Below are 57,671 nucleotides of genomic sequence, written 5' to 3'. Positions count from 1 at the left end.
GTGATAATAAATCAGAACCGAATTGAACATAATTCTTTGTATCTGTACCTAGTAAGTGTAATAGCGTTGGAAGAACGTCAATTTCACCACCGTATTGATGTTGTACGCCACCTTTCACTCCTGGTACACGAACGATTAATGGTACACGTTGTAACTGTGCATTTTCAAATGAGTTCATTTCTTTACCCATTACTTTTGACATTGCTGCATTATGATTATCTGAAATACCGTAATGGTCTCCGTACATAACAATAATTGAGTTATCATATAAACCAGATTGTTTCAAGTAATCGATGAAGCCTTTTACAGATTCATCTAAATAGCGTGCTGTTTGGAAGTACGTATCTACTGATGAATCACCTGTTGTTGCTGGTTCAATCGTTGCTTCTGCCTTATCAATTGGATAAGGGAAATGGTTCGATAACGTAATAAACTTTGTATAGAACGGTTGTTTCAACGTTTGTAATAACGGAATAGATTCATTAAAGAACGGTTTATCTTTTAATCCGTAGTTTACTACGTCTTTTTCATTCATATCGTAGTATGACGCATCAAAGAATTTATTAAAACCAAATGATTTATAAATATCGTCACGGTTCCAGAATGTTTTGTAGTTACCGTGGAATACTGCTGATGTGTATCCTTGTTGTCCTAAAATAGCTGGTGCTGATTGATACGTATTATGAGATTTCGTTGTAAAGACAGAACCTTGCGGTAAGCCAAACATTGAATTCTCTAACATAAACTCCGCATCTGATGTTTTCCCTTGTCCTGTTTGATGGAAGAAGTTATCAAAGTATAGTGTATTCGCATCTTTTGTAAATGAGTTTAAGAACGGTGTAACTTCTTGACCATTTAATTTGTAATCAATTAAGAAGTTTTGGAATGACTCTAAATGAATGTAAATTACGTTCATTCCCTTTCCTTTACCGAAATACTCAGGATTTGGACTTGCATAAGTTGATGTTAAATAATTTCGTACTTCTGTCATATTATCGCCATCCGCTAATGCTCGTTCTGTCGATGCTTTCGCACTTTGAATTCCATCATAAATTGTGTAGTTGTATGCACCTAAATATTTCACAATATAATTACGGTCAAACGTTCTTGTTAATAATTCAGGACGGTCAGACTCTGCAAGACCTAAGTTAACACTGAATAATAAAATACCTACTACAAATACTAAAGATAATTTATGCTTCGCAACACGAATTGGTTTTGGATTTGCAAATTTTGTTGCGACTAACACAATTAATATAATCGTGTCTAAGAAGTATAATGGATCATAAAGATGTAGCAACGCAAGAATACTACCACCTAAATCTCCAAAGTTATTCGTTTGTGTTAATGTCGGGAACGTAATAAAGTCACTGAAAAAGCGATAGTATACTACGTTTGCGTATAAAAGAATCGACAATAACAAATTAATGATAATTAACCAAATATAAGATCGTTTCCCTTTTGCAAATAATGCAAGTCCTAAAAATAGAACTGCTGAACTAAGCGGGTTAAAAAACAGCAAGAATTTTTGGATTGTGTTTGAAATTCCTAAATTGAATTCCGTTACATAAGCTGCATATGTTTTGAGCCACAATAAAATAACGGCAAACAGAAAGAATCCAAAATGATTGCTTAACACACTTTTGCTCTTTAATAAGAACTGTTTCATTTCTCCACCTCTTTTGATCATCCAAGGCTTATTTTTTATAAGTCTGTCTCTCTATTCAAATTTTCTTCTTCAAATAGATTATCTTTATTTAACTATATGAAGAATATTAGTAATTATAATTTGAAGCTAGTATTTATTCAACTATTTCTTTCTAGACATTTTGACCTTGGTTTCTATTTAACAAAATAAATTTGTAACATTTCCTGTTTTCTCCCAAGATTCATCCACTAATTATGACACCCCATACTATATACCTTTATAAACTCATTCGCAAACTATTCTATCTCCAAATTTGGTACATATTTCACATGACAAAATAATACGATTTGATTATATTACTCCACTTACATTTCCCTTCTTCAACTAACTATTTAAATCTTAAAGTCATTACATCCCTTCCATACATGAAAGAATTCTCCTGTTCATTAATATTATATTTGAATAATTATTCATTTGACCGACCAGCGATGTTACGTTTTCTCGACAAAAAAACTCGCTCTAAAAAGAACGAGTTTTTTCATTATATATTATTGACCTTTGTACATTGCATCTACTTGTTTTTGAAGTTCCTCATTTTCTAAGAACTCATCATAAGTAGCCTCTTTATCGATTACACCGTTTGGTGTTACTTCGATAATGCGGTTTGCAATTGTTTGCACGAACTGATGGTCATGAGATGTGAATAAGATTGTACCTTTGAATGCAATTAAACCGTTGTTTAATGCTGTGATTGACTCAAGGTCTAAGTGGTTCGTTGGATCGTCAAGTGTGATTACGTTCGCACCACTTAACATCATTTTAGATAACATACAACGAACTTTTTCGCCTCCAGATAATACAGAAACGTTCTTCTTAACTTCTTCACCTGAGAATAACATACGGCCTAAGAAACCACGTAAGAAGCTTTCAGACTCATCTTGTGGAGAGAATTGACGTAACCATTCAACTAAGTTGTAATCACTGTTCTCAAAGTACTTAGAGTTATCTCTTGGGAAGTAAGATTGAGAGGTTGTAACACCCCATTTAAATGAACCGCTATCCGGCTCCATTTCACCCATAAGAATTTTAAATAATGTTGTCATCGCAATATCGTTACGGCCGATAAATGCAACTTTATCACCTTTATTTAAAGTGAAGTACACATTATCTAACACTTTTTCACCATCAATTGTTTTAGAAAGACCTTCAACAGTTAATAAGTCATTTCCTACTTCACGCTCAGGTGTGAAGCCAACGAATGGGTAACGACGTGATGACGGTCTAATATCATCTAATGTAATTTTGTCTAATAATTTTTTACGAGAAGTTGCTTGTTTCGCTTTAGAAGCGTTTGAACTAAAGCGTGCAATGAAGTTTTGTAACTCTTTTACTTTCTCTTCTTTTTTCTTATTAGCATCTTGTGTTAATTTTAAAGCTAATTGGCTTGACTCATACCAGAAGTCATAGTTACCAACATAAAGTTGAATTTTACCGAAATCAAGGTCAGCCATGTGCGTACATACTTTATTTAAGAAGTGACGGTCATGGGATACTACGATAACTGTGTTTTCAAAGTTCATTAAGAAGTTTTCTAACCATTGAATCGCTTTTAAGTCCAAGTGGTTGGTAGGCTCATCTAATAATAGAATATCAGGTTGACCGAATAAAGCTTGAGCAAGTAATACTTTTACTTTCTCTGCCCCAGTTAATTCTGACAATTTCTTATCATGAAGATCTTCACCAATACCTAAACCTTTAAGAAGAATTGCAGCTTCTGACTCAGCTTCCCAACCGTTAAGCTCAGCGAACTCACCTTCAAGTTCAGCAGCGCGCATTCCATCTTCATCACTAAAGTCTTCTTTCATGTAAATAGCATTTTTCTCTTGCATTACTTTGTAAAGTTGCGTGTGACCCATAATTACTGTTTCTAATACTGGGAACTCTTCATATTCGAAGTGGTTCTGTTTTAATACTGCTAGACGCTCACCTGGCGTAATATGTATGTCACCTGTTGATGGTTCAATTTCTCCAGATAAAATCTTTAGAAATGTAGATTTACCAGCACCGTTTGCTCCGATCAAACCGTAGCAGTTACCTGGCGTGAATTTTATGTTAACATCTTCAAATAATTTGCGATCCGCGAAACGCAAACTAACGTTACTTACTGTAATCATTTGTGTCCTCCTACTAATACCGCTTATTTCAGCGTTTTCTCACCGATTGTCTTAAAAAATCGCATATTACGACTCAATTATTGTAGACTATAGCTATTATATAGTAGAAGCTGGATGAATAGCAACGGTTGATTACCTTTCTACAATGAAATCGGATAGTTTTTGTCCCTTCCCCTAGCTATTGTATGTATATCATCGACCTCTTTCTCATATAACCTTTCACTGCTCATTCTGTAATATATCGGATTCATTTTCATCTGAAATATTATATACCGAAAAAACTGTAGAGAAATCATTCCCTACAGTCTCTTCTTATTTCGTATTTATTATTTTCTCTTTGTAACTCTTCATTTTACTCGTTAACCCTATTAACGCCGGTAATAATATCGGCATCACAATTAAAGCTAATAGAAGAAGTGCAACGCCAACTACTGATGCAACTTGTATAAGTGTTAATACACCTGATGGAATTAATGCTGCAAATGTCCCGCCTAAAATTAGCGCCGCTGATAATACAACTCCTCCTATATGACGAGATGCAGTTACAATTTTCGTTACCGAATCCCCTTCTATCTCGTTATAGCGCATCATTACGAAAATACTATAATCCACTCCTAAAGCGACAATCATAATGAAGCTAAAGAATGGAACATTCCAGCTTAATGAATCTACATGTAATACATGTGCACTAATTTGTTCGCTTATACCGAGTGATGCGAAGTACGCTAATAGTAATGAGCCAATAATAAATATTGTGTTTAGTAATGAGCGTGTAATTACGATTAATACAATCGCAATTCCAATTAACATAATTGTAGCTGTACGTAAGAAATCTTGCCCTGTTACTTCTTTTAAATCAACGTTTCTAGCTGTTGTTCCGCCAATTGCTGTTTTCGCATCATGTAATTCCGTTCCCTTTACAGTGCCATCGATTGTTTTATTGATTTCTTGAATAATTGGCATCGCTTCTTTTGAATACGGATTTACATCTAAAATGATAGTCATTTTAGCAATTTTTCTATCCTGCGACATGTACGTGTTCAATGCTTTTTGGAAATCTTCTCCCTCTAGCACTTCTTTTGGAATATAAAACTTCTCAGAGCTCTTCGATTCATTGAGCTCCCCTAAATATTTTTGTGCGTCATGCAGGCCATTACTTACTTTTCCAAGCCCTTCTGTACTTTTAGATAAACCGGATTGTAATTGCCCCATCTTTTCTTGCAGGTCTTTAAGGCCCGTTAAAAGTTGTCCTTGCCCATCGTTTATTTTCGTTAATCCAGATTGTAACTCAACTGATTTATTTGCAATTTGTTTTGAACCTGAAGAACCTTCATTTAATCCATTTTTAAGATCGTCTGCTCCCTTTTGTAACTTATTAACTCCATTGCTCATTTCTTTTAAGCCGTTATCCACTTTCAGTAACGATTGATTCGCTTCTTTAAATGAACTCATCGCCGTTTTGTGCTGTGCTGCTAATTGATTTAATTCATTTGAAAGTACGCTTAATTTCTTTTGAGCCTCTTTAGCAATTCCTATCGTTTGTTGTATGTTTGGATCATTCGCTAATTCTGGTTTCGTTTGAACGAAATTGGTCATTAACATTTCAATTTGTTCATATCCCTTTTTCGCACCATCAATCGCTTGAAAAATACTTCCGAAGAATTGATCGTAAGAGTTTAAACCTTTTTCTAACTGTGCATAACCAGCATGCAGCTGCGACGTTGCATTAGATAGAACATTTATATTTTCGTTTACTGAAGCTAAACCACTCTCAATTTGCTGTGCTCCTTGTGCACCGTCGTTTATGCCATTTGATAATTGATGTAAAGCTGTTCCTAATGCTGATACCCCGTTTTTCGCCTCGTTCGTTCCATCAATTAATTTTTGAACATTCGCAAGACTATTTGAATCATTACTTCCCATTTTATTTTTCGCATCTGTTAATCCATCATTAATTTCCTTTATGCCACCATCGGCATCTCCTAATCCTGTATTCAATTCTCCCGCTTGCTTATTTAAATATAATTCTTTTATCTTCTCACCAGTTGGACGTGTTGGTGCATATACTTCTGACACACCTTTAACTTTCGAAATTTTATCAGTTAATTCGTCTAAAATTTGTAGAGAAGTTCCTTCATCCAGCTTTTTATCAGATTGAATGACTAATGTACTCGGTGAAGAGAAACCAGGCGGAAAATGATCCTCTATTACGTTAATACCCATCTTGGATTCATACTTATTATCCACTTCAAATAAATCATTGTAATTAAGTGTATTAGAGTATTTTAATACGAAAGGAATCGATATTACGAATACGATGATTAAAGCGACAAATGGCCTTGCTACTGAGTTTTTCGCAAAGAATCCCCATAAGCGACTATCCTCATGACCTTTAAATGTTTTAACTGGATAAAACATTCCTTTTCCTAAAAGCACCATGAAAAATGGATTTAAAGTCGTTAATACGAGTAATAATACTAAAACACCAATTGCTACCGCTGAAGTCGATTGATATAATTTAAAACTTGCTAAAGCAAGTGATGCAAAACCAATTAGCACCGCTATTCCGCTATATAATACAGTTTTACCTGCTGATTTGAATGTTTCTTTCGTAGCTAAAAATGCATTTTCTTGTTTACTTAATTCTTCTTTAAACCTCGTATATAATAAAATGTTATAATCTGTTCCTACCCCAAACAGGACGACGACTACGAACACTTGTGTAAAGTTTGAGAATGGAAAATTAAATTGATCTACAAGCTGGGCAATAATCCCCATTGAAACTAAATACGATATACCAACTGTAAGAAGAGAAACAATTGGAACAACTGGTGAACGGAATACGAGGATTAATACTACAAGAATGAAAATGATTGAAATAACTTCTGTCTTTTTCACTCCCTCTTGAGAGGATTTAAGAAAATCACCCGCTATTAAGTCACTTCCTGTTAAATACGTTTTTACCCCTTTCGTTTGCACTTTTTCATGAAGATTATTTGAAACTTTTGATATTTCACCATGTTTTTTATCTATCGATATTTGCGTTAAAATAGTCGTATTATCTTTAGAAACTAATTGTTTCTCCAAGTCTTTATTGTCTAAATGTGAAACAACTTCCTTAATTCCTAATTGCTCTTTTTCATTTTGCAGAGCGTTGATTGTTTTTGTTATTTCCTTTTTTTGTTCATCTGTTAAAGCTGCCTTATTGCCACTATTAAAAACGGCTATAATTTCATACTTTTCAACCCCTTCTTTATCCATCTCTTTCATCATCTTGTCAGCAATACTGCTTTGCTTTGTATTAGGGATTGTAATTTTCCCTTTTTCTTTCACTAATTGATCCATATTAGGCATCGTTACGACCATTGTAATAGTAATAACTATCCATAATAGAAAAGATAAACTTCTCCAACTTTTTAACTTGCTCATTTGAATCATCTCCCGTTTTGAAAGTTTCACGTTAGTAACGGAATGAACGTTCATTCCTATTGTTCTATTACATTATTTTGTGAATTCTATTAAACTAGTCTTTCCGGAATGAATGTTCATTCCCTTAGTTACACAAACATCCTTTCCTACTCTCATTTTTTAAATCTATTTAGGAATGAATATTCATTCCTTTCCTTATAAAGCTATAGAATCAAATGATTCTAATAGCGTTCCAAGAGCTTTCTTCTAATTCTTTTACTAACTCTTTCGAGTATTCTAATTGCCCTGTTGCAATTACTTTCGTTAATTTTTCTAGCGGTTGATATACAATAATAATTAAAGCAACTGGAGGCAATGGACGAAGAAAACCTTTTGCGATTCCATCTTCAATAATATTCATAAAGAAGCCTATAAAATCATCAAATATTTTCTTACTCTGTTCATCAAGAAAATAACTATCACAGTGAGAATTTGTAAATAAAAAAGCATCTACATTGTTTCTCGCAAATTCAAATAAACGGTTGTACGTATGACTAAACTGTTCACGAATATTTGCTTCAACAGGAAAATCCGTTTTTATTATTTCAGAAAGCTCTAACATACTTTTTGAAAATAATGAGTTAACAAGTGCCTCTTTATTTTCAAAATAGCGATAAATAGTACCCGCACCGACTTTTGCCTTTTCAGCGATCATTGGAATTGTCGTACCATCGTAACCACGCTCTGCAAAAAGTTGCATCGCAGCATCAAAAATATCCTCTTGTTTGTTTTTAGCCATTTTTTCCACCTCTATTTCCAGGAATGAAAATTCATTCCGTTTTTAATTATAAATTACATGGATTAAAAGTCAAGTGCGTGACAAAGTATAGTTACGTTTTAGTGAAAAAATTATATCAACGATTATTAGAATATATCAGCGCAAGTCTAATTATATCAGCGATTTTCAGAATATATCGGCGCATCTCCAATTATATCAGCGATTTTCAGGATATATCGACTTACCGACAACCAAAGAGAAAGCTGTCCCAAAAATTGTTTTTGGGCAGCCCAATTTTCTATTGAAAACTTAAAAGAAATCATAAATAAATGCTTCTCGTACCGGAACTATTTTCTCAAACGCTTGTATTTCCTCTTCACTTCCGCTAATTAATTCTAATTCATTCAGTTGTAACGGACGTTTATAGCCGAACATTATTGTAGATAACTCGTTTATATCCAGTTTGATGCCTTTATCTATTGTTTTTTCTTTTATTATTGTTATTTCATGATTTGCAAGTCTCACTGTTATGTTATTCCACGGAGCAAATGCGTCTGTAATGTTTAGGATCACTTCTTGCTGTACATTGCTCCAATTCAACTCATATTGTTTTAAGAACTGCTCTACATCTACAATTCTTCCCATAAAATATGGTTTTATTTCTGTCTTCACGCGCGGCTCTTGCAATGAATATAATAACGGTTCGCTTTCACTTACTGTCATTTCAATTTCTTTAATCATAGAATCATGCTGACAAATAAAGTTCCACAGACCATTTCGTGCTTCATTATGCAGTGGTACAAATTCTTCTACTGTCATTTTATAGTTTTCTATTTTGTATAACATGTAACCTGCTGCCTTTTTATTTTCATCATAGTAAATCGCTAATGTTAAATCATCATAAACCGCTTGTAACCACCAGTTCTTCTCTCGAACTAACATACATGAAAAACGTTCTGCAAATGCTTCATAGAGCTTCTCGACTTCTTCTGGATGATTTTCTTTATTAAAACGTTTCACAGTACCATTTACTTGTTTTTTCATCACTAAATCGCTCTTACTTATATGACATTTGAGTAGATTCGCACAAAGTTCCCAGCCGTATTTACGATAAAATGAAACAGCAAATGGATGTAACATAGAGACTGTATAGCCATCTTTTTTCATTGTTTGAAGTGAATGTTGAAGTAGCTCTTTTACATACCCACTTCTTCTGTACTCTGGATACGTCGCTACTCCTGCAACGCCACCCATTTTAAATTTTTCTTTACCTATGTAAATATGAAACGGAATGAGGTGTAGTTTTGCAGCTAAGTCTTCCCCTTCCATAATGCCGTATATTTCATGACTTTCCTTCATCTTTGTAAGTTGCTGCTGTAATCGTTCCTCATCTACTTTATATTGAAAAGCGTATTCTGATAAACGTAATGCTTCTCTGAACTTATCTTCTTTTAATTGTATGACATTCATATAATTCTCCTCCATTCCCTGTTTGAATTGTATCATAATTCTTACTATTATAGTTCGGTAAGTGAAACTACAAGGACGTTTTAACAAAAAAAGCAGATACATCACGTATCTGCTTTCCATCCTTTTTATTTAGCTAATTTTTGAAGTTCGTCAAAGAATGTAGGATATGATACACCTACTGCTTCTGCATCTTCAATAATTGTTTTTCCTTCTGCTAGGCAGCCAGCAATTGCAAGCATCATTCCGATACGGTGATCACCATAACTATTTACTGTATTGCCTTTTAGAGCTGATTTTCCGTAAATGATCATACCGTCATCAGTTGCTTCTATGCGAGCTCCTAGTTTCGTTAATTCAGCAACGACTGTATCAATACGGTTTGTTTCTTTTACTTTCAATTCATGTGCATCTTTAATTACTGTAATTCCTTCTGCTTGCGTTGCCGCTAATGCGATTACAGGAATCTCATCGATTAATCTAGGGATAATATCTCCGCCAATTTCAATTCCTTTTAATGAAGATGTTTCGATTGTAATATTTGCAGCTGGTTCCGATGCCCCTTCGTTAATTAGATCTACAGTGAACGTAGCACCCATTTTTTCTAAAACATCAATAATACCTGTACGGGTTGGATTCATCCCTACATTTTGTAATACTAGTTTACTATTTGGGATGATTGCACCTGCTACTAAGAAAAATGCTGCTGATGATACGTCACCTGGCACTTGAATGTCTGTTGCTGTTAATTTTTGTCCACCTGACAGCTTCACTGTTTTCCCTTCGCGAGTTACTTTAACACCAAATGCTTCAAGCATTCTTTCCGTATGGTCGCGTGAAATATGTGGTTCTGTAACAGCTGTTACACCTTCTGCACGAAGACCTGCAAGTAAAATAGCCGACTTTACTTGTGCACTTGCAACAGGAGAAATATATTCAATTGCTTTTAAATCTCCGCCACGTATTGTTAACGGTGTAAATGTTCCTTCTTCTCGGCCGTCTATGTTTGCGCCCATTTGTTTTAATGGGTTTGTTACACGCTTCATCGGTCTTTTTGCGATAGATTCATCACCTTGTACGCAAGAGAAAAATGGTGTGTTAGCTAATATACCTGACATTAATCGGATTGTTGTACCAGAATTACCAACATCTAATACAGCTTTCGGTTCTTGTAAACCTTCTAATCCTTTACCAACTACAGTAACCTCATCACCGTTTTGCGTAATTTCTACTCCCATTTCTTTAAAACATGAAATCGTACTTAAACAGTCTGCACCGGGCAAGAAACCTTTAATTGTTGTTTTCCCTTCTGCAATAGAACCGAACATAACAGCACGGTGTGAAATGGATTTATCACCTGGGATTGTAATATTACCATTCAATCCGTTATTAACGGGTTGTATTGTTCTTTCTTTCACGTTTTTCACCTTCTCATTTAAATTGTTTCATAAGTTTGGTATTCTTCTTCTCCAAGCGCTAGCTTTGCTTTCATACGATCTTCTTCCCTTTGGAAGCTAATACGTAATACCCCAAGCAGTCCTTCACGCGCTTCTAATATTTGCAAGTTCGTAATACTAATTTCCTCGCGCGCTAAAATACTCGTAATATGAGCCAATGCCCCCACCTTATCTAATACATCGACGTATAAGTCGTGATAGGCAGGAATTGCCCCTCTCTTTCTTACTGGTAAAGAATCACGGTATTCTTTCGCATCTGCAAAATAGTTTTGAATCTCGCCTGCATCTCCGGTAGAAACTGTTTTATATAAATCTTCCATTTCAGAGATCCACTCTTTTAATAATACCATTAAATGCTCTCGATTTTGCTTTACAATATCACTCCACATTTTTGGACTACTAGATGCGATACGTGTAATGTCTTTGAAACCTCCAGCAGCTAGTTGATGAATGAGCGGATTATCTCCTGCATGTTTCTCAACTTGCTTTACTAAACCTGCTGCGATAAGGTGCGGAAAATGACTAACGATCCCTGTTACATAATCATGTTCTTCCGTATTTAAAACAAGAAAATGTGACCCTGTTCCTTTTAACCATACTTTAAGGTCTTCCACTTGTTTATTTGGCACGTGATTCATCGGTGTTAAAATGTAAAATGCATTTTCAAACAAATGTGCCTTTGCACTTTCAACTCCCGTTTTATGAGAACCCGCCATCGGATGTCCACCAATGAAAGAAACATCCTTTGAAAATAAAGCTTCCGCTTCGTTCATAATAGACCCTTTTGTACTACCAACATCAGTCACTATAACATCTTCTCGTAAACGGAATGACGCAAGTTTGTGTAATAGCTTCTTCGTTTCTTCAACTGGAGAAGCAAAAACAATTAAATGTGCCTCTTCACATGCACGCTGTAAATCAACTCCTATTTCATCTACTACGTGTAATTCTTTTGCACGCTCTACTTGCTCTTTAAATATATCGTACCCTGTTATCGTTACATCGTGCTCTTTCTTAATTGCTAATGCGAGAGAGCCTCCTATTAAACCTGTTCCAATTAATACTACCTTTTTACGCATTTGTCTCATCTCGAGACTTATTTTTTTTATTTTCAAAGTGTTGTTTTAACACTGAAATCACTCCTTCATTTTGCTCCCTTGTTCCAACTGTAATACGGACACCCTTTGGGAATGGACGAATAATAAATCCTGCATGTGCACAAGCTTCATAAATCTCTCCAGCATTATCTACCGGTAAGAAGATGAAATTAGTTTGTGACGAATAAAATGGTATACCGTTTTCCTTACAGAAACTCTCGTATTGCTGTAATCCTTCTGTATTCATGTGAACTATTTCTTTAATAAACTCGTCATCACCAAAAGCAATCGTCGCTGCTTTTTGCGCTAATGAAGATACGTTAAATGGTAAACGTACGACATTTAATTTCTCAATTAGCTCTTCCTGTCCGATCGCATATCCAACGCGGAAAGAAGCTAATCCGTATGCTTTAGAAAACGTTCTAAGTACAAGAATGTTTTTATGTTTTTCTAAAAGCGGTAATGTCTTAGGGAAATCTTTTGCTGTTACGTATTCATAGTACGCTTCATCAATGACAATTAACGTATTTTCACTAATGCCTTCAATAAATTGAGTTAATTTTTGCTCATTCACATATGTGCCCGTCGGGTTGTTTGGATTACAAATCCATACGATTTTCGTATTATTATTTACCGCTGACGAAATTTCGTCTAAATCGTATACACCTTTATTTAAAGGAATTTCTTTCACTTCACACCCTTCAATAATCGCATGATGGCGGTACTGCGGGAATGTTGCACCTGCTGTTACAATGTTATCTCCCGCTCGTAATACGGCGCGGCTTATTATTTGAATGATTTCATCTAAACCACTACCACAAAGTACTTGTTCCATTTGCACATGCAACTTATCTGCGATTGTTTGACGGAGCGTTGTAGCACCTCCGTCAGGATATAAAGCATGTTCCAACCAAGAGTTTTGCAACTCTTCTAAAACTCTCGGTGAACAACCAAATGGATTTTCATTCGATGCTAATTTCACAAACGAATGATCTCCGTACACTTCTTTCATTTGTTCTGGTGATTTACCTGGTTTATATGGTTGTAATGATGATAGTTGATCTTTTACTTGCACGTTAAACCCACCTTTTTATTAAAATTCTTTTGCGTAGTTATTGTGTTGCATAATGTTTTGTTTTAATAATTCCATACGATCTTTTCCGAATTGTTCGACTAGTGCATCTGCAAGTTCCCATGCCACAACAGATTCAGCTACTACACCCGCTGCTGGTACTGCGCAACTATCAGATCTTTCAATACTCGCTTGGAATGCTTCTTTCGTATCGATATCAACGCTTGCTAACGGTTTGTATAAAGTAGGAATTGGCTTCATCACGCCTCTTACGATAATTGGCATACCTGTTGTCATACCGCCTTCTAAACCGCCGGCATTATTCGTTTTTCTCGTGTATCCTTTTTTTTCATCCCACAGAATTTCATCATGCACTTTGCTTCCTGGTTGTCGTGCCGCTTCAAAACCTACGCCGATTTCAGCACCTTTAAATGCATTTATACTCATAATTGCACCAGCAAGTTTTGCATCTAATTTACGATCGTAATGAACGTAACTACCAACGCCAATCGGCATACCTTCTGCAATGACTTCCACAATACCACCGATTGAATCTCCACTACTTTTTGCGTTGTCAATCGCATTCATCATTTCTTGCTCTACTTCTTTATCTAAACATCGAACTGGTGAGTTTTCAGTAATTGTTTGAATTTCTTCAATTGATAAGTTTGAAATATGTTTTGCTTTTACTCCACCAATTTCAAGAACATGTCCTGCAATTCCCACGCCTAATTCGCTTAAAATTTGTTTTGCAACTGCACCAGCAGCTACACGAACTGTCGTTTCTCTTGCAGATGACCGCTCTAATACGTTTCTTATATCACGATGACCATATTTAATTGCTCCATTTAAATCTGCATGTCCGGGACGTGGTTTTGTAATTGTACGTTTCATGTCTTTACTTTCTTTTTCCGAAATTGGCTCTGCACCCATTACTTTCGTCCAATGTTTGAAATCATCATTTTTTACAATTAACGTAATCGGTGATCCAAGTGTCATCCCGTGACGAACACCACTTACAATTTCAACTGTATCTGTTTCAATTTGCATACGTCTTCCGCGTCCATGACCTTTTTGTCTTCTTAATAATTCTTTATTAATATGTTCCGCCGTAAGTGTCAAACCTGCTGGTACACCTTCTAAAATAACTGTTAACTGCGGTCCATGTGATTCTCCAGCTGTAATGTATCTCATTTCTCTTGCCCCTTTACTATTTTTTGTACAAAAAAGTCCCTACTGAGCGCTCAGTAGGGACGATGTTTATCGCGGTACCACCCTAGTTGTAGACTTCTTTCGTCTACCTCTCTTCTTCTTTAACGATCGTTCGACCGTCTTACCCTCCAAAAGTTGTCGGGAAAGATGCTCCAAGGCTGTAATTCATGCTTACCTTTGTACTGATTCACACCGACCATCAGCTCTCTTTAACAGTGAGATAAGCACTACTGTTTCCTCTTCAATGCATATATGATATGGAATTAAGATAATTTATTTTTGAAACCTTTTAACTCATCCATGAATCTATGGAATTCTGGAATGTCCATTTGTTGTGCAGAATCTGATAATGCAACTGCTGGATCTGGATGAACTTCAGCCATTACTGCATCTGCGCCAATTGCAAGTGCCGCTTTCGCTGTTGGTAATAATAAATCTCTGCGTCCAGTTGAATGTGTTACATCAACGATAACTGGTAAATGTGTTTCTTTCTTTAAAATTGGTACTGCAGAAATGTCTAATGTGTTACGTGTTGCTCTTTCGTATGTGCGGATACCGCGCTCACAAAGAATAATTTGATCGTTACCTTGCGCAATGATGTATTCCGCTGCGTTAATGAACTCATCAATTGTTGCTGCTAATCCACGTTTTAATAATACTGGTTTGTTAACTTTACCTACAGCTCGTAATAAATCGAAGTTTTGCATGTTACGTGCACCAACTTGAATTACATCAACGTAGTCTAATGCCATTTCAACATCGTTCGGATTTAAAATTTCACTAATAATTGCTAAGTCAAACTCGTCTGCTACTTGACGTAAAATTTGAAGTCCTTCTACTCCTAAACCTTGGAAATCATATGGAGAAGTTCTCGGTTTGAATGCACCACCGCGCATTAATTTTAAGCCTTGGTCTTTCATCGCTTGCCCTACTTGACGAACTTGTTCTAAACTTTCTACTGCACAAGGTCCCATGATGAACGTTTGTGTTCCGTTTCCAATCAATTCACCTTTTACATCAACAATTGTATTTTCTTGTTTCTTTTTACGTGATACTAGTAACGCTTTACGGTTATCATCTTCTTGTAACTCTAAGCTTGCTTTGAAAATCGTTTTGAAAATATGTTGAACTGTTGATGTTTCGAATGGTCCTTCGTTATGCTCTGCAATCATATCAAGTACTTCACGCTCACGTACTGGATCAAAGCGTTTCGTGCCTTGTACTTGCTTTTGCTCTCCAATTTTTTGAACAATTTCACCACGTTTGTTTAAAAGGTGTAATAGTTGTAAGTTAATTTCATCTACCTGTTTACGTAATTGATCTAATTCATGATTTGCCATTTGGAAATCCTCCTCTAATGTTTTAAAAGTATAGTAAGAGAATAAAAAATTCTCTATTTTCTGAACTGACTAATTATACAAATTTATAGTGGAATCGATACCTCTTCTTATTTTAAACTAATAATTCGTACAAAGACATGAACTACTAGTTAAAAACCCACTTTTTTGTACAAAAAAGCCCTACTGATTCAATCAGTAGGGACGATATTTATCGCGGTACCACCCTAGTTGTAGACTTCTTTCGTCTACCTCTCTTCATTGTTAACGATCATCTGACCGTCTTTCCCTTCATAAAGACAATACTATCTTTACTACGAAAAAGATGCTCCAGGACTGTAATTCGCTCTTGTTTATATACTGGTTTGCACCAACCACCAGCTCTCTGTTACAGGGAAACAACAACTACTGCTTTTCCTTTCAATGCATGACTATTTAATTTTCAAGTTGAACCACTAAAATACAAAAAGTCCCTACTGAATAAATCAGTAGGGACGATATTTATCGCGGTACCACCCTAGTTGTAGACTAACTTTCCGTCTACCTCTCTTCACTGTTAACGATCAATTGACCGCTTTTTCCTCATAAAGACAAACTATCTTTATTACGAAAAAGATGCTCCAAGACTGTAATTCATGATTATCCCTGTACTGGTTCACACCAACCACCAGCTCTCTGTTACAGTAAGACTAACCACTACTGTGATCTCTTCATTGCACTTTGTTTATTCAAATGTTTTTGAAATTGAATAAGTATGATTCGTATTATAGAACGCTTTTCAAAACACTGTCAACAACTTTTTATATATTTTTTAAAATTCCACTTTCGTCCTATAATTCTTTTTGTAAATCACCCATTACAATTCCTATGCGAATTATTTCATTTTCTAGTAAATGTAAAACATATTCCTCTACTTCATACTGAACTAATAATTCTTTTATTTGTATGATTTCTTTTTCAAATAAAACGGCTTCGTGACATGTTTGTAGTAAAATAAAAAACACATTTGCAAACATTTCTTTATGCGCTTTCATACTTTCTTTTTTATGAAGCATTTCAATCAATAACCGCTTCATTTCCTCACCTGTACATTTACCATGTACACTTGAAAATGCACGAGACATAATACATAATCCTTTTTCTAATATTTCATCCATGTATAAAATAATACGTAAAAGCATCACATATTCTCTCGCAGTTATCTCACCCATTTTTGGTCGTTCTCGCAAAAATACACTGAGCCAAGCTGTCCAAAACTTTTGTTGTTCTTTTACACTTAATGTTTTGACGTAATAGCATAAAAACTGCATAAACTTAATTTTATTTTCTTCATTTTCTAGTATGAGTAACGGGTATAACCAATTTGTTTTTTGCTCCCAATATAGTACACATTTAATAAATACAAAGCTAAGCCACTTCAAGAAAGCTTCTCTCGTATGCGGATGTAATACTTCCAAATGTTCTATCGCATACTTAATAAATCGCTTCATTTCTGTAAATAAAGGTAAATTTATTTGCGTGTAACATAAGCCGGCCCATGCATATTCCGTAATCTCATTTTGTTTTTTTAAATCTAAGTATGGTAACAAATATTTTCGGCACCATTGTTTTTCAATATGATATAGAAATGTAATATCTGCTATTAAACGAGCAAACATAAAGTTTGTTCGTTCCGAATTAACTCTTACTTGTTCTTCAAATAAAAATAAATATTCATATACATTACGATCGTATAAATGATCATATGATAACAACTTTAATAATACAGCCGTCATTTTTCCAACTGGATGCTGAATTGATTCATTATAAAAATCTTGTTTCCCAAGCTTAAAGTCTGTATCACTCTTCATAACTTGAGGGAACACTGAAAAAGCAAATCGTTTTACAACACGTATACTGTTCTCTTCTAACTCTTCTAGTCGATTACTAATTTCATATAGAAAACTACTAATTAACCAATGAAAAGCAGTATTTCTAACAAATTTCTGCAATAGCGGAATAATTTTTTGGATTTGCTCATTCGTCAATCCTCGATTATTTCGCCATTCTCTAATACAAACAAACCATACTTCATTACTTATTTCTTGCACTCCTACTAATTGGTATGCAAATGAAATACTCCACTCTGTGTTTAATTTACATGCTTTTGATAACATCTCTAAAAAATGGCGTTGTTCAAAAACACCATCTTGCGAAAATTGCTGAACTTGCTTCATAATTTCAACATCTTTCAGCTGCAATAATCCGTCAGCAGTTACATTACAAGTAATGCTTTCTGCTGTATCTTCTTTCTTTTGTACACTGTATCGTTCAGAATGAAAATGAGGATGCTTTTGCTTCATTAACTCATACCCATTTGCCGTAGATGGGCTATTCGAATCACACTTGAATAATAAGTCTAATACGAGACATGCATTAAATACCCTCTCTTCTGTAAGATGCTTTATTACAGTTCGAGTGACTTCTTCTTTTGTTTTTTCTAAACAATGTGCATAATGCCTTTTTAAAAGTTGAAAAACTTCGTGTTTATAAGTGAAATCTAAAAGAAGTCCTTCATGTAACAACCATTTCATTTTGTCATCTACACGAACAAAAATATTTTTATTCATCGCATCAATTGCAATTCGCTTTTGAAGTACACTATTTGCTTCTATCATTTCTGTAATATAATAATCCGCTTTTTTCTCATTGTTTTCGCATAAATAAGTTAGACACTCTTTTACAATTCGTATTAAAAATGCAAGATCATTTTGATGAAACTCTTTCTCTACATTTTCCTTATTTCTTTTTTTCAGTGCCGTTTGTCTTAACGACAACATTCTCAATTTTTCTAATCCAATCATCATAATTGGAACAGCATAATAAGCGATATATGGCCTCATCTTTTCGTTCCAAATTTGCTCCACATGAGAAAATGTAGATACTGGTAAGCGACTCGATTCCTCGAGTTCTATTGATTCTTGCGTATCATTCCCCCATTTTCTTACACGTTTCAACTTCAGTTTTCCGTCTAAAATAAAAGTTAGTAACAATAAGGCAATTTCTTTATGCTCAGGAAAAGAACATTTTTGCAGTAACTTAGAAATCTTTTCTATAGAGCTACTATCTTTTTCAGCTGTTTCTAATAAAAGGAGTGTCCACCTTGCAAACAACAGCGGGTCCATCTTACTCTTCGTTTCGTTTAAGTAGTTACAAATTGTTCTCCATAATAACGGTGATATTTTAGAATAGTTTTTATAAATTAATTGAAATAATTCTTTCTGATGACTAAAAAGAAATTGTTCCACTAACCATTCTGCAAGTAATTCATCTACTTCATTATAGTTTGGCGTAAGCATAAACAAATTTTGTAATTTACCTTCTGCTTCTAACCATTCGACCCATTCATAATCATGAGCAAATTCCACAAAGTAACGTACTGTTTCAATTTTTTTAATCGATTGCTTTATGTATGATAATTGTTCCTGTTCTACTGACGGGGGAACCGTTACAATATCCCGAATACGCATTCTTTTCGTAATATAATTATCACCCATTAATTCAGCCCAGCGTTTTACTGCTTTTACGAGGGATTGATGATTATTCACCTTATTCGGATACACAATTGGTCTTATCCCTAAATGTTCCCAATGGTACGTATTTTCTCCTTGTGCGACAAAAGCAAATCGTCTTGTACTTGGTGGTAAACCAGTTGCTAAATATTTCATTACTGGGTCATTATGACTATATCCAATGAATAAAACGGTGTAATTTGAGAATAGATCAACTAAAAATCTTCTCGCCCACCCTTCCGTTAAGTAAGCCCTTCCAAAATCACCATCTGTTAAAATTAAAGCCTCTTTCTCCTGTTCTACATTACCATGTATATAAGCAAGACCTTTAAAAGCTCTCCCAGTCGGTAAAGCTGGAGCGTAATAAACATTGATATCTCTATTTATTTCTTTAATTGCTGTTGTAAAATGTTGATCAAAATTTGTTGTTACAATGCGGATATCTGTATCTAAAGGAAATAGCCTTGGAATTGCATAATGCAATGGATTCGGTTTTGATTTCTCTATATGAACAAGATCTCTTGCGACTTGATGTACATCTTTTGTTTTCGCAATTTTACCAAGATAATAATCATGTGGTTCTGTTATTTCACGTTTTTCGACATATAACGTTTTTGCAATTTCATCAACTAAATCATCAAAATTCGGTAAGTTTGATTTCCCTTTCATAGAAACTCCCGCTCCAACAAATAATACTAACTTTCCTTGCTCAAGGTGATCAATTAACTCATCTGGAATTTCTACTTCTGAAGTAATCCACATCCTGGATTCCCCCTTACCTAAAAATGTCATACACTCTCATTTTACTATAACATTTTTTCATTGTTTTTATAATATTTAGACTAAATTCCGAACATGAAAAAGTTTTATGTAAATAAATCCGTTACAATGTATGAACTCCAGAATTTATTGAAAAACTATGTATAAATCGGAGGTGTAAATTTTGAATGATTTCACAGTAGTGCTTATCAAGTTTATATCGTGCATTATCGCATTTAGCATTGGGCTTGCTTTATTTTTCCCTGCAACGTTTGTTCAAATTATTTCATTCAGTCTCTTTGTTACAATCGTATCCTACATGTTCGTTGATAAAATCATTTTAAATCGAATTGGCAATACTGGTGCCATTATGTCGGATTTCTTATTAACATATTTAAGCGTATGGATTTTCGGTAATATTTTATTAGACAACTATATGCAAATTGCATGGGGCAGTATCCTTTCTGCCATCGTCTTCACTTTATCTGAAGTAATCGTTCATCGCTTCTCTAACTCTCATACAAGGCACAACAATGATAACATTCGTATTAATCGCCGCTTTGCATATGGTACAGAGTTTGCTGAAGAACAAAATATATTGGATAAAGATAAAAAAAAGTAACGTTTTAATGCAGGAGCGCCCTTTTTAATTATGTGGTGCTCCTTTTTTGTATTTTTTCATTATGGTACGTGAAATTATATAAGTGATTATTTCAAAATACCGACCTACTAACAATATTTGACGCTATTTTTTCTAATAAAAAACTGCCTCTTATTTAGAGGCAGCCACTTTTAAGTCTTTTACTGCAACAACATCCGCAAACGCTCCCAATACTGCGTTATGATGTTTCACAATATCTTCAGCACGTAACACTTCTGTATTAAATGTACTATGTGCATCACTCACTAACGTTACTTTATATCCTTCACTACATGCTCTGCGCGTTGTCGTATCTACACAATACTCTGTTTGCATTCCCGAAAGAATAACGTGTTCAATTCCTTTCTCTTGTAACACTTCGCTTAAGTTTGTATTATGGAATGAATCTGGAGTCGTCTTTTCAACTATATTATCTCCTTCTTGCGGAGCGATGGCCGCATGGATTCGCCATCCATCCGTACCTTTTTCTAACGGATGATCTTTAGGACCGTTATGTTGGATATAAATAACTGGAATATCATTTGAACGACATTCCCTAATAAGCTCTTGCAGTGTTTGTAAAAACTTTCTCCCATTATGTACTGGCATTCCAGCTGTATACATACCCGCTTGCACATCAATTACGATTAATGCTTTTTTCATTTCACACATCCCCCTTTGTTTGTATAAGCCATTATTATTGTTTATATTCCATCATCCAACAATCTTCTAACTTCCCCTCATGCAACTCATGTTCCTTTAAAATCTTTACTTTTTTAAATCCACTTTTTTCATAACACTTTATTGCCCGTTCATTATTTACTTTCGGATCCATTGCAATTGCTTCTGCTCCCATTTCACCCATAATATATGTAATTGCTGCCTGAACGAGTTTTGTTCCAATTCCCTTTCCCCAATAGGCTGGTTCACCGATAAATTGGTCCATACCCCATACATTTTGTGATTCTTTATAGCCATATAACGCTTTCCACTCTGAATCCACTGGGTACATTTGTATGTAACCAATCGGAATGGTATCAAATTCTATTAAACATCTTTTTTCATTACTGTTTGGACTATGTATAAAATGATCAAGCACCTTTTCTACAGATTGCGGATTATCTCGTCCTTCGTAATACCGCAGGACTGCTGGGTCCATTAACCATTTAGAAATGATAGATGCATCATCTTCCATTACGTATCTAATCAATAAACCTTCTTTTTGAAAAAGCATATTCTACCTCTATTATTCCTTTATATTTTTTCTTGCTGTTACATCTTTCATTGCACCTACTAATGCATATGGTAGTAATGTAATCGCAAAAAATGCTGTAAATACGTTAAATTGCGGGATTGTATAGAGTGTGAACCATTCAGTGAAAAATTGAGAATTTAATATTCTATTAAAAAACTCTCCGCCTGGCCTAAAGTTTGGTACCCACCCAGTTATTTCACACAAAATAAACAGTAACTGAACAATAAAAAATGCCCCTAGATAACGAAACCAAGTCCGTTTCCATATAGGTTGTGCATTTTTTAATATATCCCCCATCTTACCCCCTCCTTAAATATCCATCATATTGATTATACACTTTCCTCACTTCATTTGTTAAAATTTCCTATATAATTAATACTGTTTGGGGGGAATACATTATGTCTAATCCTATATTTACATCCACTTTAATCATTCTTAGAGGAAACTCCGCAAGTGGTAAAACAACGATTGCAAAACAACTACAAGAACATTTCGGACAAGGGACACTTTTAGTATCACAGGATGTTGTACGTAGAGATATGCTTAGAGTACACGACACAATGGGTAATTTATCACATGATTTACTATTTGAAATTACGAAGTACGGAAAAGGAAAATGTGAATTTGTTATTTTAGAAGGTATATTGAACAGTCATAGGTATGGTGAGATGTTAAAAGAATTAATTCGTTATTTTGATGAAAATGCATTTGCATATTACTTTGATTTATCATTAGAGGAAACTATTAGACGACATAACACAAGGGACAAACGACACGAAATTGGTGAAGATTCCCTACAAAAATGGTATAATCCGCACGATACTATTAAGGTTGCCAGAGAAACTATTTTTACAGATAACTTTACGCAAAAAGATATATTTGATGCAATTCTTAATGATGTTGCGATCAAAAAGCAAGCCTAACATATTATGCTAGGCTTGTTATGTACTTTGTGTTTCCGTTTTTATAATTGAACAATCTTTACATAAATAAAAATAGATATTCATTTCCCCAAACTGGAAATTAACTACTGAAATAAGTCCACGTTCCTCAATATCTTGAGTAATTGTAGCAGCATACTTCATCTCTTTAGAACAAGTTGGACACGCCAAATCCTCTGGAAGATCATCATATAATGGTGCCCCTAACAATCTACATACATATTCCGAACCGAACAAGTCGAAAGCTTCCCAGTACCTATCTTCATCTGTAGGTATATCTTCATTTTTCATATTTATAAGCTTTACCGTTGTTTTTGGTAATGAAACTGGTAACTTATCTTCCTCTTCCATTATCCATTCTTCTGTATTTTGCTGCTGTATGATTTGAACTGTTTTACCTCCATCACTTAACTGAAAATATTGCGGTTCCCACACCATCGCGCAGTTCAAGCATGAAACGAATGGTAAAATATTTAGTTCATTACTTTTAAGTTCAGCAAGTCTCCCATCTTTTAAATCAAAACAGAGAATTAATTTTTATGTTTTATTACAGATTTAGTAATAAGCCATTTAAAAATCCTATTATCCTTCTACTAAAAAAATAAAAGCCAGCCTCAATAAAGAGAACTGACTTCTATTTGGATAATTATTGTTACTATAAAATTTTCACTTTAACAGTTTGTCTTCCCCAATTCATAGCTTTACTTTTTGAACCCATTAAAACATCAATACGATTACCTTTAATTGCACTTCCAGTATCACCAGCGATAGCTTCTCCATAACCTTCTACCCATACTTTAGATCCTAATGGGATTACTTTCGGGTCAACTGCGATAATTCTCATATTCGGATTTGCCGTTAAATCATGCCCCATCGCAGTTAAAACGCGTCCACCATATGTACCATTTTCACTTGGATCAGCAGTATACGCTGTCGCTACTACCGTTAATTCACGTTTAGCAGACTGTATGTTGTTTTTAGATGCTTCTTTCGCTCTCTCTTCTTCTTTAGCTTTTGCTATTTCTCTTGCTTTTTCTTCTTCTTTAGCTTTTGCTATTTCTCTTGCCTTCTCTTCTTCTTTAGCTTTTGCTATTTCTCTTGCCTTCTCTTCTTCTTTAGCTTTTGCTATTTCTCTTGCTTTCTCTTCTTCTTTAGCTTTTGCTATTTCTCTTGCTTTTTCTTCTTCTTTAGCTTTTGCTATTTCTCTTGCCTTCTCTTCTTCTTTAGCTTTTGCTATTTCTCTTGCTTTTTCTTCTTCTTTAGCTTTTGCTATTTCTCTTGCTTTTTCTTCTTCTTTAGCTTTTACTATTTCTTGCGCTTTCGGTTCTTCTTTGACTTTTGCCTCTTCTTTAGGCTTTACTATTTCTTGCGCTTTCGGTTCTTCTTTGACTTTTGCCTCTTCTTTAGGCTTTACTATTTCTTGCGCTTTTACTTCTTCTTTGACTTTTGCTTCTTCTTTAGGCTTTACTATTTCTTGCACTTTCGGTTCTTCTTTAACTTTTACTTCTTCTTTGACTTTTACCTCTTCTTTAGGCTTTACTATTTCTTGCGCTTTCTCTTCTTTTTTAACTTTTACTTCTTCTTTGACTTTTACCTCTTCTTTAGGCTTTACTATTTCTTGTGCTTTCGTTGTTTCTTTCGCTTTTGCTACTTTCTGCGTCTTTACTTCTTTCTTTTCTTTAACTGATTTTTGTACTTTCGCTACTTGCTTCGTTTTCTCTTCAGTTTTCTTTTCAGTTGGTGCTGTACTTGATAGGAAAGAAACGTTTGCATAAGCAGTTTTTCCTTTATACTCAAATTGCAGCCATCCGTCTTTTACTTGATGCGTTGATTCAATTACATCATCTTTTTTTAGTCTGCCAAGAATTTCTGAATCCGTGTTTGCTTCAGTGCGTACATTTAACAAATTCGCCGTTACATGATATACATCTTTTGTAAACTCCGAACTTACAAACACTTCTTTACCATTCAACTCAATTTTTGACCAGCCATCTTCGGTATTTATGACTTTTAACTCTTGCCCATTCTTTACTTTTTCGACCACTTTTGATTCTGTAGTCGGTTTTTCACGTACGTTAAGTACATCTGCTGTTACAATTGTTTCTGCGGTAGCAGTTGTGGTAAACGCCCCCAATCCAAAAACAGTTGCTGTTGCTGCGCCAATTACTTTTTTCATATTAGCCTCCATTAAATTTTTTTGAATTTTACCAAATGCCTTCGTAAAATTGTATAATCTTACATAATATCAAAACATTTGCAACAGTATATTAATATTGTTTAATATACTGTTATTAAAACTCCTTACTCCAATACTATCAAATTCTCATTTCTAATTCTATATATTATAAATCTCCTTATCTTTTATAAAAGCTCCATGCCCTTCTTCACACTAAATAGTTGTAGCAATTCCCGCCAAAAATAAACTTACGATTGCTAAAATTTGAGTAGCGACTATAGCCCCTCTTAAATGAAACTTATAATCTTTATATCCTTTCATACCTTCCGTACTAGGAATCACAACAAACCTTGGAGTAATCCAGCAAAAAATTAGCCAATCAATTATAAGTAAATCTACTAAATTGAAAATCATTAAAATACCAAAAGTGTGTAAATAGGCATCCATATACATTAATTTTTCATGCTTATGTAGTATATATGTAGAAATGAAAGGAGTACCGAAAAGAATAGTATTATATAAAATATTAAAATAAATGGTTTGCTTTTTTTCATGAATCGATTTTGGAAAAACTACTTTTTGAATATCTTTCGGATAATCAGTTAATGAAAGTCGAGGATTATAATATAAGGACCCTAAAATCATTACAGATAGTACAATAGACATGATGACACCAACGTACATCATTTGCTCAAATTGATTCATATACTGTATTCACCCTTTTCTGTAATTACTATGATGGTCATTCACTTAATTACATATTGTATGTACGTACATAATCAAAAATTAACAACTAGCTTTAATAGCAAAGCAAAATTGTTGCAATGCAAATGCAAATTTAATACAGTGGAAGCCTAATTGATACAGATAGGATTGGTGAAACCTATGAAAATTGAACATATCGCAATTTGGGTAAATGACTTAGAATGTATGCGTGATTTTTATATAAAATACTTTAATGGTAAAGCAAACTCGTTATACCATAATGAAATGAAACAATTTGAATCTTATTTTATTACGTTCGAATCTGGAGCAAGGCTTGAACTTATGCGTAAAAAAGGGGTTGAAAATAAGCCTAATTTAAACATAACTGGCTATGCTCATATGGCTTTTTCTGTCGGTAGTGAAGAACGAGTGAATGAACTGACAAAGGTGATAAAAGATGCTGGTTATCCTTTATTAAATGGACCACGTTTTACTGGAGATGGCTATTATGAAAGTGTAATAGGTGATCCAGAAGGCAATCAAATAGAAATTACGATTTAACTTACCCTTTTTTACCACCTCCATATTTTCCCACGGATTAGGCGGTGCTGTTGCTGAGGTGCCAAATGAGGCAACTGCTTACTTTTACCGAAAAGCACTATCAAACATGTCAATATTCGCTACTTGGGAGCAACCAGAAGGTGCCGCTGGAAGTATTCGATGGGTTGAAGACTTCCGCTTAGCGATGCTTCCATTTACAAAAGGTGTCTACGTTAATACGCCTGACCTATCCATTAAAAATTGGCCAGATGCATACTTCAGTTGCAACTTTGACCGATTAATGGAAGTAAAAGCGAAATATGATCCGAAAAATATTTTTAACTTTCCGCAAAGTATTCCGCTTTTTCAAACTATATATTACACCTAATATATTAAAATATAAAACATCCATTTTTTAAATGGGTGTTTTATAAATAAAGTTTACATAATATAATTATTGGTTAATTCTTTTACTAAATATCTATTCAACAATCCAAAGTAACACTTTCTCAAACTCTTTTTTGGACAACATACTTTCGTTTATATAGCCATTCTTTTAATTGTACTTCATCCAAAGCTCCGTTCCCCTCTCATGATCCTTCACACTATATTCGCTCGTTTTTCACAAAAGGTTCATTTTACATGAAAATTTATTTATTACAATAAAAATATAAGGTATATTTTTATGAAAAGGAGGAATTCAAGAATGAATACAGAGGATAAAATTTACGCTGAAAAAGTGTTAAAAAATCTCTTTATCGGATCACAAGTTGATGGATTACAATTTGGTATTTCTTCAGGCGCTATAAAGATTCAATTTACAAACTTTCACGACTCCGTTGATTATGACGAGCAATTATATATCAATATCGAATCAAAATGGTGTTTATTTAATAAACCTCAAAAAAGATACCCATTAAATGAAGATGAATTTGAAGTTTATTCTGAGGAAGAAGAATATGAAAGAATATTTAAGATAAGAAGACAAAAAGTTACCGATATACAACTTGACTTAGAAAGCCCTCATTTAATTATTACATTAGATAGTGGACAAATTATTTTTTTAAATGGTTTTCATGATTATTATGAATGTTGGCAAGCTGGTGTCCTATGTGAGCAATGGCTTGTAGTCGCTGCACCTGGGAATGAAATCGCCACTTGGGCTCCTGATGCGTTTATCGATAAGTAAACTGTCTTCACGAAGAAGAAACGAAGATATTTTATGAAGTACTATACTAATGAACTACATAATCATTTCTATTACACGTAAACAAAATGACCATTTTGCTTTAATAGAACTCACTTTATTAAAGTTGAAAGGATGATAATGATGGCATGTGTCCATGATTTTGGAATAATTGACGAATTTAATTCTCAAAAAAGTTACAATGATTATACACCAGAGAAATATCATTGTATTTCTGTTAATGATGATATTATCAGTAGTTTAAATCAAAATTTATCAATTATGAAAACTTACTTTCATACAGTCAAAAATCAGGAATACGGTTTAGCTTATTGTGGTATTACAATTATCCCTCCTGAATCTTTAGCAATTCTCTATGAAACAGTTACATCTTCAAAGTTCTTCAGAAAATCTGATGAGCTGAATGAGTTAGCTTCAAAAATTGTACAAGCTGCAGCAGAACAGAAGTACATGATCCATTATGGGGTTTAAATGTAATTCAAAAAATGCTTAGGATTTCTCCGAAGCATTTTTTGTATGTTACTAATACATTTATTCCTTAACCATTTAGTCAATGCTTGAGCCTATGGTCCCTTCTTTTACAAGTGAGGGCGCCCCTATTAATCTAAATAAGCGTCTCATTTCCAATCTTCCAGCTAAACCATCTCCCATGCCCTTCTGTTTCTCCAACCGTTTCACGATATTCGTTTCCGTTAATATAATAATCAATATGAAGGTCACGATCCCACATGTTGTTATACAGGTGGAATACATCACGTTTTGCGCCAATTTCTTGTATTTGTTTTTCTAACTTATGTTTTACTTGTTCTGGTATTTGATTTGCGACGTGTGTATGGAAAATACAAATAACAGCTTCTTCACTTATTTGTTCAATAATAGATGATAATAGCTCTACACCGTCTCCTTCTATTAATTGGACAGATTCATTTTTCACTAAAGATGCAGCTTGATCAAACATCTCAAGCCTTTCTTTATGCTCTGGCCAAATTAAAGCACGTAACCATAAATAATCTTCCTCATCATGTAAATCATTCACATGTAAGTCCAGTCCGATTCTTTCTACGACAGATGGGCTTTCTTTTAGAAAATGCGGTACATTCTCCCCTCTTATTTCAGAAGTTACATGCACATTTGAATTTATATTTCCGTACATTTCATCCGTCCCGTACGAATAACAATATTGGTCCCAGAACAGTTGCAACCCAGAACTTGTCCCAATTTCAATTAACGCTAACGGCTTCTTCACTTTGTTAAATATGTAGCAGAAACTTGGGTATAAGTATGCGCACCGTCTTACTTCATTTGTTTGAATGAGTTTCGTTTGTAACAAAGTAATGATTTCTTCTCGATACTCTTTACAGAAATCTTTAAAATGATTAAAAGCTTTATCTAAATTTGTATCAGCATTTTCAACTAAACTACTATAATACGTTTTTAAATGATGTTCTTTCCCTGCTAGCAATAAATAATGTACTGCACCTAATAGTAAGTTTGGGACTGGTTGACCTACCTGAGCATAGGACGATAGTGTAAGTACTTCCTCATCTTCAGCAATTTTCATTGATAAATATTCATATAAATCACTTGACCCTTTACATTCCTTTATTGAAAAGTTTCGAAATGAGTTTGAAATTTGTTCTTTTGTACACATTAGAGTCCCTCCTTTTTATTTTTCAGAATAATCTTACCATTACAGAAAGAATAATCCCATAAAAAGGTACTCGATTTAGTCACTTAAGGATACGTAAGCTTTTTCGAGATAATTTCAAACTGTAATTTTTTTCTATTTACCACCTTAAAAGAGCTTGTTAAATAAGATTTTTAGCGAATAAAACGTTAAATAGTTTAAAATTATCAGATAACACTAGATATTTTAGTCTATTAATTATTATAATAGAGTATGAGATGGTTATATAATTGAGACAAAAAAGGTATACACCTAGGTGGGGCCTAGGCGGTGTTTCTCTTTTACGGCTTAGACATAGAAAACACCTACACTTTTTTGCCAATATAGGGGATGGAGAGATTATCATGAGCAACATGCAGCAAAAAACAGACGTTATCTTAATTGGTGCAGGAATTATGAGTGCAACGTTAGGCTCATTACTAAAAGAATTAGCACCAGAATGGGAAATTAAAGTTTTTGAAAAACTCGCAAGTGCCGGGGAAGAAAGCTCTAACGAATGGAATAATGCAGGTACAGGGCATTCTGCGCTATGCGAACTGAACTATACTTCCGAAAAAGCTGACGGATCTATAGATATTAGTAAGGCTGTAAAAGTGAATGAGCAATTCCAGCTTTCAAGACAATTTTGGGCATATCTTGTAAAGAGCAAATTAATTCGTAATCCACAAGATTTTATTATGCCACTACCTCATATGAGTTTAGTACAAGGGGAAAAAAATGTTGAGTTTCTAAAAAACCGTTTTGAAGCGCTTTCAAAAAATCCACTGTTTCAAGGAATGGAATTTTCTGATGCTCCTGAAACATTAAAAAAATGGCTTCCACTCATTATGGAAGGTCGCACATCTAATGAACCGATGGCGGCAACGAAGATTGACTCTGGAACAGATGTTAACTTCGGTGCATTAACACGTATGTTGTTTGATTACTTAAAAACAAAAAATGTCGAGCTAAACTACAAGCATAGTGTCGAAAATATTAAGCGCACGAAAAATGGTTTGTGGGAAGTAAAAGTACACGATATGAATAGTGGTAAAATTGAGCATCATACTGCTAAATTCGTCTTTATTGGCGGCGGTGGCGGTAGCCTACCTCTACTTCAAAAGACTGGTATCCCTGAATCAAAGCATATCGGTGGCTTCCCAGTAAGTGGACTATTTATGGTATGTAAAAACCAAAAAGTTGTAGAGCAGCATCATGCGAAAGTGTACGGTAAAGCTAAAGTTGGCGCTCCGCCAATGTCTGTACCTCATCTAGATACGAGATATATAGACAATAAAAAAGCTTTACTGTTTGGACCATTCGCAGGCTTCTCACCTAAATTCTTAAAAACTGGCTCAAATCTTGACTTAATCGGTTCTGTAAAACCGAATAACGTCTTAACGATGTTAGCCGCTGGTGTAAAAGAAATGGGACTTACAAAATACTTAATTCAGCAAGTTATGTTATCACATGAAAAACGTATGGAAGAATTACGCGAATTCATTCCGAACGCGAAAAGTGAAGATTGGGATATTGTAGTTGCTGGACAACGTGTACAAGTAATTAAAGATACTGATGCTGGCGGTAAAGGAACACTTCAATTTGGTACAGAAGTAGTAAGTGCAGCTGACGGCTCAATCGCCGCATTACTAGGCGCATCACCAGGTGCTTCTACTGCTGTTCACGTCATGCTTGAAGTATTAGAAAAATGTTTCCCAAGCCGCATGGTAGAATGGGAAGAAAAAATAAAAGAAATGATTCCTTCATATGGCATTTCACTAACTGAAAATCCAAGATTGTTCCAAGATCTTCACACTTCTACTGGTCGTACACTTGGATTAAACGAAAAAGAAACTGTTCATAATTAATGCAGAAATAAAAAAACGTCCGATATATTCGGACGTTTTTTTGTCTACTAAAAATTATACTTATCAATATTATCTTTCGTAAATACAACTCGTTCTGGTAATACGATAATTCCGTTCCCTTCTGCCTCATAATCATATCCTTGAATGGAGTTTGGCTCTACTTTCACTTTTCCAATTCCTTTTACTTCGAAGCTATCCCCTACTTTTAACTTCTTCCCTTTTACAACAATTTCATTTGCTACATACGTTGCGAGAGCACCTTGTTGTTTTACATCCCATAAACCAAATTGTTGTACTGTTCCTCGTTTTACATAATCACGCATAACGTTCGGTGTAGAAAATCCAGTTACCACTACTTTTTTATCCATTTTTAAGTTTTCAGCTGCCTGCGCCATTGCTGGGAGTGCTGTTGCATCTGGACAAATAACTGCGTTAATATCTGGATACGTTTTTAATATGTTCTCCCCTACGGATAAAGATTTTTGTGCATTATTTTCACCGTACTGCGTCGTTACAATTTCCCAGTTCGGATATTTCTTTTTAATAATTTCTTTCGCTTTCGTTACCCATTGGTTTTGATCCGTTACTGTCGGGCTAGAATAAAAGAATGCTACTTTTCCTTTATCTCCAATTTGCTTAGAAGTCATTTCTATTAATAAGTTAGCAAGTTGGTCTGGTGTTCCTTGGCTTATATAAAAAGAACGATCTTTCGGATTCACATCAGAATCCCATGTTAAGACGGTCATTCCTTTTTTCTTAGCACGTTGTAGTGATTGCGATAAACCATCAACTGATGTAGAGGAAACCATAAGTGCATCATAGTTTTGGTTAATAAAATTATTTATATACTTTACTTGCCCTGATACACTCGCTTCAGACGGCCCATCATATTTCACTTGTACGCCTAGCTTCTCTCCCATCTCCTTTGCTCCTTCACCTCCCGATGTGAAGAAACCAACTCCTGTTAATTTCGGAATAAATGCAAATTTCACATCATCAGCCTTTTTCTTATCTGCCGTTTGGCTAGAACACGCAATTAAACCGATTAAACAAATACATACAATCAATACAATCCCTAGTTTTCTCTTCATGACATTTCCCCCTTATGCAAACTCTGTCTTTTCCCCGCTAAAAATTGATGTAATTTGAAATGTCTCATAATAACTGAAAGAATAAGGATAATACCTATTACTACATTGGATTGTTCATTTGTTAAACCCGTCATTTGCAAGCCATACTGCATGAGCCCAATGAAAATACTCGCCAGTACAGTACCGAAAATACTTCCTTTTCCACCTGTAATAAGTGTCCCGCCTAATACAACTGCTGTAATAATTGGTAATATTGTTTCGCTTCCTATATCAGCACGTGCAGAACCGAAATATGCAGTTAAGAAAGCTCCTCCTAATCCACCTCCTAACCCAGAAAGTATGTAAGCAATGATTACTACTTTCTTCGTCTTAATCCCGGTGTATTTTGCTGCATTTTCATTCGCGCCTGTTAATTTTACGTGGCGCCCATATATCGTTCGGTGAAACAAAATCGTGCATACAATTGTTAATAAAATAAGTAGCCATAATAAATTGGGTATTCCTATAAAACTACCATTTGCTAGTTGTACATAAGTATCAGGTAAGCCGCTTATCCCTTCATATCCAGAAGCACCTGCCCCTCCTGAAATGACGAGTGCAATTCCTCCGTATAAAAACATCGTTCCGAGTGTAACGACTAGTGGTTCTACATCTGTCAATTTTATAATAAGCCCATTTAAAGCTCCTGCTAAGCAACTGACTATAAGTGCCATTATTACTGCTAGTAAAATATGAATTCCATTCATCCAAAACACACCAATTAAAATCGAGGTTAGCCCCATAATTGATCCTACAGATACGTCAATTCCTCCTGTTACAATAACGAAAGTCATTGGAATTGCCGCGATTGCTATGAATAGAAAATCATTTGTACTAAAAAGGAGATTACTAATATTTAAGAAATTGCTGTTTATAAAACTAAAGAGAATGAATTCTATAAGAAGTAATATGATTAACACACCTTCCCATCTGTAAAAATACTTCATAGATTCATTCTCCTTTCTGCTTTCCACTTCTTCATGACGCTATCTAATATGATAATAAGTAATAGTAAAAAACCTGAAATAGCATTATTCCAAAATGCTGGTATTTTTAAAAAGATAAGTGAACTGCTTATCACTTCTAAAAACAATGCTCCTAGTGCAGCTCCAAATATAGAACCTGTTCCTCCTTTTAGATGAATTCCTCCTAGCACAGCAGCTGCAATCACCTGTAGTTCCATTCCTGTACCAGTTTGATTTGGAACGAACCCGATATTCATAACAAATATGCAACCAGCGAGCGCAGCGCTTATGCCTGAAATCATAAACGCATATATCTTCACTTTATTAACAGGTATACCAATAAGCCTCGCGCCATCTTCATTATCACCTACCGCATAAAAGTATCTTCCCAATGGCACTTCTCTTAAAAAAAAGTATAGTAGTAGTAAAATAATAAGAACGAACCATACAGTTATAGGTAAACCAAGAATGATGATAGATGACAGCTGCTTAAAATCGTTTGGAATATCTTCAATCCACTTCCCGCCTGTGAAAATTAACATTGCACCTCTAACAATTCCTAACATGCCTAATGTCATAATAATGGCTGGTACCCGAAACTTCGCAACTCCAATACCATTTACGAAACCGATAATGGCCCCAAGTATAATAGCTACAAATATCGACAAGAATGCACTATACCCATTCGTTAACATCATTCCGCAAACTGCTGCACTTAATCCCATGCTTGAACCAACTGATACATCTATATTTTTCGTAAATAAGACGAACGATTGACCGATTGCTAGCACGACTAAAATAACGCTTGATTTCATCAGTAAAGATAACGAGGTAAATTGAATAAAACTAGGGTTTATCATCCCTACAATAGCTATATAAATTAGTAGTAACATTATGATAGACGTTTCGTGCATTTTATACATACGTTTCATTCCGTTACACCTCCGTATGCAAGGCGTGTAACTTCATTCACACTCAGTTGTTCTTTTTCCATATGAGAAACAAATCGCCCATTTCTCATTACATATACACGGTTTACTAATTGGATAATTTCTTCAACATCTGAAGAGATTAATAAAATTGCGAGTCCTTCCCTTTTCATTTTTTTTATCGTCTCATACACTTCAAGCCTTGCTTTCGCATCAATTCCGCGAGTCGGCTCATCAAGAATAATAATTTTAGGATTACATGCAAGATACTTCGCAAGCACGACCTTCTGCTGATTACCTCCTGATAAAGATGCCAATTCTTTATTCATATTCTGTACAACAATTCGGAACTGTTCTATAAACGAATTAACTAAAGCGCTTTCTTTTTCTTGATTTATAAAAAAGCGATTATTTTGATATAAACTTGCTGCTGCAATATTTTCTTTAACAGAAGCAATTGAGAAAATTCCATTCCTCGCCCTATCCTCTGGCACATAAACTAGTCCTTCGTCTAGCCTTTTATGCAAAGAACACGTATCAATTGATTTTCCCCCCAATAAGATAGACCCTGATTTTATAGTTTTCAATCCAAATATCGCTTCTGCTAATTCCGTTCTGCCAGATCCTATAATGCCAGCAACACCTACAACCTCACCCGCATGTACAGTGAATGATATATTTTCGAATGCGTGACCATTTATATCAACCACTTCTAATATTTTTTTCGTCTTTGCTGTCTCTTGAACTACTTCTATTTTCTCTTTCTGTTTATATCCTTTTGGCAATAGTCCCTCCATCAGCATGTCATATGTATAGTCACATACATCACCTTGGCTTACAACCATTCCATCACGTAGTATTGCTACTTTGTTGGCAATTTCAAAGATTTCTGGAAAACGATGCGTAATATAAATCATCCCAATTCCTTTTTCTTGTAAACTTTTCATCAACACAAAAAGACTCTTAATTTCGTGTGTTGTTAATGTCGATGTTGGCTCATCTAGAATAAGAATCTCAGCTTCTCTTATTAATCCTCTAACGATTTCTACTAACTGTTGTTGCGCAATAGATAACGATTCTCCCTGTTCATTAAGATCAATATCCCAACTTAAACTGTCAATTAATTGCTGAACTTTTACTTTAAGCTTCTTTCTATTCCCCTTTAATCCAATACATATATTTTCTTCAATGGTCATATGCGGAAAAATGAGCGGTTCTTGTGGTATTAAATAAATCCCTTCTTGGTGTGCTTCTTTTGGATTTGCAAACTGCTGTCTCTTTCCTTTCACATACATTTCTCCACTATCATACGAATATAACCCCGTTAATATTTTCATTAATGTCGATTTCCCGGCGCCATTTCCACCAACTAAAGCGTATATATCACCATGCTCTACTTGTAAGTTCACTTCCTTTAGCACAAGTTGATTCGAAAACGCCTTACTCATTTTCTTCACTTGTAATAAGGGCACATTCTCCACATGATGTCACCTGCCTTTACCCAGAACATTTTTTGAGAAAATGATTATTTGTTCTACTTGTTTTGTAGCATTGTATATTCCTTTTTTTATATCTAGAACACTTTTTTCTACGTACTATTAATCGTTTCAACTGGAATAAACAAAATATATGGTACATATGTTTAAGCTGTGGTCAATTGTTGAAAGGGATGAAGAGTATGACTCAGCTGAACTTTGAAGAAAATTTATTAACTAAAGTAGCTTGGTACTATTATAAAGACCAATTAACACAACAGGAGATCGCGTCACTTCTTCATATTTCAAGAAATAAAGTCGTCCGGTTATTAGATAAGGCACGCAGTGAAGGTATCGTTACATTTCACGTAAAAGGAACCGGTTTGCATTGCTTGAGCATTGAACGTGACTTAATGAAAAAGTTCCACTTAAAAGATGCTTTCATTATCCCTACTCCAATAAACAATTATGCTACTTCTCTCGGAAAAGCCGCTGCACAATATTTAGAGACTCATCTCCAACAAGGGGATTTACTCGGCATCGGCTGGGGTGAAACGATAAGTAAAATGCTAGAAAACATTCATTTTGAAAGTTCTATCAACCTTTCAATCGTAACGCTAACAGGCGGGGTAAATCACTATCTCCCGAGAAAACAAAACTATTTACACTACATGCAAGGCGAACTTCACATTATCCCTACGCCGTTTCTAGCGTCTACAACCGAAATGGCACAAAGTATTCTATCAGAACCGAGTGTAAAAGATATGCTTCAAGTCGCTTCACTTGCTCATACGGCTGTTGTCGGTATTGGAGGATTATCTCAAGACGCTACGATTGTAAAAGAAGAAAAATTAACACTACGTGAGATGACATATATTCGTAGTCAAAACGGTGCTGGCGATATTTTAGGACAGTTTTATAATACAAATGGCGATTTATTAGAGCTTTCGCATCACAATCGTCTAATTGGCACGCCCCTCTCTATTTTGCGCAATATGAATCATGTCGTCGGTGTTGCTGGAGGTACTGAAAAGATAGATGCAATTTATGGTGCCTTAAAAGGAAAGTTTATTCATTCATTAATTACCGATGAGGAAACTGCCCTCTCCTTATTACGAAAGGATGGTGATTGTTAATGTCCCATTTATTAGCTTTTGATGCTGGTACAGGGAGCATTCGAGCAGTTCTTTTTGATTTACATGGTAATCAAATTGCAGTAAGTCAAAAAGAATGGATTCACAAATCTGACCCTCGTTATCCAGGCTCTATGAACTTTGATGTAATAGAAAATTGGAAGCTAGTACAAGAATGTACGAAAGAGGTTCTTCAAAAAAGCAATACCCCTGCCTCTTCTATTCTTGCTATTAGCGCTACAAGTATGCGAGAAGGTTTTGTTTTATATGATAAACATGGGCAAGAAATATGGGCATGTGCAAATGTTGATGGCCGTGCATCCGCTGAAGTTAGTGAGCTAAAAGAAATCCGCTCACATCTTGAAAAAGATTTATACAGAAAATCTGGGCAAACTTTTTCATTGGGTGCTTTACCACGTCTACTTTGGATTAAAAAACATGAACCAGACGTCTATAGCAATATTCACTCCTTTACGATGTTAAATGATTGGATTTTGTATAAATTAAGCGGTGTACTGCAAATCGACCCTTCCAACGGTTGTACGTCCGGAATCTTTGATTTACAAAATAGGAATTGGGATAACGATGTCGCTAAAGAGTGTGGTATATCTTTGCCATTTTCACCAAAAGTAAATGAAGCTGGCACTGTGATTGGTAATGTTTCAAAAGAGTGTGCAGCACTAACTGGTTTACTTGAAGGGATTCCTGTCGTCGCTGGCGGCGGTGATGCTCAAATGGCAGCACTCGGGACTGGAGTCGTAAAACCAAATCAAACTTTAATATGCGGCGGCAGCTTTTGGCAACAAGAAGTGAATGTTACTGAGCCAATAACAGATCCACATGCTACGATTCGAGTAAATTGTCACGTCGTTCCGAACCTATGGCAATATGAAACAATCGCCTTTTTCCCAGGTCTCGTTATGCGCTGGTTTCGAGACGCTTTTTGCCAAGAGGAAAAAAAACTTGCTGACAAACTCGGTGTAGATGCTTATGAATTATTAGAAGAACAAGCGAAAGACGTACCTGTCGGTTCATATGGTATTATCCCTACTTTTTCAAACGTTATGAACTACATTTCTTGGCGTCATGCCGCACCTTCATTCTTAAATTTAAGTTTAGATGCTGACAAATGCGGAAAAAAGGAAATGTTCCGTGCTATTGAAGAAAATGCCGCCTTCGTTACACTTGGAAACTTAAAACTAATTGAAAATCTTACTGGTACATTCCCTTCTGAAGTTATTTTTGCTGGCGGTGCCGCTAAAGGGAAACTATGGCCACAAATTCTATCAGACGTACTCGGTATTCCTGTAAAAGTACCTGTCGTGAAAGAAGCAGCTGCTTTAGGAACTGCGATTACTGCTGGAGTTGGCGCAGGCATCTATTCATCTATGGAAGAAACTGCTGAACAGTTTGTACAGTGGGAGCACACATTCGAGCCAATTACTGAAAATCATGAACTATATAAAGAATTCTATGAAACATGGAAAACTGTGTATGACAGTCAACTCGCTTTAGCTGATAAAGGGCTCACTTCACATATGTGGATTGCGCCTGGTGCTCTGTAACACATTACATAAAGGAGTGAAAATGTATGTTAAAAGCGAATGAAAATGACTTCTCCTATCGCTTCGGTGATAATGGGCCGAAATATTTAATACAAGGTCCGAATATTGATCTTGGCCTTGTTGTCATTCAACCGGGCCAGGAGTTTCAAAACCATTATCATACGACGTGCGAAGAGGTCTTTTATGCATTAGAAGGTGAAATAGATTTCTATGTGAATAATGAAAGAGTTCCAATTAAACAAGGTGATGTCCTGCAAGTTCGTCCTCATGAATCTCACTATCTTATTAACCATTCTGACAAACCTTTTAAAGCTGTTTTTATTAAGTCACCACATTTACCAAATAAAGATACGGTACAAACGGAAAATCCAACATTAACGAAGGAGTGATTTGGAATGACTTGGGGATTTAAAAATCGATTAAATACAATTTTACCTGATGGTAGAGCGGTTATGTTAGCAATAGATCACGGTTATTTCTTAGGACCAATTCACGGACTAGAACAACCACTTGAAACAGTAAAAAACTTACTTCCTTATACAGACTCCCTCTTTTTAACGCGTGGTGTACTTAGCTCCTGTATTCCTGAAAACTGCAGCACACCGATGGTTATGCGTGTATCTGGCGGCGCTACTGTCGTCGGTAAAGATTTAGCGACTGAAACAATTGTTACACCTGTAAAAGAAGCAGTGAAGCAAAACGCAATTGGCGTTGGCGTTTCTGTTTTTGTCGGATCAGACTATGAAACACAAACTGTTACAAATCTCGCAAATGTAGTCTCTGAAGCTCACGATTACGGCCTACCTGTACTCGGCATTACCGCAGTCGCAAAAGAATTACAAAAACGTGAAGCTCGCTTTCTAGCACTTGCTTCCCGCGTATGTGTTGAAATGGGTGCTGATATTATTAAAACGTATTACTGCGAAGGGTTCGAAAAAATAACGAGCACATGCCCTGCCCCAGTAGTCATCGCGGGCGGCCCCAAACTAGATTCAATTGAAGACGCATTAAACATTACGTACAATGCGTTGCAAGAAGGCGCAATTGGAGTAGACATGGGCCGAAACATATGGCAATCCGAGCACCCAGCTGCGATGATCCAAGCAATACATGGCATTGTAAAAAATGGATTGAATGTGAAAGAGGCACTTGAACTTTATGATGATGTGAAGAATTAATGTGAAAAGACAGACTATTTATTAGTCTGTCTTTTTTACTTTGCAGTGAAACTTTCTTAATCCGTCTTCTAATATGATACATACTTAAATTCTATACACCTTCAAATGATTACTCTTGATGATTACTCTTGATGATTACTATTAAGCTTTGAAACTTTCTTACCTTCTCTATAATCAAGACAAGACACTTCAATTAATAAGCCATTAAATACTGTAAAATAAAAACCATAACTACTACCTCGCATCAAATAAGGTTCCTTGTCTATTTCAATGCCGCCGGCTACTAAACGATTATACGCTTGATCCACTTCACTTGATGTATCCACTAAAAAACCAATATGAAAAGCTTCCGGATACGTAACTTCCTTATTCCCTTTAAATGCTTTTGGATCACTTAGTACAAGTATAAAACCACTCTCATCACTCATGACTACAAGTGCTTTCCCTTTTTGCTCCAAAAATTGAAAATCAAAAAATGTTTCAAAGAAATGTCTCGCTTCTGATAAATCATCAACACATAAATTTAAATGATTCAGCTTCATGTACTCATCTCCTTTTAAACTGAGGGTATATGGATTCATTTTTTTCATAACACTTAAATATGTAAGGGAAAATATTCAAGCGTTCCGTCTAAGACTATGCTTTATAAGTCTAATATTTTTTTCTATAGCCTAGAACGTTTTTTAAATGAATGAAAGATTTCCTATCATTCCCATCCCCCCAGTAATAAAAAAGAGGATACATGTTTGCTTCTACAACATGTATCCTCTGCTTGTATATTACGACTGTTGATAAGCCGATTTCGATGATTTCACATAATAAACCGCATGATCCACATTAATAATATGATCTGGTTTTGGTTTACCACGGCCCGCTCTATGTCCAGCTAAGTGTTCTTCACTTGTTTCCCAGTTTTTCCATGCTTCTTCCGATTCCCAGCGAATCATTACGACAACTTCTTCGTCGCCGCGTCTTACTTTTTTCACGAGAACACTTAAATCGATGAAGCCTTCAAATTTTTCAATAATACCTTCTCCAGTGAAACGTTCTACAACTATATTTGATGTACCTTCTTTTACTGTAAATGTTTTCGTTTCGATAAACATATATTCCACTCCCTCTTTGTTATACGAATACTAGTATTCTTCTATTATAATTGATTATGATAATTATTTTCAATTGTAAAGTTTTAATTTTTTGAATTATGCTGATTTCTTTTCTATCGCCTCATCTAAAAATTTGAAATATGGAAGTAACATCCCTATTAAAGATGTAACACATATAACTGCACCGATAATTACATATAGCGCTCTTACTCCCCACATTTCACTCAATATTCCCCCTACTAACACACCTAATGGCATAGCGGATCGTATGAAAAATAAACGCACTGAAAATACTTGTCCTATCATATTATTTGGGACGATTTGTTGGCATATTGTTGTGTTATGAACATTGAAAAATGCAATACAAATCCCTGCTATTACTTCAATTAGTATTGCAATGATAATACTATGATTGAACCCTAGCGAAATGTATGTGAGTCCCCCTATAAACAATCCCCCAAGCATAAGTATACGCCGGCTTTTATATGTTACTTTTCCGACTAATACTGAGCCAATTACGTAGCCAAGTGGAAAACCTGCCATAAAATAGCCGTACTCTGCATATCCCGCTAACAGCTCGTCTTTTATATAAGGAAGATTTGTGACCATCGTTACCCCTACTCCAAACTGCACGAAAGTAAGAAATATACCGAGCCAAACGATGATTGGTTTTGTAAAAAAATATGTAAAACCTTGAAGAAATTGTTCTAGCCACGTTTTTCGTATATCTGTTGTAGTTCTCTTTTCTTTTATATAAAGTAAGAAAGCACCACTAACAAATAGACAAATACATACGAAAGATATTGTAAGTTCTGTTCCAATGAAATGAATGACTACTCCGCCTAATACTGGCGCAAGAAACATCATGAGACGAGTCATTCCATCAATATACGCATTTGCGTCTTGAAGTTGTCCTTTACTTACAATGCTCGGTGTAATTGCTTGACTTGCAGGTGTATAAAGAGGTGTAATAAGTCCCACTACAATTTGAACAACATAAATGTGCCAAACTTCTATACTACCTGTAACTAGCATCACCAAAGGTAATAAGAATACGGACGCCCGTATCCATTGTGAAAAAATCATAATCCACTTCCGGCTCCATTTATCAATAAATGGGCCACTTATTAATTGCAGTATGAGTGATGGGATGAAATATAATAGCCACATACTACTTAAAGCCATTTCCGATCCTGTTAACTCATATACTAGAATTGAATTACATAACGTTCCGAAAGCCCCTCCTAATTCAGAGATTGCACTACCAATCCACATAAAAAAGAACGAACGATTTTTCAATATATTTTTCAATTTCACACACCAACTTTTCTTTTATATTCCTCCCTTTATGTACATTCTCGTTGTTAATTATCTACTCAAAAACATATCTAATTCTTTCGCTAAAGACTGTACTGCTTTCTTTCTTAATACATATTTTCCGTCATGTATATCAACTAACTTCGCTGCACGTAACAATTTCAAATGATGGTGTACAGTCGATTTACCAAGCTGTAATCTTTTCGTTATTTCCTGTAATGTACGTTCTTTTTCAAATAACATTTTTACAATTCGCAATCTCGCCTCATCCCCAAGAGCCTTATGTTTTTGAACTAAAAAATAATTCGGTTCATACGGATCTTCAGGATGAATGCTTTCATTCGCAACTGGATAATGAAATACTTTCGTATCATCAATATCCGCTTCAATATTCCACGGTCTGTACGTCATTTGCGGAATAAGAAGTACGTGATGAACACTTGGCTCTGGCATATAGTTCACTCCGCCAGTCGCCCACTCGACAAACTCTTCCGGCTTCATCTTTTTATTCATTTCATTTTTCGCTTCATAATCTCGTTTTAATATAGAAAGTATTTGTTCTTCCTCTCTTTTAATAACACTCTCATACCAACCTGTCATAACAGCGATTAAATGCGATTTCAGCACTTGTACATCTACATTACATATAAAGCTAATATAAGTAGAAAAAAACTGATGATTATCTGTTAGTTCCTTTAGTTCGTGTATTGCACATACAACTCCCGTTGCAGCTAAACGTCTTTTCTCTTCATACTTCTCTCCTAAAAACGGTAAACATATAAATTTCAAATCTTCTTCTGAAAATGAATCAATTTTAAAATTAAACTGCGATAAATCTTGAAAATCCTCTTCATACAATAACTGGAGTAATGCTTTCCACGTATTATGTTCTTCTACAAACTGTAAGTGTTCTCTCATTTCTTCTGTTAATGCTTTCTTAATTTCTTCCCATTCACTTTGAGTTTTTTCAAGAGTATCAATTAACCTTTTATGAGTAATCGCTGCAATGCCAAGTGCACATTCGAAAAGTATCGAATATTTCACCTGAACGTTGTATGTTTCCCTTTTTCTGCTCGTTATGTGATAGACCTCCATTTTTATCCCCTCCTTGTTTGCTATATAACACATTCTATTTTTATCGAATTTTACCTTCTATATTTTTAGAGCCGTTTTGCAACTTAAAAAAAACTTTAATCAATGAGCAAACAGAAAAAGGTTTATACTCTTTTCATTCTGACTCAATGAAAGCCTTGATTATTAAATATCATATTAAAAATGAGATTTTTTAATGGCTCAATTATACGTTGTATTTCACTCTCTTGTTCAACTATAGAGAAGGTTTATTGAAGAGAAAAGCGAATTGATTTTATTAAGAAAAATGAACAGGAGGCTATAAGAATGGAAAGAAAAGAAATGTTGCAAAATGGAGTCCAACAAGTTTTTTACGAGGAAGAATGGTACCCACCGATATCTGAAGCGTTAAAAAATCTTACTGCTGAACAAGCATGTTGGAAACCAGAAGGTGCTGCCAGTAATACGATTTGGGAAAATGTGAACCATTTATTAATCTTTAAAGAACGCCTACATTCCCGCTTACATGAAGACGACACATTTGTGGCTCCACAAAATAATGATGAGACGTTTATCCAAGGTGGACCTAATGATGATGCCGCTTGGCAGCAAACAGTGAACCGAACGCTTCAAGTACATGATGCCTTACAAGCTTCATTAACATCCTTTCAAGAAGCAGAACTAGATCAGCCAAAGCCTTCTCTACCAATTTGGCAACAATATTTGAATATCCTTTTGCACGATGCTTATCATACAGGACAAATTATACAACTTCGAAAACTCCAAGGTTCATGGCCAACTCACCGTTCTTATTTATAAGCGATGTTTACATTTGCTGACGTTTAACATGCAACCAAATAATTGAAAATAGCTACTTGTTTTGTAAATACTGCGATTGCTCAAAATAAAGCAAATTAAAATACAGGAATCCCAAACATCATTTACCCTCTTCATAACTTCTGATCATAATCCAAATTTGGAAGAATAGAGGCTTTTTTATATACAAATAATAAGCCTCAAGGAGTTGTTGACATGTATTTCATATTGAATATGTTAGGGATTTTCGTTGTCATATTAATCGTTTTCTTATGTTCGCCTAATAAAAAACATATAAAATGGAGACCAATTGTAATTCTCATCCTATTGGAGCTTTTTATTACATGGTTTATGTTAGGCACAAAGCTCGGCAGTATTATCATTAATAAAATTGCGTCATTTTTCAGTTGGCTACTAGCATGTGCGAATGAAGGTATTCGATTTGCATTTCCTTCAGCTATGGAAAGCCAGCACATTGATTTCTTCTTTAGTGCGTTACTTCCTATCATTTTTGTTATTACTTTTTTCGATATTCTATCTTATTTCGGAATCTTAACTTGGATTATTGATAAAGTAGGTGCAGTTATTTCAAAGATTTCTCGTTTACCAAAGTTAGAAAGTTTCTTTTCGATTCAAATGATGTTTTTAGGAAACACCGAAGCACTTGCGGTTGTTCGTGATCAATTATCTGTGTTAAAAGAAAATCGATTATTAACTTTTGGAATTATGAGTATGAGTAGCGTTAGCGGATCCATTCTTGGCGCTTATTTATCAATGGTGCCAGCAACATATATTTTCAGCGCAATCCCATTAAACTGTATTAACGCATTAATTTTAGCCAATGTATTAAATCCTGTGGAAGTTTCGAAAGAAGAAGACGTTGTTTACACACCTTCAAAACATGAAAAAAAGGATTTCTTTTCTACTATTTCAAACAGTATGTTAGTTGGGATGAATATGGTTATCGTTATTTTAGCTATGGTAATTGGTTATGTAGCTTTAACAGCATGTTTAAATGGGATTTTAGGATTTTTTGTAACAGGGTTAACAATTCAAAAAATCTTCTCCATTATCTTTAGTCCTTTTGCATTTTTACTCGGTTTATCAGGCAGTGATGCTATGTATGTAGCTGAATTAATGGGGATCAAAATAACGACGAATGAATTTGTTGCAATGATGGATTTAAAATCAAACTTAAAGTCGCTACAACCGCATACGGTTGCGGTTGCAACGACATTTCTAGCTTCTTTTGCTAACTTTAGTACAGTAGGTATGATTTACGGAACTTACAATTCATTATTTGGCGGAGAAAAATCATCAGTCATCGGTAAAAATGTTTGGAAGCTTCTTGTTAGCGGGATGGCTGTTTCTTTATTAAGTGCTATGCTCGTTGGGCTATTTGTATGGTAAATAATTTTTATAATAAAAGACACCCAAGCCAATTGAGTGTCTTTTATTATTATTTTCGAATTTGCCCATTTCCACGAATCACATATTTTGTAGAAGTTAATGCTGGAAGCCCCATTGGTCCTCTTACGTGTAACTTTTGTGTACTGATACCAATTTCCGCTCCGAATCCAAATTCGGATCCATCTGTAAAACGAGTCGATGCATTATGATAAAGTGCCGCGGCATCTACAGAAGTAAAAAACTTGCTGACGTTTTCCTCGTTTTCAGTAATAATCGCTTCAGAATGCATAGATCCATACGTATTTATATGATGAATCGCTTCTTCAACAGTGGAAACCACTTTCACTGCTAGTGTGAGAGATAAAAACTCAGTTTCCCAGTCTTCTTCTGTCGCAAGTAAGATAGAAGGATCAATCGCCACTGCTTTATTATCACCACGTAGCTCCACTCCTCTTTCCTTCAATGAAGAAAACAACTCGCTACCATATTGCTCTGCCCAATTCTCATGAAGTACAATTGTCTCAATTGCATTACATACAGATGGACGCTGTGTTTTTGCGTTTATAATAATATTAAACGCCATTTGTTTATCTGCTGTTTCATCAATGAATATATGACAATTTCCCGCACCTGTTTCAAGTACTGGAACAGACGCTTCTCTCACTACTGTATCAATTAATTGTTTACCGCCTCTTGGTATAAGAACATCCAAGTACTCGTTCAATGTAAACAACTGTTTTGCACTATCTCTCGTTGTATCTTCTATGAGCTGTACACTTTCTGAAGGCAAGCTAGTTTGCTTAAGCGCCCGGTGAATAACGCTAACGATGGCTTTGTTAGAATGAATAGCAGAAGAACTACCACGTAGTATTACTGCGTTTCCTGTTTTTAAACAAATTGTAGCAGCATCAACAGTTACATTCGGTCTTGCCTCATAAATCATTCCGACAACACCAAGTGGTACGCGCATCTCCTGAATAGATAGTCCATTTGGTCGTTCCCATGCACTTACACATTCTCCAATAGGATCACGTAATTCAATTAACTGCTTAATACCCTCTGTCATATCAACAATTCGTTGTTCATTCAGCAAAAGACGATCAAGGAGTGAATGAGAAAATCCTTTCTCCTTACCTTCTTCAATATCCCGTTTGTTTTCTTCTAAAATATAAGCTGTTTCTACTATCAGCTGATTAGCAATTGCAGCAAGTGCTTCATTTTTTTGATCTGTAGTTTTAAGCACAAGTTCTCTAGCAACCTCTTTTGCTTTTATCCCCTTTGCCAACACTTCATTCATTTTTATTTCCTCCTTTTTAAAGTGAAACCCAATGATCCCTATGGATGACTTCATAACTATGCCTCTCGCCTCTTACTTGAATATCTTGGCTTTGCATACCTTTTACATCTCTTAGTTCCTCTGCACTATATGTGCATTGTCCTTTTCCTATTACGCGCCCTTGTTGCGTTACAACCTCTACAACTTCACCCACTTGGAAAAATCCTGATACATTCGTAACACCAGCTGGAAGTAAACTCTTCCCATGCTGAATGATGGCAGTAGCTGCCCCAGCATCTACTTCAATTTGTCCGCTAACAAGCGAATGCAAGGCAATCCATTGCTTGTTCATCTTCATTTCTTTTTGAGGAGCATTACCAACATACGTTCCATCACCCTTACCCTTCAAAACATCTACAAACTTTTCCTGTCCACGTCCTGTTCCGATAAATACACTCACACCAAGAGAGAGTGCTGTCTTTGCAGCATCGATTTTTGATTTCATACCGCCAGTCCCAAGTTTTGAGCCTGCATCTCCTGCAAGAGAAGAAATTTCTTCCGTAACTTCAGGAAGAAAATAATATTTTTTTGCATCCGCATTTTTCTGAGGATTTTTGTCATATAACCCGTTCACATCCGTAAAGATCATAAGCATATCCGCCGAAACAAGCCCGCTTACTAAAGCTGACAGCATATCATTATCACCGAACGTTAGCTCCTCTAAAGAGATGGAATCATTTTCATTAATAATTGGAAGAGCGGAACGGTTTAATAATTCTCCTAACGTAGCGTAAGCATTACTATATTGTTCTTTTCTAGAAAAATCACTTCTCGTCAGCAAAAGTTGCGCAGTAACTATGCCATATTTACGGAATTCCTCCGTGTACGCCTGCATTAACAAACTTTGTCCGACAGCTGCTGCAGCCTGTTTCCCTTTAATCGTTACAGGTCTGCTAGGATATCCTAGCGCTGAAAAACCTGCAGCGACGGCTCCAGATGTAATTAACACAACCTCGTGCCCATCTTCTTTCAACCGAGCCAATGCGGCAACGTGATCTGAAAGCTGTTCTGTAGAGATGCCTCCATGACTATCTGCCAAGGAACTACTCCCAATCTTTACAACAATTCGTTGTTTTTTCACTTTTTTATCCCCCAAGTCTAAAATCAAAGTTTTTTTATAAATTACACTTCATTCACTTTGTAACTATATCTATTCTCATCAATGCTGCACTGAAGTATTTAAGAGCAAAATAAAAATGACCGCTTCGCCCTTAATAAAATAAAAAGGACGAAACGGTCATTGTTCCGCGGTACCACCTTAATTGATATACATAGATATCCACTTGGTGCCTATAACGCAGGCGAACGCCTAAACTTTCATTTAAGACTCAGGGATAGGTTCGATATATTCTATACGAGGAATCTTTCAGCCGGTGAATTCCACTCTCTTTCGCAAGAAGACATATGTACTAATTCCCTTCAACGATTTTCAATCTAATTTTTTTATATTATGCGATATAGTTCGATTCGGTGTCAAGAGGTATTTTTAAAAATAAATAGAGCCACAAGTTATTTGTATGAAATTATCGCCCTACTGAATGAAAATACAAAATGATATAAGTTTAACTCATATTCATAAACATAAAACCTTACATTATAGTGTATATATTTACATAATGTCGAATATAATTAATTTTTGTCTTTTAGTGTTGCAAAAAGGAATATATTCTCTTAGAATGTTTCTTTATATTGCACAGGGATGTTATTCTTATTCTAAGAAAATAATATCAAACCGATATAATTGATTATAAAAGGAGCAAGATTGAGTTATTATGGATAAACAAATTGGATTCATCGGTTGCGGAAATATGGGAATGGCTATGATTGGCGGAATGATAAACAAAAATATAGTGTCTTCAAATCAAATTATTTGTTCAGATTTAAATACTGCTAATTTAAAAAATGCTAGTGAAAAATATGGGCTAACTACAACTACCGACAACAATAAAGTAGCTAAAAATGCTGATATTTTAATTTTATCAATCAAACCAGACCTATATTCATCAATAATTAATGAAATAAAAGAAGTAATCAAAAACGATGCTATCATCGTTACGATCGCTGCTGGAAAAAGTATTGAAAGTACTGAAAATGCCTTTAATAAAAAAGTAAAGGTTGTAAGAGTAATGCCTAATACTCCTGCTCTTGTTGGAGAAGGAATGTCTGCATTATGCCCTAATGAAATGGTGACAGAAAAAGATTTAGAAGATGTACTAAACATTTTCAATAGTTTTGGTCAAACAGAGATCGTAAGTGAAAAATTAATGGATGTTGTCACATCCGTAAGTGGTTCTTCACCAGCTTATGTATATATGATTATAGAAGCGATGGCAGATGCTGCTGTACTAGATGGTATGCCAAGAAATCAAGCATATAAATTCGCTGCTCAAGCTGTGTTAGGCTCTGCAAAAATGGTACTAGAAACAGGAATACATCCAGGTGAATTGAAAGATATGGTTTGTTCTCCTGGCGGAACGACAATAGAAGCTGTAGCAACATTAGAGGAAAAAGGATTACGAACAGCGATTATTTCAGCTATGCAGCGTTGTACGCAAAAGTCTGTTGAACTATCTGGTCAAACTAAAAAATAAAACTATAAAAGAGATTACGTTAGCTATGAATTCACATAATTTTAATTAAAAATTCACTACATGATAAACGGCCAAACTCATATAAAATTGAGCTTGGCCGTTCTACTTTTTAATTATATTAAAATAATTTGATTTGACTCTTCTTTAAAGGTTCTGTTTTATCCCTTACCTATTCCCTACTATGATTGTGTAATTTTATTAGAAACTAATAATTTTTCAATGCATTTCGGTAACATATCTAATAGTGTTTCAAATGCGTAGTTTACATCTAGACGTTCTGTCCATTGATGTGCATCTTTTCCTACCGGTCCCATATTTAATACTGGAACATCAAACTCTTCTAATTCCTGAAGCGGAATTGAATAGCCTTTATCCCATAATGGCATATTGTCTACAAGCGAACTCATTGAATCCAGTGGATACTGCAAGCCTACATAGCTTAAATCTGAAATTCCCCCAAAATAATTTTGGTTTTCAAATGTAATTTTATGATTGTAATGTGCATACTTTTCCATTTCTACAACTACCTCTTTTATTAAAGGATTGTTGCGTGAACTCACAGCTGGATAGTACGGCGGAGCGAAGAAAAGTACAATCATCGGTGCCTTTTCTTTACATAAAATCGCTAATTTATCTACTAAATCAATCGTTACCGCACGATCATCTTTATCTCCTCTATTTTTTATAATATTAGATTGAATATGATCTATTTTTTCTCGTCCATGTTGCTCAATTGCATATGTGATAAGCTCTTCATAAGTTAATACATTTACTTTGAGATTAGGTGGTATAAATGGATTATATTTAGAAAAACGATATGCATGTTTTTCATACGACTCTTCTATTTTCTCTGCTACTTTCGTTACTTTTTGACGTAACAATGAAACTACATCTGTCATTGATTTTTCTAATAAAAACAAATTAAATAATGTGACTGCACGATGCGGAATTTGTACAGAATAATCCTCTTTTAAGTCCCTTTGAAGTAAGTTAGTTGGTGGAGGACTCGCTTCCCCTTCTACAATATCACAAAGGTCTGTGTTTAACTCTAGTTCTGCTGTTATTAATGAAGCCATATAACTCCCATTTAACCCTGCAAAAGGTTCACCTACATGTGTCTCTTTTCCGTAGCAAAGAAAACCAGGTAACACTTTACCAATAGAGCCAGTGTAAATATACTTATTTTGGTCACCAGGATGTCTTGAAAACATAGGCTCTGAGTTTAAGACCGTTTTATAATCTAAATTATGCTCTCTTGCTAAATCTAATAGCCTCGGAACAGCGGCCCTCATCCCTACAGAATTCACTTCTTCATCTGGTACAGCCAATAAAAGAACATTCCCATCGAATCTTCCTTCACATGCTTGTTCAATCATTGCCATTTGTAATGCGAGGCCGCATTTCATGTCCATTGTTCCTCTACCAAACAGCCAATCTCCATGTTCTATATCTTCACGTACATGGTCTGGAAGTTCATCTTTATGAGAATAAAACATAGATGTTAACTTTTTAGGATTAAATGCATCTTCTTTCCACACTCCGTAATCTTGTACATCTACAACATCAAAGTGACTTACTAGAATTACAGTATTTTTTGTACTATCGCTTTTCTTTACTAGTGCTGTAACAAAATATCGTCCGTCCCCCGTCGGATTTTTTTGCACATGGTGCGGGTTTTCTTTGAAGTACTGTAAATCAGATAATTGCTCCACAACAAAGTCTGGCAATATCACTTCAGCCTCTGTACCTGTAATACTAGGAATTTCAACAAGACTGCTTAATAATTGAATCAATTGTTCTTTTGATTGCCACCTTGACATATAAATCCCCCTATTTTTCCGCATTATGAAAACGAATTCCAATATATGAATAAAAAATGACGACAGCTATCAAAATTATAGTTCTGATGTACTGCCGATTTTTATTGATATTTCATGAGCTGCTTGTTTTACCTTGCTAATAAGAAAAGATAGTCGATCATCATTAATACGATGACTAATTAACCCAACACTTAATGCTCCTACTACTTTATGATTAAATCCGATAATAGGTGCAGCTACTGAAGCTGTCCCTTCTGTTTTTTCACCATAACTGACAGCATATCCTTCATTTTTTATTTGCTTTATTTGATTAAGAAGAATTTGCTTTTGTTCTGGTAATGAAGGAAGTAAATACTCTACAATATGTTCCATTTCATTCGTTTTCATATTGGCAAGCATCGTTTTATTTGCAGCACCAATTGAAAGTGGAATTTGTTCTCCTAGATTATCGATAACCCGAATTTTTAAAGGACTATCAATTCTTTCAATGATAATAGAATGCGTTCCGTTTGGAATATTCAAATAGACACTTTCTTCCACTTCAGCAGCCAAACGTTTCATCACTTCTCTTGCAACAGATCTATAGTCTACCTTCTCCAATTGACGTAACCCTATTTCCATCCACATTGGTCCAATTTTGTACTGTTTTGTCTCTGTAATTTGTGTAACTAACCCATGCTCCATTAGAGAGTTAAGTAATCTATGTACTGTACTAACCGGGAGATGTGTTCCATCAGCTATATCAGAAATAGCCCAATACTCTTTTTCATTTGTAGAATTCAATAATTTAATAATACTTATCGCTCGATCAATGGACTGTACCATAACTCGCCTCAACTTTACTCGTAATATGTTAGTACGCTTAATTAACTATCAATTTAGCAAACATTCGAAATGAAATCAATCTATTTATTTAATTTTCTAACAATAAAAACATATCACTAACAATGAATTGAAAACGCAAACAAAAAAATATTGACTTTTCTTTTTAATTGTCTGAAAATTATAACAAGATTTCACATCACGGAATACATTCCATAATACGGAAAAACATCAAACTTTATTCTATCAACTACGAAAGTGAGGAAAACAATGGCGCAAGTAAACAATACAAACAATGAATTAAAACGTACGATGAAAAGTAGACATTTATTCATGATTGCACTCGGTGGTGTGATTGGAACGGGGTTATTTAACGGATCTGGCTTTATAATAAGTCAAGCTGGACCTGGTGGATCCGTACTTGCCTTTATGGCCGGTGGATTATTAATGTATTTCGTTATGCTATGTCTTGGTGAACTCGCTGTAGCCATGCCTGTTTCGGGTTCTTTCCAGGAATATGCCACTAAATTCATCAATCCTGCAACTGGCTTTACAATCGGATGGTTGTATTGGTTAAGCTGGGCGAATACGACCGGTCTTGAATTTACAACTGCTGGTATTACAATGCAGCGCTGGTTTCCTGATATTCCTGTTTGGGTTTGGTGTTTAATATTTGGCGTTACAATCTTTACTATTAACGCATTATCTGCTCGTAGTTATGCAGAAACAGAATTTTGGTTTTCAAGTATAAAAGTATCTGCCATTATAGCTTTTATAATTCTTGGTGGCGCCGCTATGTTCGGCTTTATTGATTTAAAAGGCGACGAACCAGCTCCACTTCTTTCAAATTTCGTAAATCATGGTGGTTTATTTCCGAATGGACTTGCAGCTATTCTATTAACAATGGTTACAGTCAATTATTCCTTCCAAGGTACAGAGCTTGTCGGAATCGCAGCAGGTGAAAGCGAAGATCCAGCAAAAACTTTACCTCGTTCTATTAGAAATATTATATGGCGCACAATGTTTTTCTTCGTCTTAGCAATCTTTGTTCTTGTTGCTTTAATTCCTTGGGAAGAAGCAGGACTCACAAAGAGCCCATTCGTTGCTGTTTTTGATAATATCGGTATTCCATATGCAGCTGATATTATGAACTTTGTTATTCTTACTGCTGTTCTTTCTGTTGCAAACTCAGGACTATACGCTGCTACTCGCATGCTTTGGTCTTTATCAAAAAACGAAATGGCTCCAGCATTTTTAAAGAAATTATCATCACGTGGGATTCCTCTCAACGCTTTAATCATGACAATAGCTATTTCTGCTTTTTCTCTTTTAACAAGCGTCGTAGCTGCTGAAACGGTTTACTTATGGTTAATTTCCATTTCTGGAGTCATAACAATTATTGTTTGGATGTCAATTTGTGTTTCTCAATTCTTTTTCCGCAAACACTATTTAGCTGAAGGTGGAAAATTAGACGATTTGAAGTTCAGAACTCCACTCTATCCCCTTGTACCAATTCTTGGTTTTGGATTGTATGGCATTATATTAGTAAGTCTTATCTTTATCCCAGATCAAAGACTAGGCATTTATTGTACTGTACCATTTATCATCTTTTGCTATACTTACTATCACTTTAAAGTTAGGAAAAGAATTGCAACTAACACTCAAAGTGAAACTAAAATTAGCGAAACTTCGTAATATTGTACGATACAAAAAAGACAACACGTGGCGTTTCACTTCATGTGTTGTCTTTTTTTATTATTTAAATATGAGTTCACCTGAATTTAATGGATTTTTCTCTTCTCCTACAAAAGTAGTAAAATTTTCATTTGAACTTGCTACCTCAGTTGGATTTATCGTATTTCAATTTCGATATAATAATAAATAGGTATATCAGATATAGCTGTACATTATTAGAATTACATTCATTACTCAACTGGTAGTTATCAAGAAAGAAAGGAATGATCATAATGATACAGAACATATACGAAACTCATTTACATGTAAGAAATTTAGAAAAAGCGATAAATTTCTATCAAAACAAGCTAGGATTAACGTTAGCAAGAAAACTCTCCAAAAGAAGAGTGGCTTTCTTTTGGGTCGGAGAAAATAAAAAACAAATGCTTGGACTATGGGAAGTAAATAATATCGAAGACTTTGAGCTGAGACATTTTGCTTTTGGTGTAAATTTAGAGTTTTTAATGACTTCTAAAGCGTGGTTAGAGGAGCGTGGAATAGAAGTGATAGGAAGTCAAGGAAAAGGAAATCAAGAGCCAATTGTCCAAAGGTGGATGCCCGCTGCAAGTGTATACTTTCTAGATTGTGATAGAAATAAATTAGAATTCATTTCTATGTTACATGACAATCCAGATGAATTAGAATATGCATCCTATTTAAGTGTATGGAATGCGGAACACCAAGAAAAATGAATGAAATTTCCGTTCAAGTCTTTTCTAATTTTTTAGATATACTGTTGTACGATCCCCCTTTTGCTATTAATTTTCGTCGGATTTATGAACAGTTATCGTAATGGAAAATTCATGATAACTCCAATTGTTAACATAATGCATTTATTGTCATCTTGTATTTGTACTTACGTACTAGCAATTCCTAATCTGCTTCCATTACAATTTGAAACATTTAATTTTTCTTCTTATCTGGCATCTAATCTTTAAACAAAAATTCCCCTTAAATCGAAAATGATTAAGGGGAATTTTATATACGATGCAATTATAGTTCAGATTTCACCCGAACAGAAACATTATTTTTAATTATATTTTTGACATCTTTAAAGCTAACAAAATTGTTACTTTTCTCATCCCAAAGACGGAAACGGAGTGAACGCAAGCTTGTAGCAAGCGTAATTGTTGGTACATTTTTTAAAGGAAGGGTATTGTTGTGTGCCTCTTCTAGTTTATAGTTAGGTACTCTTGGACTTAAATGGTGAACATGATGAAATCCAATATTACCCGTTAGAAATTGCAAAATTTTTGGAAGTTTATAAAAAGAACTTCCCTCCACTGCCGCTTTCACATATTCCCATTCTTTATCTTCTTCAAAATAAGAATCCTCGAATGTGTGCTGTACGTAAAACAGCCAAATCCCTATTGAACCTGCTATTAAAAATATAGAACCATGTACTAAAAGAAACGATTGCCATCCAATTGCCCAGCAAAGCATTCCTACAATAGCAACGATTAAAATATTCGTTAAATAAGTGTTCATACGTTCTTTTTTTCTAGCACCTTTTCGGTTAAATCTATTTTTAAGCAAGAAAACATAAATCGGGCCTAACCCAAACATAACGAATGGATTGCGATATAAACGATATGCTAAACGGAGTCTAAATGGTGCTGCTACATATTCATCTACTGTAAGCGTCCAAATATCCCCTGTACCCCTCTTATCCAAATTACCACTCGTAGCGTGGTGAATAGAATGCTCATGCCCCCACTGATCAAATGGGAATAATGTTAAAACGCCCATACACGTTCCAACTATTCTATTTGCACGTCGACTTTTAAAGAATGAATAATGGGTACAATCATGAAAAATAATGAAAATCCTTGTCATAAATCCAGCGGCTAACAGTGCTGGAACTAATGTTAACCAATAAGAAACTGACAAACTTTTATAAGCAAGGTACCATAAAATAATAAATGGCACGATTGTGTTGATCAGTTGCCAAACACTTTTTTTAATCGTTGATTTTTCAAAAGGAGCAACTTGTTTTTTTAAATTTTTAGTATTTTCTAAGGTCATTGTTCTAATTCCTTTCCTTTTTGTTGCTAATTCATATTATAGCACACTATTAGTATCAGGTGTTAAAAGTAGCTATAATAAATATTTTATACTATGAAAATCTCTTTTTTCTTACTCATTACTTACAAATTTCTTACGTCCAAAATAGCTTCTATAATTGGACAGACGGAGCATTTTATGTATCAAAGAAACTTCATATTTTTCCAATAAGTACATAAAAAACAGCGAGTTTTTTCACAAGAAGAAAAAAGCTGCAATCAGTCAGTTTCACCGACTTATCGCAGCTTCTCTTCTTTTCACCTTATTTTATCGATGAAGCCAAACTGCACCTGCAGACTTGTCTTCAGCTTGGCCTACCACTTCAAACTTCAGTCCTAGCTTCGGTAACTTACGTCCTGCATCAGGAATAACGCTGTTGATGTATTGCTTAGAATCATCAAATTTTGCCACTCCTGGTAATCCTTTATAATCAAAGATACCGCGTGTTGGTGAATTTACTTTCCATGCTGGTGTTTGATCAAATGAGAATGCCGCATCGGCAATTTGATAACGCGTACTGCTCTTCACAGTAGGTTGTCCGTTTAATGTCCCTACAATTGCCTCTGGATGAGAATCTACTACTCCTAAGAACCCTTCACCTGGATGAACGCCTACCCAGTTATCTGTAAAGCTTTGATCCGCATACCATACAACCATTCCTGTATTAAATACTGGGCCACGTGCATATTGTAACGCAGTGTCAGAACCAGCGTAATTTCTCCACTCTACATAGTAATTATGTTTTTTCTGTTCAAATCCGTTAGACACAGTAAAGCCTTTTAACGTCATTGCAGGCTGACCTTCTGCATCATCAGAGAAAACAACTTTTCCATCTACAGTTAAGGCTGCATTATCTAACGCAAATCCTTTATAAGCTACTGCAATATCTGTTAAGTACTCAAATTGCAGTTTTACTTTTTTTCCTTTGAATTGGCTTAAATCGTATGATTTATCAACCCACTTACCATCAGTTGTATCCGCGCCGCCTTTTATATCTTTTTCGCCCATTCTATCAATGCGTGTCTTCGTTCCATCTTCTGCAATCGCATATACGTCAAGGAAATCATACTTCGCTTCAAGTTCGTAAAATGCCTTATAATCGAACTTAGCATCCTTTGCATTTGTTAAGTCAAATACTGGTGTCTCAAGTGTTGTATGAATGTCATTTCCTTTTGTACTGTAATAGAACTTCTTACCAAACGCTGATTCGATATTTTTTATATCTTTGTCCGGCAAGTTAACACGAACAATTCCAGGTCGTTTAGATTTTGTAGTACTTTGATCTACATATGTTGCAACACCGATTCCTTTGCTAAGTTTGTCATAATCTACTTCAAGAATATTCGCCCAGTTCCCCTTCATATTCTTTTGGAAAAACTCTTTATTTTGTGGCGAGAAACTCGTTGGCTCTGTTCCTGCAATTTTTCCAGCCCAGCTACCACCACTCATAATAGACCATGACTCAACAGGTTCACCTTGTCCTGAGTACTTTGTATCATATTCATCTGGTAAGCCTAAATCATGGCCATACTCATGTGCAAACACACCAACTGCTCCGTCTTCAGGCTCGATTGTATAATCATATGCAGCCATCTTTCCGCCCCAGTTCGAAACAGAAGATTTCGTGCCATCAATTGCATATGGTTTTGAACCTAGTTTTGAACGATGTGACCAAATCGCATCATCTTTCAATTTACCGCCGCCAGCTTCTTGACCAACGCCAGCATGTACAACCATTAAATGATCAATAATGCCATCTGGCTCATTTTTATTTCCATCACCATCTTGATCGTATTGATCAAATTGGTCATAGTCTGCTAAATTGATTCCTTTTGCTACCGCTGCTTTTAATGCTTCTTTCACAAAATCTTTTGGTCCTAAAGGCCCCTTGTTATCATGCCCAGTACCCGCATCAGCACCATAATCTGATGCTTTTCCTGGAACAGTAAGCCATTCTGTTACAGTCCCATCAACTGTATAGCTACCACCAGATTGTTCTTCATAATATTGCTTAAATGTGTTAATTTTCGATCCATCAAATAAAGTAAATGGTTCATCACCAAATAACATTTTTTGATAATGTTCACGATTAAAGTCCTTAGAATACATGTATCCTGGCTCTTGATCAATATTGTTATGCTTAAAATCGCTAAATTCTACAAGTAAAACAAGTACTTTATCTTTTCGAACAGCTCCATTGTATTCTTCTTGCTTCGCTGATGTAGTAGGTACTTTTCCATTTAATTTCCCA

The 57,671-nt window shown here is 35.1% G+C and carries 47 protein-coding genes, 1 pseudogene and 4 other annotated features (2 of these 52 cut by a window edge); of the genes and pseudogenes, 16 read left to right on the top strand and 32 right to left on the bottom strand.

What is annotated here, in order from left to right:
- The 11 genes from ACK1U5_RS03835 to ACK1U5_RS03785 form a co-directional block, all read right to left on the bottom strand.
- A protein-coding gene (locus ACK1U5_RS03835) for an LTA synthase family protein (protein WP_000808774.1) crosses the window boundary here: on the bottom strand, positions 1 to 1,669 show its 5' portion. It extends 305 nt beyond the left edge of the window; the window shows 1,669 of its 1,974 coding nt (coding positions 1-1,669); it begins with the start codon at positions 1,667 to 1,669; its stop codon lies beyond the left edge, outside the window.
- A gap of 527 nt (positions 1,670 to 2,196) precedes the next feature.
- Positions 2,197 to 3,822 (bottom strand): ABC-F family ATP-binding cassette domain-containing protein, encoded by a 1,626-nt coding sequence (locus ACK1U5_RS03830; RefSeq protein WP_000633864.1) that lies wholly within the window; start codon positions 3,820 to 3,822, stop codon positions 2,197 to 2,199.
- Between the two features lie 312 nt (positions 3,823 to 4,134).
- Positions 4,135 to 7,251 (bottom strand): MMPL family transporter, encoded by a 3,117-nt coding sequence (locus ACK1U5_RS03825; RefSeq protein WP_061139165.1) that lies wholly within the window; start codon positions 7,249 to 7,251, stop codon positions 4,135 to 4,137.
- A 211-nt stretch (positions 7,252 to 7,462) separates the two neighbouring features.
- Positions 7,463 to 8,029 carry a TetR/AcrR family transcriptional regulator gene (locus ACK1U5_RS03820; protein ID WP_001107299.1) on the bottom strand — a complete coding sequence of 189 codons (567 nt, stop codon included), beginning with the start codon at positions 8,027 to 8,029 and terminating at the stop codon, positions 7,463 to 7,465.
- A 288-nt stretch (positions 8,030 to 8,317) separates the two neighbouring features.
- Positions 8,318 to 9,478 carry a GNAT family N-acetyltransferase gene (locus ACK1U5_RS03815; protein ID WP_001100920.1) on the bottom strand — a complete coding sequence of 387 codons (1,161 nt, stop codon included), beginning with the start codon at positions 9,476 to 9,478 and terminating at the stop codon, positions 8,318 to 8,320.
- A 125-nt stretch (positions 9,479 to 9,603) separates the two neighbouring features.
- Complete coding sequence (aroA, locus tag ACK1U5_RS03810) at positions 9,604 to 10,893, bottom strand: 3-phosphoshikimate 1-carboxyvinyltransferase (protein ID WP_000664630.1); 1,290 nt, start codon at positions 10,891 to 10,893, stop codon at positions 9,604 to 9,606.
- 17 nt (positions 10,894 to 10,910) lie between these two features.
- Complete coding sequence (tyrA, locus tag ACK1U5_RS03805; protein ID WP_001228131.1) at positions 10,911 to 12,011, bottom strand: prephenate dehydrogenase; 1,101 nt, start codon at positions 12,009 to 12,011, stop codon at positions 10,911 to 10,913.
- On the bottom strand, positions 12,004 to 13,104 hold the full coding sequence (gene hisC, locus ACK1U5_RS03800; protein WP_061139164.1) for a histidinol-phosphate transaminase: 1,101 nt from the start codon (positions 13,102 to 13,104) through the stop codon (positions 12,004 to 12,006). The genes tyrA and hisC overlap by 8 nt, the downstream gene beginning before the upstream one ends.
- 18 nt (positions 13,105 to 13,122) lie before the next feature.
- Positions 13,123 to 14,295, bottom strand: coding sequence for a chorismate synthase (aroC, locus tag ACK1U5_RS03795; RefSeq protein WP_001269429.1), 1,173 nt, complete (start codon positions 14,293 to 14,295; stop codon positions 13,123 to 13,125).
- 52 nt (positions 14,296 to 14,347) lie between these two features.
- Positions 14,348 to 14,567 (bottom strand) — a binding site (T-box leader).
- A gap of 9 nt (positions 14,568 to 14,576) precedes the next feature.
- A complete protein-coding gene (locus tag ACK1U5_RS03790) occupies positions 14,577 to 15,653 on the bottom strand; it encodes a bifunctional 3-deoxy-7-phosphoheptulonate synthase/chorismate mutase (protein WP_001273575.1) in 1,077 nt (358 codons plus the stop codon).
- Positions 15,654 to 15,847: 194 nt separating this feature from the next.
- Positions 15,848 to 16,083 (bottom strand) — a binding site (T-box leader).
- Between the two features lie 54 nt (positions 16,084 to 16,137).
- Positions 16,138 to 16,373: a binding site (T-box leader), on the bottom strand.
- A 107-nt stretch (positions 16,374 to 16,480) separates the two neighbouring features.
- Positions 16,481 to 19,963 carry a DUF4020 domain-containing protein gene (locus ACK1U5_RS03785; RefSeq protein WP_100240323.1) on the bottom strand — a complete coding sequence of 1,161 codons (3,483 nt, stop codon included), beginning with the start codon at positions 19,961 to 19,963 and terminating at the stop codon, positions 16,481 to 16,483.
- A gap of 181 nt (positions 19,964 to 20,144) precedes the next feature.
- Here ACK1U5_RS03785 and ACK1U5_RS03780 point away from each other — a divergent pair, with 181 nt between their 5' ends.
- Positions 20,145 to 20,582: a YndM family protein gene (locus ACK1U5_RS03780; RefSeq protein WP_000997702.1), complete on the top strand. Its 438-nt coding sequence runs from the start codon at positions 20,145 to 20,147 to the stop codon at positions 20,580 to 20,582.
- Between the two features lie 150 nt (positions 20,583 to 20,732).
- On the opposite strand, the gene ACK1U5_RS03775 is transcribed toward ACK1U5_RS03780, so the two are convergent.
- Genes ACK1U5_RS03775 through ACK1U5_RS03765 form a run of 3 tightly spaced genes read right to left on the bottom strand, consistent with a single transcriptional unit; the run spans position 20,733 to position 22,152 of the window.
- Positions 20,733 to 21,263: a cysteine hydrolase family protein gene (locus tag ACK1U5_RS03775; RefSeq protein ID WP_087875478.1), complete on the bottom strand. Its 531-nt coding sequence runs from the start codon at positions 21,261 to 21,263 to the stop codon at positions 20,733 to 20,735.
- 34 nt (positions 21,264 to 21,297) lie between these two features.
- Complete coding sequence (locus ACK1U5_RS03770) at positions 21,298 to 21,834, bottom strand: GNAT family N-acetyltransferase (protein ID WP_087875479.1); 537 nt, start codon at positions 21,832 to 21,834, stop codon at positions 21,298 to 21,300.
- A gap of 12 nt (positions 21,835 to 21,846) precedes the next feature.
- Positions 21,847 to 22,152, bottom strand: a complete 306-nt coding sequence (locus ACK1U5_RS03765) for a YfzA family protein (RefSeq protein ID WP_000502342.1) — start codon at positions 22,150 to 22,152, stop codon at positions 21,847 to 21,849.
- A gap of 101 nt (positions 22,153 to 22,253) precedes the next feature.
- Here ACK1U5_RS03765 and ACK1U5_RS03760 point away from each other — a divergent pair, with 101 nt between their 5' ends.
- Positions 22,254 to 22,778, top strand: a complete 525-nt coding sequence (locus tag ACK1U5_RS03760; protein ID WP_087875480.1) for a kinase — start codon at positions 22,254 to 22,256, stop codon at positions 22,776 to 22,778.
- 18 nt (positions 22,779 to 22,796) lie between these two features.
- Here ACK1U5_RS03760 and ACK1U5_RS03755 read toward each other — a convergent pair.
- The 3 genes and pseudogenes from ACK1U5_RS03755 to ACK1U5_RS03745 form a co-directional block, all read right to left on the bottom strand.
- A pseudogene (locus ACK1U5_RS03755) lies at positions 22,797 to 23,327 on the bottom strand (hypothetical protein); the annotation flags it as partial.
- A gap of 124 nt (positions 23,328 to 23,451) precedes the next feature.
- Complete coding sequence (gene entB / locus ACK1U5_RS03750; RefSeq protein WP_157686416.1) at positions 23,452 to 24,972, bottom strand: cell wall-binding protein EntB; 1,521 nt, start codon at positions 24,970 to 24,972, stop codon at positions 23,452 to 23,454.
- A 213-nt stretch (positions 24,973 to 25,185) separates the two neighbouring features.
- Positions 25,186 to 25,677, bottom strand: a complete 492-nt coding sequence (locus ACK1U5_RS03745) for a hypothetical protein (RefSeq protein ID WP_001071234.1) — start codon at positions 25,675 to 25,677, stop codon at positions 25,186 to 25,188.
- Positions 25,678 to 25,857: 180 nt separating this feature from the next.
- On the opposite strand from ACK1U5_RS03745, the gene ACK1U5_RS03740 reads away from it, so the two are divergent.
- The 4 genes from ACK1U5_RS03740 to ACK1U5_RS03725 all read left to right on the top strand — a co-directional run bounded on the left by ACK1U5_RS03740 (position 25,858) and on the right by ACK1U5_RS03725 (position 27,895).
- Positions 25,858 to 26,238, top strand: coding sequence for a VOC family protein (locus ACK1U5_RS03740; RefSeq protein ID WP_000687533.1), 381 nt, complete (start codon positions 25,858 to 25,860; stop codon positions 26,236 to 26,238).
- A 58-nt stretch (positions 26,239 to 26,296) separates the two neighbouring features.
- Complete coding sequence (locus tag ACK1U5_RS03735; protein ID WP_002196612.1) at positions 26,297 to 26,605, top strand: BBE domain-containing protein; 309 nt, start codon at positions 26,297 to 26,299, stop codon at positions 26,603 to 26,605.
- Between the two features lie 318 nt (positions 26,606 to 26,923).
- Positions 26,924 to 27,406, top strand: coding sequence for a hypothetical protein (locus tag ACK1U5_RS03730; protein ID WP_001090921.1), 483 nt, complete (start codon positions 26,924 to 26,926; stop codon positions 27,404 to 27,406).
- Between the two features lie 138 nt (positions 27,407 to 27,544).
- Complete coding sequence (locus tag ACK1U5_RS03725) at positions 27,545 to 27,895, top strand: short-chain dehydrogenase (protein ID WP_113710668.1); 351 nt, start codon at positions 27,545 to 27,547, stop codon at positions 27,893 to 27,895.
- Positions 27,896 to 28,028: 133 nt separating this feature from the next.
- On the opposite strand, the gene ACK1U5_RS03720 is transcribed toward ACK1U5_RS03725, so the two are convergent.
- Positions 28,029 to 29,075, bottom strand: a complete 1,047-nt coding sequence (locus ACK1U5_RS03720) for a DUF2332 domain-containing protein (protein ID WP_113710667.1) — start codon at positions 29,073 to 29,075, stop codon at positions 28,029 to 28,031.
- A gap of 380 nt (positions 29,076 to 29,455) precedes the next feature.
- On the opposite strand from ACK1U5_RS03720, the gene ACK1U5_RS03715 reads away from it, so the two are divergent.
- Positions 29,456 to 30,958, top strand: a complete 1,503-nt coding sequence (locus ACK1U5_RS03715) for a malate:quinone oxidoreductase (protein WP_000069138.1) — start codon at positions 29,456 to 29,458, stop codon at positions 30,956 to 30,958.
- A 47-nt stretch (positions 30,959 to 31,005) separates the two neighbouring features.
- Here the strand turns inward: ACK1U5_RS03715 and lsrB are convergent, their stop codons facing one another.
- Genes lsrB through ACK1U5_RS03695 form a run of 4 tightly spaced genes read right to left on the bottom strand, consistent with a single transcriptional unit; the run spans position 31,006 to position 35,463 of the window.
- Positions 31,006 to 32,049 carry an autoinducer 2 ABC transporter substrate-binding protein LsrB gene (gene lsrB / locus ACK1U5_RS03710; RefSeq protein ID WP_000823656.1) on the bottom strand — a complete coding sequence of 348 codons (1,044 nt, stop codon included), beginning with the start codon at positions 32,047 to 32,049 and terminating at the stop codon, positions 31,006 to 31,008.
- Positions 32,046 to 33,035, bottom strand: coding sequence for an ABC transporter permease (locus ACK1U5_RS03705; RefSeq protein ID WP_000873530.1), 990 nt, complete (start codon positions 33,033 to 33,035; stop codon positions 32,046 to 32,048). The genes lsrB and ACK1U5_RS03705 overlap by 4 nt, the downstream gene beginning before the upstream one ends.
- Positions 33,032 to 33,985 (bottom strand): ABC transporter permease subunit, encoded by a 954-nt coding sequence (locus ACK1U5_RS03700; RefSeq protein WP_000827684.1) that lies wholly within the window; start codon positions 33,983 to 33,985, stop codon positions 33,032 to 33,034. Before ACK1U5_RS03700 ends, ACK1U5_RS03705 begins: the two co-directional genes overlap by 4 nt.
- Positions 33,982 to 35,463 (bottom strand): sugar ABC transporter ATP-binding protein, encoded by a 1,482-nt coding sequence (locus ACK1U5_RS03695; RefSeq protein WP_000432630.1) that lies wholly within the window; start codon positions 35,461 to 35,463, stop codon positions 33,982 to 33,984. The genes ACK1U5_RS03700 and ACK1U5_RS03695 overlap by 4 nt, the downstream gene beginning before the upstream one ends.
- Before the next feature lie 197 nt (positions 35,464 to 35,660).
- On the opposite strand from ACK1U5_RS03695, the gene ACK1U5_RS03690 reads away from it, so the two are divergent.
- From ACK1U5_RS03690 to lsrF, 4 genes are read left to right on the top strand one after another with little or no spacing between them, the layout of a single operon-like run.
- Complete coding sequence (locus tag ACK1U5_RS03690) at positions 35,661 to 36,593, top strand: sugar-binding transcriptional regulator (protein ID WP_000192702.1); 933 nt, start codon at positions 35,661 to 35,663, stop codon at positions 36,591 to 36,593.
- On the top strand, positions 36,593 to 38,155 hold the full coding sequence (lsrK, locus tag ACK1U5_RS03685; protein ID WP_069605226.1) for an autoinducer-2 kinase: 1,563 nt from the start codon (positions 36,593 to 36,595) through the stop codon (positions 38,153 to 38,155). Before ACK1U5_RS03690 ends, lsrK begins: the two co-directional genes overlap by 1 nt.
- A 26-nt stretch (positions 38,156 to 38,181) precedes the next feature.
- Positions 38,182 to 38,544, top strand: a complete 363-nt coding sequence (locus ACK1U5_RS03680; protein ID WP_000909986.1) for a cupin domain-containing protein — start codon at positions 38,182 to 38,184, stop codon at positions 38,542 to 38,544.
- 6 nt (positions 38,545 to 38,550) lie between these two features.
- Positions 38,551 to 39,333, top strand: a complete 783-nt coding sequence (gene lsrF, locus ACK1U5_RS03675) for a 3-hydroxy-5-phosphonooxypentane-2,4-dione thiolase (protein ID WP_448814768.1) — start codon at positions 38,551 to 38,553, stop codon at positions 39,331 to 39,333.
- Between the two features lie 122 nt (positions 39,334 to 39,455).
- Here lsrF and ACK1U5_RS03670 read toward each other — a convergent pair whose 3' ends face one another.
- The 4 genes from ACK1U5_RS03670 to ACK1U5_RS03655 all read right to left on the bottom strand — a co-directional run bounded on the left by ACK1U5_RS03670 (position 39,456) and on the right by ACK1U5_RS03655 (position 42,851).
- Positions 39,456 to 39,875, bottom strand: coding sequence for a VOC family protein (locus ACK1U5_RS03670; RefSeq protein ID WP_000773086.1), 420 nt, complete (start codon positions 39,873 to 39,875; stop codon positions 39,456 to 39,458).
- A 237-nt stretch (positions 39,876 to 40,112) separates the two neighbouring features.
- Positions 40,113 to 40,439 (bottom strand): heme-degrading monooxygenase HmoA, encoded by a 327-nt coding sequence (hmoA, locus tag ACK1U5_RS03665; RefSeq protein WP_000469498.1) that lies wholly within the window; start codon positions 40,437 to 40,439, stop codon positions 40,113 to 40,115.
- A 96-nt stretch (positions 40,440 to 40,535) separates the two neighbouring features.
- Entirely contained in the window at positions 40,536 to 41,756 is a 1,221-nt protein-coding gene (locus ACK1U5_RS03660) for an MFS transporter (protein WP_080481911.1), read from the bottom strand.
- A 51-nt stretch (positions 41,757 to 41,807) separates the two neighbouring features.
- Complete coding sequence (locus tag ACK1U5_RS03655) at positions 41,808 to 42,851, bottom strand: ArsR/SmtB family transcription factor (RefSeq protein WP_069605227.1); 1,044 nt, start codon at positions 42,849 to 42,851, stop codon at positions 41,808 to 41,810.
- A gap of 303 nt (positions 42,852 to 43,154) precedes the next feature.
- Between ACK1U5_RS03655 and ACK1U5_RS03650 the strand changes: the two genes are divergently transcribed.
- Both ACK1U5_RS03650 and ACK1U5_RS03645 read left to right on the top strand, forming a co-directional pair.
- Positions 43,155 to 43,646: a DinB family protein gene (locus ACK1U5_RS03650; protein WP_000439969.1), complete on the top strand. Its 492-nt coding sequence runs from the start codon at positions 43,155 to 43,157 to the stop codon at positions 43,644 to 43,646.
- Positions 43,647 to 43,859: 213 nt separating this feature from the next.
- On the top strand, positions 43,860 to 45,053 hold the full coding sequence (locus ACK1U5_RS03645) for a NupC/NupG family nucleoside CNT transporter (protein WP_000273603.1): 1,194 nt from the start codon (positions 43,860 to 43,862) through the stop codon (positions 45,051 to 45,053).
- Positions 45,054 to 45,102: 49 nt separating this feature from the next.
- Here the strand turns inward: ACK1U5_RS03645 and ACK1U5_RS03640 are convergent, their stop codons facing one another.
- Together ACK1U5_RS03640 and proB are read right to left on the bottom strand one after the other, a co-directional pair.
- The gene (locus ACK1U5_RS03640; protein ID WP_001006620.1) at positions 45,103 to 46,350 is read right to left on the bottom strand and encodes a glutamate-5-semialdehyde dehydrogenase; all 1,248 of its coding nucleotides are present in this window, start codon (positions 46,348 to 46,350) and stop codon (positions 45,103 to 45,105) included.
- 16 nt (positions 46,351 to 46,366) lie between these two features.
- Positions 46,367 to 47,470, bottom strand: a complete 1,104-nt coding sequence (gene proB, locus ACK1U5_RS03635) for a glutamate 5-kinase (RefSeq protein ID WP_000744736.1) — start codon at positions 47,468 to 47,470, stop codon at positions 46,367 to 46,369.
- A 140-nt stretch (positions 47,471 to 47,610) separates the two neighbouring features.
- Positions 47,611 to 47,821: a binding site (T-box leader), on the bottom strand.
- A 340-nt stretch (positions 47,822 to 48,161) separates the two neighbouring features.
- Here proB and proC point away from each other — a divergent pair.
- Positions 48,162 to 48,980 carry a pyrroline-5-carboxylate reductase gene (gene proC, locus ACK1U5_RS03630; RefSeq protein WP_000360729.1) on the top strand — a complete coding sequence of 273 codons (819 nt, stop codon included), beginning with the start codon at positions 48,162 to 48,164 and terminating at the stop codon, positions 48,978 to 48,980.
- Positions 48,981 to 49,159: 179 nt separating this feature from the next.
- Here proC and ACK1U5_RS03625 read toward each other — a convergent pair whose 3' ends face one another.
- Together ACK1U5_RS03625 and ACK1U5_RS03620 are read right to left on the bottom strand one after the other, a co-directional pair.
- Complete coding sequence (locus ACK1U5_RS03625; protein ID WP_113623474.1) at positions 49,160 to 50,824, bottom strand: M20/M25/M40 family metallo-hydrolase; 1,665 nt, start codon at positions 50,822 to 50,824, stop codon at positions 49,160 to 49,162.
- 51 nt (positions 50,825 to 50,875) lie between these two features.
- Positions 50,876 to 51,625: an IclR family transcriptional regulator gene (locus ACK1U5_RS03620; RefSeq protein ID WP_061655471.1), complete on the bottom strand. Its 750-nt coding sequence runs from the start codon at positions 51,623 to 51,625 to the stop codon at positions 50,876 to 50,878.
- Positions 51,626 to 51,892: 267 nt separating this feature from the next.
- Between ACK1U5_RS03620 and ACK1U5_RS03615 the strand changes: the two genes are divergently transcribed.
- Together ACK1U5_RS03615 and ACK1U5_RS03610 are read left to right on the top strand one after the other, a co-directional pair.
- Entirely contained in the window at positions 51,893 to 53,317 is a 1,425-nt protein-coding gene (locus ACK1U5_RS03615) for an amino acid permease (RefSeq protein WP_069605229.1), read from the top strand.
- Positions 53,318 to 53,589: 272 nt separating this feature from the next.
- Positions 53,590 to 54,048, top strand: a complete 459-nt coding sequence (locus tag ACK1U5_RS03610) for a VOC family protein (RefSeq protein ID WP_000615639.1) — start codon at positions 53,590 to 53,592, stop codon at positions 54,046 to 54,048.
- 301 nt (positions 54,049 to 54,349) lie between these two features.
- Here ACK1U5_RS03610 and ACK1U5_RS03605 read toward each other — a convergent pair whose 3' ends face one another.
- Entirely contained in the window at positions 54,350 to 55,381 is a 1,032-nt protein-coding gene (locus tag ACK1U5_RS03605; RefSeq protein ID WP_000171499.1) for a fatty acid desaturase, read from the bottom strand.
- Between the two features lie 306 nt (positions 55,382 to 55,687).
- Positions 55,688 to 57,671, bottom strand: partial view of an immune inhibitor A domain-containing protein gene (locus ACK1U5_RS03600; protein ID WP_000727449.1) — the 3' portion only. 404 nt of this gene lie beyond the right edge of the window; only the last 1,984 of its 2,388 coding nucleotides appear in the window; its start codon lies off the right edge, out of view; the stop codon is at positions 55,688 to 55,690.

The sequence above is a fragment of the Bacillus sp. XB1 genome, assembly GCF_053557995.1.
Note: the sequence above shows the minus strand (reverse complement) of the source record. Positions and strands in the feature narration are given on the sequence as shown.

Excerpts from the sequence above, each read along its gene's own strand:
- ACK1U5_RS03830 (WP_000633864.1), bottom strand. The coding sequence starts at position 3,822 with ATGATTACAGTAAGTAACGTTAGTTTGCGTTTCGCGGATCGCAAATTA.
- ACK1U5_RS03825 (WP_061139165.1), bottom strand. The coding sequence starts at position 7,251 with ATGAGCAAGTTAAAAAGTTGGAGAAGTTTATCTTTTCTATTATGGATA.
- ACK1U5_RS03820 (WP_001107299.1), bottom strand. The coding sequence starts at position 8,029 with ATGGCTAAAAACAAACAAGAGGATATTTTTGATGCTGCGATGCAACTT.
- ACK1U5_RS03815 (WP_001100920.1), bottom strand. The coding sequence starts at position 9,478 with ATGAATGTCATACAATTAAAAGAAGATAAGTTCAGAGAAGCATTACGT.
- tyrA (WP_001228131.1), bottom strand. The coding sequence starts at position 12,011 with ATGCGTAAAAAGGTAGTATTAATTGGAACAGGTTTAATAGGAGGCTCT.
- aroC (WP_001269429.1), bottom strand. The coding sequence starts at position 14,295 with ATGAGATACATTACAGCTGGAGAATCACATGGACCGCAGTTAACAGTT.
- ACK1U5_RS03790 (WP_001273575.1), bottom strand. The coding sequence starts at position 15,653 with ATGGCAAATCATGAATTAGATCAATTACGTAAACAGGTAGATGAAATT.
- ACK1U5_RS03785 (WP_100240323.1), bottom strand. The coding sequence starts at position 19,963 with ATGTGGATTACTTCAGAAGTAGAAATTCCAGATGAGTTAATTGATCAC.
- ACK1U5_RS03775 (WP_087875478.1), bottom strand. The coding sequence starts at position 21,263 with ATGAAAAAAGCATTAATCGTAATTGATGTGCAAGCGGGTATGTATACA.
- ACK1U5_RS03770 (WP_087875479.1), bottom strand. The coding sequence starts at position 21,834 with ATGCTTTTTCAAAAAGAAGGTTTATTGATTAGATACGTAATGGAAGAT.
- ACK1U5_RS03765 (WP_000502342.1), bottom strand. The coding sequence starts at position 22,152 with ATGGGGGATATATTAAAAAATGCACAACCTATATGGAAACGGACTTGG.
- ACK1U5_RS03760 (WP_087875480.1), top strand. The coding sequence starts at position 22,254 with ATGTCTAATCCTATATTTACATCCACTTTAATCATTCTTAGAGGAAAC.
- entB (WP_157686416.1), bottom strand. The coding sequence starts at position 24,972 with ATGAAAAAAGTAATTGGCGCAGCAACAGCAACTGTTTTTGGATTGGGG.
- ACK1U5_RS03745 (WP_001071234.1), bottom strand. The coding sequence starts at position 25,677 with ATGAATCAATTTGAGCAAATGATGTACGTTGGTGTCATCATGTCTATT.
- ACK1U5_RS03740 (WP_000687533.1), top strand. The coding sequence starts at position 25,858 with ATGAAAATTGAACATATCGCAATTTGGGTAAATGACTTAGAATGTATG.
- ACK1U5_RS03730 (WP_001090921.1), top strand. The coding sequence starts at position 26,924 with ATGAATACAGAGGATAAAATTTACGCTGAAAAAGTGTTAAAAAATCTC.
- ACK1U5_RS03725 (WP_113710668.1), top strand. The coding sequence starts at position 27,545 with ATGATGGCATGTGTCCATGATTTTGGAATAATTGACGAATTTAATTCT.
- ACK1U5_RS03720 (WP_113710667.1), bottom strand. The coding sequence starts at position 29,075 with ATGTGTACAAAAGAACAAATTTCAAACTCATTTCGAAACTTTTCAATA.
- ACK1U5_RS03715 (WP_000069138.1), top strand. The coding sequence starts at position 29,456 with ATGAGCAACATGCAGCAAAAAACAGACGTTATCTTAATTGGTGCAGGA.
- lsrB (WP_000823656.1), bottom strand. The coding sequence starts at position 32,049 with ATGAAGAGAAAACTAGGGATTGTATTGATTGTATGTATTTGTTTAATC.
- ACK1U5_RS03705 (WP_000873530.1), bottom strand. The coding sequence starts at position 33,035 with ATGAAGTATTTTTACAGATGGGAAGGTGTGTTAATCATATTACTTCTT.
- ACK1U5_RS03700 (WP_000827684.1), bottom strand. The coding sequence starts at position 33,985 with ATGAAACGTATGTATAAAATGCACGAAACGTCTATCATAATGTTACTA.
- ACK1U5_RS03690 (WP_000192702.1), top strand. The coding sequence starts at position 35,661 with ATGACTCAGCTGAACTTTGAAGAAAATTTATTAACTAAAGTAGCTTGG.
- lsrK (WP_069605226.1), top strand. The coding sequence starts at position 36,593 with ATGTCCCATTTATTAGCTTTTGATGCTGGTACAGGGAGCATTCGAGCA.
- ACK1U5_RS03680 (WP_000909986.1), top strand. The coding sequence starts at position 38,182 with ATGTTAAAAGCGAATGAAAATGACTTCTCCTATCGCTTCGGTGATAAT.
- lsrF (WP_448814768.1), top strand. The coding sequence starts at position 38,551 with ATGACTTGGGGATTTAAAAATCGATTAAATACAATTTTACCTGATGGT.
- ACK1U5_RS03670 (WP_000773086.1), bottom strand. The coding sequence starts at position 39,875 with ATGAAGCTGAATCATTTAAATTTATGTGTTGATGATTTATCAGAAGCG.
- hmoA (WP_000469498.1), bottom strand. The coding sequence starts at position 40,439 with ATGTTTATCGAAACGAAAACATTTACAGTAAAAGAAGGTACATCAAAT.
- ACK1U5_RS03655 (WP_069605227.1), bottom strand. The coding sequence starts at position 42,851 with ATGGAGGTCTATCACATAACGAGCAGAAAAAGGGAAACATACAACGTT.
- ACK1U5_RS03650 (WP_000439969.1), top strand. The coding sequence starts at position 43,155 with ATGGAAAGAAAAGAAATGTTGCAAAATGGAGTCCAACAAGTTTTTTAC.
- ACK1U5_RS03645 (WP_000273603.1), top strand. The coding sequence starts at position 43,860 with ATGTATTTCATATTGAATATGTTAGGGATTTTCGTTGTCATATTAATC.
- ACK1U5_RS03640 (WP_001006620.1), bottom strand. The coding sequence starts at position 46,350 with ATGAATGAAGTGTTGGCAAAGGGGATAAAAGCAAAAGAGGTTGCTAGA.
- proC (WP_000360729.1), top strand. The coding sequence starts at position 48,162 with ATGGATAAACAAATTGGATTCATCGGTTGCGGAAATATGGGAATGGCT.
- ACK1U5_RS03625 (WP_113623474.1), bottom strand. The coding sequence starts at position 50,824 with ATGCGGAAAAATAGGGGGATTTATATGTCAAGGTGGCAATCAAAAGAA.
- ACK1U5_RS03620 (WP_061655471.1), bottom strand. The coding sequence starts at position 51,625 with ATGGTACAGTCCATTGATCGAGCGATAAGTATTATTAAATTATTGAAT.
- ACK1U5_RS03615 (WP_069605229.1), top strand. The coding sequence starts at position 51,893 with ATGGCGCAAGTAAACAATACAAACAATGAATTAAAACGTACGATGAAA.
- ACK1U5_RS03610 (WP_000615639.1), top strand. The coding sequence starts at position 53,590 with ATGATACAGAACATATACGAAACTCATTTACATGTAAGAAATTTAGAA.
- ACK1U5_RS03605 (WP_000171499.1), bottom strand. The coding sequence starts at position 55,381 with ATGACCTTAGAAAATACTAAAAATTTAAAAAAACAAGTTGCTCCTTTT.